General features: G+C 64.5%; 55 protein-coding genes and 1 pseudogene (2 of these 56 only partly in view). 15 read left to right on the top strand and 41 right to left on the bottom strand.

Going from position 1 to position 55,263, the window contains the following annotated elements; translation table 11 throughout:
* Window positions 1-905 carry the 3' portion of an IS481 family transposase gene (locus RP6297_RS14760; protein ID WP_009239574.1) on the top strand. It extends 241 nt beyond the left edge of the window, so 905 of the gene's 1,146 nt are visible here — the last part of the coding sequence; its start codon lies off the left edge, out of view; the stop codon is at window positions 903-905.
* A gap of 474 nt (window positions 906-1,379) precedes the next feature.
* On the opposite strand, the gene RP6297_RS14765 is transcribed toward RP6297_RS14760, so the two are convergent.
* The 4 genes from RP6297_RS14765 to RP6297_RS14780 all read right to left on the bottom strand — a co-directional run bounded on the left by RP6297_RS14765 (window position 1,380) and on the right by RP6297_RS14780 (window position 8,128).
* Complete coding sequence (locus RP6297_RS14765; RefSeq protein ID WP_009239573.1) at window positions 1,380-3,677, bottom strand: primosomal protein N'; 2,298 nt, start codon at window positions 3,675-3,677, stop codon at window positions 1,380-1,382.
* Between the two features lie 581 nt (window positions 3,678-4,258).
* The gene (hemE, locus tag RP6297_RS14770; protein ID WP_009239572.1) at window positions 4,259-5,362 is read right to left on the bottom strand and encodes a uroporphyrinogen decarboxylase; all 1,104 of its coding nucleotides are present in this window, start codon (window positions 5,360-5,362) and stop codon (window positions 4,259-4,261) included.
* 94 nt (window positions 5,363-5,456) lie between these two features.
* Window positions 5,457-5,942 (bottom strand): cupin domain-containing protein, encoded by a 486-nt coding sequence (locus RP6297_RS14775; protein WP_009239571.1) that lies wholly within the window; start codon window positions 5,940-5,942, stop codon window positions 5,457-5,459.
* Between the two features lie 383 nt (window positions 5,943-6,325).
* The gene (locus tag RP6297_RS14780) at window positions 6,326-8,128 is read right to left on the bottom strand and encodes a methyl-accepting chemotaxis protein (protein ID WP_037028119.1); all 1,803 of its coding nucleotides are present in this window, start codon (window positions 8,126-8,128) and stop codon (window positions 6,326-6,328) included.
* Between the two features lie 385 nt (window positions 8,129-8,513).
* On the opposite strand from RP6297_RS14780, the gene RP6297_RS14785 reads away from it, so the two are divergent.
* The gene (locus tag RP6297_RS14785; protein WP_009239569.1) at window positions 8,514-9,443 is read left to right on the top strand and encodes a sterol desaturase family protein; all 930 of its coding nucleotides are present in this window, start codon (window positions 8,514-8,516) and stop codon (window positions 9,441-9,443) included.
* Between the two features lies 1 nt (window position 9,444).
* Here RP6297_RS14785 and RP6297_RS14790 read toward each other — a convergent pair whose 3' ends face one another.
* The gene (locus tag RP6297_RS14790; RefSeq protein ID WP_009239568.1) at window positions 9,445-10,326 is read right to left on the bottom strand and encodes a LysR family transcriptional regulator; all 882 of its coding nucleotides are present in this window, start codon (window positions 10,324-10,326) and stop codon (window positions 9,445-9,447) included.
* Between the two features lie 99 nt (window positions 10,327-10,425).
* Between RP6297_RS14790 and gstA the strand changes: the two genes are divergently transcribed.
* From gstA to RP6297_RS14805, 3 genes are all read left to right on the top strand, one after another.
* Entirely contained in the window at window positions 10,426-11,064 is a 639-nt protein-coding gene (gene gstA, locus RP6297_RS14795) for a glutathione transferase GstA (RefSeq protein WP_009239567.1), read from the top strand.
* Window positions 11,065-11,260: 196 nt separating this feature from the next.
* A complete protein-coding gene (gene pstS / locus RP6297_RS14800; protein WP_009239566.1) occupies window positions 11,261-12,322 on the top strand; it encodes a phosphate ABC transporter substrate-binding protein PstS in 1,062 nt (353 codons plus the stop codon).
* A 172-nt stretch (window positions 12,323-12,494) separates the two neighbouring features.
* Entirely contained in the window at window positions 12,495-12,698 is a 204-nt protein-coding gene (locus RP6297_RS14805; RefSeq protein WP_009239565.1) for a DUF3562 domain-containing protein, read from the top strand.
* Window positions 12,699-12,712: 14 nt separating this feature from the next.
* Here RP6297_RS14805 and RP6297_RS14810 read toward each other — a convergent pair whose 3' ends face one another.
* The 3 genes from RP6297_RS14810 to RP6297_RS14820 form a co-directional block, all read right to left on the bottom strand.
* Window positions 12,713-13,660: an alpha/beta hydrolase gene (locus RP6297_RS14810; protein WP_009239564.1), complete on the bottom strand. Its 948-nt coding sequence runs from the start codon at window positions 13,658-13,660 to the stop codon at window positions 12,713-12,715.
* A 130-nt stretch (window positions 13,661-13,790) separates the two neighbouring features.
* The gene (locus RP6297_RS14815; protein WP_009239563.1) at window positions 13,791-14,252 is read right to left on the bottom strand and encodes a CoA-binding protein; all 462 of its coding nucleotides are present in this window, start codon (window positions 14,250-14,252) and stop codon (window positions 13,791-13,793) included.
* A 20-nt stretch (window positions 14,253-14,272) separates the two neighbouring features.
* Window positions 14,273-15,415 carry an RsiV family protein gene (locus RP6297_RS14820; protein ID WP_009239562.1) on the bottom strand — a complete coding sequence of 381 codons (1,143 nt, stop codon included), beginning with the start codon at window positions 15,413-15,415 and terminating at the stop codon, window positions 14,273-14,275.
* A 608-nt stretch (window positions 15,416-16,023) separates the two neighbouring features.
* On the opposite strand from RP6297_RS14820, the gene RP6297_RS14825 reads away from it, so the two are divergent.
* The gene (locus RP6297_RS14825) at window positions 16,024-18,417 is read left to right on the top strand and encodes a DUF6600 domain-containing protein (protein WP_009239560.1); all 2,394 of its coding nucleotides are present in this window, start codon (window positions 16,024-16,026) and stop codon (window positions 18,415-18,417) included.
* Between the two features lie 106 nt (window positions 18,418-18,523).
* Here the strand turns inward: RP6297_RS14825 and RP6297_RS14830 are convergent, their stop codons facing one another.
* From RP6297_RS14830 to RP6297_RS14900, 15 genes and pseudogenes are all read right to left on the bottom strand, one after another.
* Entirely contained in the window at window positions 18,524-18,940 is a 417-nt protein-coding gene (locus RP6297_RS14830; protein WP_009239559.1) for a F0F1 ATP synthase subunit epsilon, read from the bottom strand.
* A gap of 91 nt (window positions 18,941-19,031) precedes the next feature.
* Window positions 19,032-20,435 (bottom strand): F0F1 ATP synthase subunit beta, encoded by a 1,404-nt coding sequence (atpD, locus tag RP6297_RS14835; RefSeq protein ID WP_037028786.1) that lies wholly within the window; start codon window positions 20,433-20,435, stop codon window positions 19,032-19,034.
* Between the two features lie 42 nt (window positions 20,436-20,477).
* Window positions 20,478-21,353, bottom strand: coding sequence for a F0F1 ATP synthase subunit gamma (gene atpG, locus RP6297_RS14840; RefSeq protein ID WP_009239557.1), 876 nt, complete (start codon window positions 21,351-21,353; stop codon window positions 20,478-20,480).
* A gap of 76 nt (window positions 21,354-21,429) precedes the next feature.
* Window positions 21,430-22,971 (bottom strand): F0F1 ATP synthase subunit alpha, encoded by a 1,542-nt coding sequence (gene atpA / locus RP6297_RS14845; protein ID WP_009239556.1) that lies wholly within the window; start codon window positions 22,969-22,971, stop codon window positions 21,430-21,432.
* An 85-nt stretch (window positions 22,972-23,056) separates the two neighbouring features.
* Window positions 23,057-23,593, bottom strand: coding sequence for a F0F1 ATP synthase subunit delta (locus tag RP6297_RS14850; RefSeq protein WP_009239555.1), 537 nt, complete (start codon window positions 23,591-23,593; stop codon window positions 23,057-23,059).
* A gap of 2 nt (window positions 23,594-23,595) precedes the next feature.
* Window positions 23,596-24,066, bottom strand: a complete 471-nt coding sequence (locus tag RP6297_RS14855) for a F0F1 ATP synthase subunit B (RefSeq protein ID WP_009239554.1) — start codon at window positions 24,064-24,066, stop codon at window positions 23,596-23,598.
* 106 nt (window positions 24,067-24,172) lie between these two features.
* Window positions 24,173-24,439 carry a F0F1 ATP synthase subunit C gene (atpE, locus tag RP6297_RS14860; RefSeq protein ID WP_003262709.1) on the bottom strand — a complete coding sequence of 89 codons (267 nt, stop codon included), beginning with the start codon at window positions 24,437-24,439 and terminating at the stop codon, window positions 24,173-24,175.
* 83 nt (window positions 24,440-24,522) lie between these two features.
* Complete coding sequence (gene atpB / locus RP6297_RS14865) at window positions 24,523-25,404, bottom strand: F0F1 ATP synthase subunit A (protein ID WP_009239553.1); 882 nt, start codon at window positions 25,402-25,404, stop codon at window positions 24,523-24,525.
* Between the two features lie 230 nt (window positions 25,405-25,634).
* A complete protein-coding gene (locus tag RP6297_RS14870) occupies window positions 25,635-26,183 on the bottom strand; it encodes an ATP synthase subunit I (RefSeq protein ID WP_009277232.1) in 549 nt (182 codons plus the stop codon).
* Between the two features lie 349 nt (window positions 26,184-26,532).
* A complete protein-coding gene (locus RP6297_RS14875; protein ID WP_009239551.1) occupies window positions 26,533-27,444 on the bottom strand; it encodes a ParB/RepB/Spo0J family partition protein in 912 nt (303 codons plus the stop codon).
* A 17-nt stretch (window positions 27,445-27,461) separates the two neighbouring features.
* Entirely contained in the window at window positions 27,462-28,247 is a 786-nt protein-coding gene (locus RP6297_RS14880) for a ParA family protein (protein WP_009239550.1), read from the bottom strand.
* 37 nt (window positions 28,248-28,284) lie between these two features.
* Window positions 28,285-28,953, bottom strand: a complete 669-nt coding sequence (rsmG, locus tag RP6297_RS14885; protein WP_009239549.1) for a 16S rRNA (guanine(527)-N(7))-methyltransferase RsmG — start codon at window positions 28,951-28,953, stop codon at window positions 28,285-28,287.
* Window positions 28,953-30,902: a tRNA uridine-5-carboxymethylaminomethyl(34) synthesis enzyme MnmG gene (gene mnmG / locus RP6297_RS14890; protein ID WP_009239548.1), complete on the bottom strand. Its 1,950-nt coding sequence runs from the start codon at window positions 30,900-30,902 to the stop codon at window positions 28,953-28,955. Before mnmG ends, rsmG begins: the two co-directional genes overlap by 1 nt.
* Before the next feature lie 483 nt (window positions 30,903-31,385).
* A complete protein-coding gene (locus tag RP6297_RS14895) occupies window positions 31,386-32,534 on the bottom strand; it encodes an ABC transporter substrate-binding protein (protein WP_009239547.1) in 1,149 nt (382 codons plus the stop codon).
* A gap of 156 nt (window positions 32,535-32,690) precedes the next feature.
* Window positions 32,691-33,345 (bottom strand): annotated as a pseudogene (locus RP6297_RS14900) (short chain dehydrogenase).
* Window positions 33,346-33,396: 51 nt separating this feature from the next.
* Here RP6297_RS14900 and RP6297_RS14905 point away from each other — a divergent pair.
* Both RP6297_RS14905 and RP6297_RS14910 read left to right on the top strand, forming a co-directional pair.
* Entirely contained in the window at window positions 33,397-33,582 is a 186-nt protein-coding gene (locus RP6297_RS14905; protein WP_397467840.1) for a hypothetical protein, read from the top strand.
* A 5-nt stretch (window positions 33,583-33,587) separates the two neighbouring features.
* Window positions 33,588-33,803, top strand: a complete 216-nt coding sequence (locus tag RP6297_RS14910) for a DUF3820 family protein (protein ID WP_009239545.1) — start codon at window positions 33,588-33,590, stop codon at window positions 33,801-33,803.
* Between the two features lie 12 nt (window positions 33,804-33,815).
* On the opposite strand, the gene RP6297_RS14915 is transcribed toward RP6297_RS14910, so the two are convergent.
* A complete protein-coding gene (locus RP6297_RS14915; protein WP_009277230.1) occupies window positions 33,816-34,712 on the bottom strand; it encodes a LysR family transcriptional regulator in 897 nt (298 codons plus the stop codon).
* Window positions 34,713-34,816: 104 nt separating this feature from the next.
* Here RP6297_RS14915 and RP6297_RS14920 point away from each other — a divergent pair, with 104 nt between their 5' ends.
* Window positions 34,817-35,785, top strand: coding sequence for an SDR family oxidoreductase (locus RP6297_RS14920; RefSeq protein ID WP_009239543.1), 969 nt, complete (start codon window positions 34,817-34,819; stop codon window positions 35,783-35,785).
* Here RP6297_RS14920 and RP6297_RS14925 read toward each other — a convergent pair.
* The gene (locus RP6297_RS14925; protein WP_009239542.1) at window positions 35,771-36,322 is read right to left on the bottom strand and encodes a phosphonate degradation HD-domain oxygenase; all 552 of its coding nucleotides are present in this window, start codon (window positions 36,320-36,322) and stop codon (window positions 35,771-35,773) included. The two genes, RP6297_RS14920 and RP6297_RS14925, sit on opposite strands and share 15 nt — an antisense overlap.
* 169 nt (window positions 36,323-36,491) lie before the next feature.
* Here RP6297_RS14925 and RP6297_RS14930 point away from each other — a divergent pair, with 169 nt between their 5' ends.
* On the top strand, window positions 36,492-36,869 hold the full coding sequence (locus RP6297_RS14930) for a cupin domain-containing protein (protein WP_009239541.1): 378 nt from the start codon (window positions 36,492-36,494) through the stop codon (window positions 36,867-36,869).
* On the opposite strand, the gene RP6297_RS14935 is transcribed toward RP6297_RS14930, so the two are convergent.
* Window positions 36,859-37,617 (bottom strand): sulfite exporter TauE/SafE family protein, encoded by a 759-nt coding sequence (locus RP6297_RS14935; RefSeq protein WP_009239540.1) that lies wholly within the window; start codon window positions 37,615-37,617, stop codon window positions 36,859-36,861. The genes RP6297_RS14930 and RP6297_RS14935 overlap by 11 nt on opposite strands.
* Window positions 37,618-37,640: 23 nt before the next feature.
* Window positions 37,641-38,078, bottom strand: coding sequence for a hypothetical protein (locus RP6297_RS14940; RefSeq protein ID WP_037028785.1), 438 nt, complete (start codon window positions 38,076-38,078; stop codon window positions 37,641-37,643).
* Between the two features lie 118 nt (window positions 38,079-38,196).
* Between RP6297_RS14940 and RP6297_RS14945 the strand changes: the two genes are divergently transcribed.
* Window positions 38,197-38,421, top strand: a complete 225-nt coding sequence (locus RP6297_RS14945; RefSeq protein WP_009239538.1) for a hypothetical protein — start codon at window positions 38,197-38,199, stop codon at window positions 38,419-38,421.
* 246 nt (window positions 38,422-38,667) lie between these two features.
* On the opposite strand, the gene RP6297_RS14950 is transcribed toward RP6297_RS14945, so the two are convergent.
* The 9 genes from RP6297_RS14950 to RP6297_RS14990 form a co-directional block, all read right to left on the bottom strand.
* A complete protein-coding gene (locus RP6297_RS14950; RefSeq protein ID WP_037028784.1) occupies window positions 38,668-39,654 on the bottom strand; it encodes a branched-chain amino acid ABC transporter permease in 987 nt (328 codons plus the stop codon).
* Window positions 39,655-39,668: 14 nt separating this feature from the next.
* On the bottom strand, window positions 39,669-40,553 hold the full coding sequence (locus RP6297_RS14955; protein WP_009239536.1) for a branched-chain amino acid ABC transporter permease: 885 nt from the start codon (window positions 40,551-40,553) through the stop codon (window positions 39,669-39,671).
* An 81-nt stretch (window positions 40,554-40,634) separates the two neighbouring features.
* Window positions 40,635-41,843 carry an ABC transporter substrate-binding protein gene (locus tag RP6297_RS14960; protein ID WP_009239535.1) on the bottom strand — a complete coding sequence of 403 codons (1,209 nt, stop codon included), beginning with the start codon at window positions 41,841-41,843 and terminating at the stop codon, window positions 40,635-40,637.
* A gap of 75 nt (window positions 41,844-41,918) precedes the next feature.
* Window positions 41,919-42,659, bottom strand: coding sequence for an ABC transporter ATP-binding protein (locus RP6297_RS14965; RefSeq protein WP_004628584.1), 741 nt, complete (start codon window positions 42,657-42,659; stop codon window positions 41,919-41,921).
* A 94-nt stretch (window positions 42,660-42,753) separates the two neighbouring features.
* Entirely contained in the window at window positions 42,754-43,524 is a 771-nt protein-coding gene (locus RP6297_RS14970; RefSeq protein ID WP_009239534.1) for an ABC transporter ATP-binding protein, read from the bottom strand.
* Between the two features lie 245 nt (window positions 43,525-43,769).
* Window positions 43,770-45,404, bottom strand: a complete 1,635-nt coding sequence (locus RP6297_RS14975) for a GMC family oxidoreductase (protein ID WP_009239533.1) — start codon at window positions 45,402-45,404, stop codon at window positions 43,770-43,772.
* A 67-nt stretch (window positions 45,405-45,471) separates the two neighbouring features.
* Window positions 45,472-46,341 carry an alpha/beta hydrolase gene (locus RP6297_RS14980; RefSeq protein WP_009239532.1) on the bottom strand — a complete coding sequence of 290 codons (870 nt, stop codon included), beginning with the start codon at window positions 46,339-46,341 and terminating at the stop codon, window positions 45,472-45,474.
* Window positions 46,342-46,416: 75 nt separating this feature from the next.
* The gene (cueR, locus tag RP6297_RS14985; RefSeq protein ID WP_009239531.1) at window positions 46,417-46,884 is read right to left on the bottom strand and encodes a Cu(I)-responsive transcriptional regulator; all 468 of its coding nucleotides are present in this window, start codon (window positions 46,882-46,884) and stop codon (window positions 46,417-46,419) included.
* On the bottom strand, window positions 46,881-49,103 hold the full coding sequence (locus RP6297_RS14990) for a heavy metal translocating P-type ATPase (RefSeq protein WP_009239530.1): 2,223 nt from the start codon (window positions 49,101-49,103) through the stop codon (window positions 46,881-46,883). The genes cueR and RP6297_RS14990 overlap by 4 nt, the downstream gene beginning before the upstream one ends.
* A 144-nt stretch (window positions 49,104-49,247) precedes the next feature.
* Here RP6297_RS14990 and RP6297_RS14995 point away from each other — a divergent pair, with 144 nt between their 5' ends.
* Window positions 49,248-49,460 (top strand): heavy-metal-associated domain-containing protein, encoded by a 213-nt coding sequence (locus RP6297_RS14995; protein WP_009239529.1) that lies wholly within the window; start codon window positions 49,248-49,250, stop codon window positions 49,458-49,460.
* A gap of 65 nt (window positions 49,461-49,525) precedes the next feature.
* On the opposite strand, the gene RP6297_RS15000 is transcribed toward RP6297_RS14995, so the two are convergent.
* The 4 genes from RP6297_RS15000 to RP6297_RS15015 all read right to left on the bottom strand — a co-directional run bounded on the left by RP6297_RS15000 (window position 49,526) and on the right by RP6297_RS15015 (window position 52,819).
* Complete coding sequence (locus RP6297_RS15000; RefSeq protein ID WP_009239528.1) at window positions 49,526-50,245, bottom strand: OmpW/AlkL family protein; 720 nt, start codon at window positions 50,243-50,245, stop codon at window positions 49,526-49,528.
* Window positions 50,246-50,448: 203 nt separating this feature from the next.
* On the bottom strand, window positions 50,449-51,450 hold the full coding sequence (locus tag RP6297_RS15005; protein WP_009239527.1) for a delta(1)-pyrroline-2-carboxylate reductase family protein: 1,002 nt from the start codon (window positions 51,448-51,450) through the stop codon (window positions 50,449-50,451).
* 34 nt (window positions 51,451-51,484) lie between these two features.
* Window positions 51,485-52,249 (bottom strand): lysoplasmalogenase, encoded by a 765-nt coding sequence (locus tag RP6297_RS15010; protein ID WP_009239526.1) that lies wholly within the window; start codon window positions 52,247-52,249, stop codon window positions 51,485-51,487.
* 93 nt (window positions 52,250-52,342) lie between these two features.
* The gene (locus tag RP6297_RS15015; protein WP_009239525.1) at window positions 52,343-52,819 is read right to left on the bottom strand and encodes an Lrp/AsnC family transcriptional regulator; all 477 of its coding nucleotides are present in this window, start codon (window positions 52,817-52,819) and stop codon (window positions 52,343-52,345) included.
* 138 nt (window positions 52,820-52,957) lie between these two features.
* Here RP6297_RS15015 and phhA point away from each other — a divergent pair, with 138 nt between their 5' ends.
* Both phhA and RP6297_RS15025 read left to right on the top strand, forming a co-directional pair.
* Window positions 52,958-53,902 (top strand): phenylalanine 4-monooxygenase, encoded by a 945-nt coding sequence (gene phhA / locus RP6297_RS15020; protein ID WP_009239524.1) that lies wholly within the window; start codon window positions 52,958-52,960, stop codon window positions 53,900-53,902.
* A 60-nt stretch (window positions 53,903-53,962) separates the two neighbouring features.
* Window positions 53,963-54,277, top strand: a complete 315-nt coding sequence (locus RP6297_RS15025; protein WP_009239523.1) for a 4a-hydroxytetrahydrobiopterin dehydratase — start codon at window positions 53,963-53,965, stop codon at window positions 54,275-54,277.
* 18 nt (window positions 54,278-54,295) lie between these two features.
* Here the strand turns inward: RP6297_RS15025 and RP6297_RS15030 are convergent, their stop codons facing one another.
* Window positions 54,296-54,523, bottom strand: a complete 228-nt coding sequence (locus tag RP6297_RS15030) for a DUF3717 domain-containing protein (RefSeq protein WP_009239522.1) — start codon at window positions 54,521-54,523, stop codon at window positions 54,296-54,298.
* Between the two features lie 75 nt (window positions 54,524-54,598).
* Here RP6297_RS15030 and RP6297_RS15035 point away from each other — a divergent pair, with 75 nt between their 5' ends.
* A protein-coding gene (locus tag RP6297_RS15035; RefSeq protein ID WP_009239521.1) for a response regulator transcription factor crosses the window boundary here: on the top strand, window positions 54,599-55,263 show its 5' portion. Its footprint extends 46 nt past the window's final position; 665 of the gene's 711 nt are visible here — the first part of the coding sequence; the start codon lies at window positions 54,599-54,601; the stop codon falls past the right edge of the window.

A 55,263-nucleotide genomic window follows, 5' to 3' on the forward strand; every position in this document is an offset into this window, starting at 1 on the left:
GCCAGCAGCATCCTGCGTGGGGCGGGCGCAAGATCAGCCGCCGCTTGGCCGACTTGGGCTGGAGTGATGTACCGGCGCCCAGCACCGTGACCTCCATCCTGCATCGGTATGGGTTGATTGCACCCGAAGCCTCAGACGCCTCCACGCCCTGGCAGCGCTTTGAGCACGCTGAACCGAACCAACTCTGGCAGATGGATTTCAAGGGCGGGTTCGCGTTGGCCGACGGCCAGCGCTGCTCGCCGCTGACCGTGATCGACGATCACTCCCGCTTCAACCTGGTGCTGGCGGCCTGCACGCAGACGCAGAGCGCGGTCGTGCAGCGTCACTTGCGCCAGGCCTTCGAGCGCTATGGGCTGCCGCTGCGCATCAACGCCGATAACGGCGCACCTTGGGGCAGTCCCACCCGGCCGGGGCAACTCACGGGCCTGGGCGTCTGGCTCATCCGCCTCGGTGTGCGCCTGAGCTACAGCCGCCCCGCCCACCCGCAGACCAACGGCAAGGACGAGCGCTTCCACCGCACGCTCAAGGCCGAGGCCCTGGCCGGGCGCTACTTCGCCTCTTGCGACGCGGTCCAGCACGCGCTGGATGCTTGGCGCACCGTCTATAACTGCGAGCGCCCGCACCAGGCCATCGACCTGGCCACGCCCATCACACGCTACCGGCCCAGCCCGCGACCGTATCCGTCTACGTTGGCACCGATCGAGTACAGCCCGCAGGACATCGTCCTCAACGTCGGATGGAATGGGGAGCTACGCTTCAGGAGTTGGCGCTTCAAGCTCTCCAATGCCCTGCACGGCTTGCCGGTGGCATTGCGCCCCGACCCTAAACACAGGGATCAATTCGATCTGTACTTCGTTCACCAACACCTTGGCCGTATCGATCTGAACCTGCCCGATGACTGCTGACATGTGTCAACCATGTCCTCGCACACCTGTCACCTATGTCCCCGGTCCATACAGTCTTGCCCAAAGAAAGTAAGCAAAGAAGACAGGCCTCCTTCCTTTTTCCGCCCGCTCACAGAAATTCAAGGCGCCGCATAGGGCAGGGAAAGTCAAAGGACAACAGCCAAACCATCGCGACGCCGACCCAAACGACAAAGGCCAACCTCGCGATGGGTTGGCCTTTCTCTTTTGACGTTGAGCCCTTGATGGCGCCTTGAATTTTCGTAAGCGGGCGGAAAAAGGCGGGGAACTGTCTGAGCGCAGCGAGTTTTCCCCGCCTCCGCCCGGTTACGGAAATTCAAGGAGGCTTTCGCCATCTCGGGCGCGCCTTTCTTTTGCTTACTTTTCTTTGGCAAGACAAAGAAAAGTGAGTCGGTCCCGGCAGGGATCGAAAGGGAGGTGGACCCTCAGCCCTTAAATGCTCAGATCTTCAAAGGATCAAATCCTCAAAGGATCAATCTCCAACTGCCACCGCACCCCCTTCACGGTCTTGCCGATCCCCGCAAACCCCTCAGTCCAAGCCGTCAAAAGCTTCTGCAAAGCCGCGCGAGAACCCGATTCCACCAGCAACTGCGCCCGCTCGCGGTTGGCCAGCCGCACCATCGTCATCGGCACCGGGTCATGCAAGAACACTGGCGCACCCGATTCAGCAGCCAAGGCTTCACCTGCCGAGCGCGCAGCACTCAAGAATTCAAGCGCCCGCGCGACTTCCTTGTGCTCGGCGGTGAGCAGGGCTTGATAGGCAAACGGCGGCAGCCCGGCTTGCTTGCGTTCCCGCAGCAACTGGCGCGCGAAACCATCGTAGTCATGTCGAACCAGCGCCTGCAGCGCCGGGGCATCCGGATACCGCGTCTGAATCAGCACCTCGCCCGCCAGGCCCGCCCGGCCCGCGCGGCCGGCCACCTGCATCAGCGAGGCAAACAGATGCTCTCCGGCCCGGAAATCGTGCGAGAACAGCGAGGGGTCGGGGGCGACCACGCCGACCAGCGTCACGCGCTGGAAGTCGTGCCCCTTGGCGACCATCTGCGTGCCGATCAGGATGTCGACGCTGCCTTCGTGCACGGTGTCGAACAGCGCTTCGGCGCTGCCCTTGCGGCGCGTGGAATCGGCGTCGATGCGGGCGACGCGGGCCTGCGGAAACAGCTCGCCGAGCGTCTCTTCGATGCGCTGCGTGCCGCGCCCGAGCGGCGCGATGTCGACGTTGCCGCAGTCTGGGCAGTGATGCGGAATGCGCGATTCGTACCCGCAGTGGTGACAGCGCAGGCGCCGTTCGGGCTTGTGCAGCACCAGGTACGCCGAGCAGCGCGGACAGCCCGAGAGCCAGCCGCACGCGTCGCACGAGAGCACGGGCGCGTAGCCACGGCGGTTGAGGAACAGCAAGCTCTGTTCGCCGCGCGCCAGGCGATCGGCAATCGCATCGACAAGCGGCTTGGACAGCCCATCGCGAATCTGGCGCCCGGCGCGGCGCTCCAGATTCAGGTCGATGAGCGACACGCGGGGCAGCACCGCTTCGGCCTGCGCGCGCCGCGAGAGCGTCAGGCGCGTGGTGGGCGTCTGCTCCGCGCGCCACCAGGTCTCCAGCGACGGCGTGGCCGAGCCCAACACGACGGGGATGTTGCGCTGCTTGGCGCGCCATAGCGCCAGGTCGCGTGCGGAATAGCGCAGGCCCTCCTGCTGCTTGTACGACGTGTCGTGTTCCTCGTCGACGAGGATGAGCGCGAGCTTGGGCAGCGAGGCCAGCATCGCCAGCCGCGTGCCGAGCACGATGCGCGCCTCACCGCGATGGGCGGCCAGCCAGTTCAGCGCACGCGGCTGTTCGGCCAGACCACTGTGCAGCGCCGCCATGGGCACACCGGGAAAACGCGCCGCAATGCGCGCCTCCAGTTGTGGCGTCAGGTTGATCTCGGGCACCAGCATCAGGACCTGTGCGGCGGGCTCGCGCGCCAGGGCGTCGGCGATGGCGTGCAGGTAAACCTCGGTCTTGCCGCTGCCGGTGACGCCGTACAACAGGAACGGGCTGAAGTTGCCGGCCGCCCCCGCCTGGGCAATGGCTGCCACGGCGGCGGTCTGTTCCTCGTTCAGTGCGGGTGCGATGGAAGGCAGTGGCAGTTCGAGCGGTTGCGGCAACAGCGCCTTCGGCCGCAGTTCTGCGCGCAGCCAGCCGACGGACGTCCAATCCCGCAGCTTGGCGACGGCTTGCCCGTGCAGTTCAACAGCAGCGCTGGTGGACAGCTCGCCATCGCCGGTCAGCGCTTCGGCCAATCGCATGGCGCCGGACGCACGTTTCGGAATGCTGTCCAGCAACGCTGCCCGGGCCGGTTCAAACATCACGTAGACGGTTTCGGTGGCCTGCCGGGCGAGGCTGTCCCAACTGCCCGGGGTTCGCCACAGCGGCGGGAGCGCCGGTAACGTCACTTCGCCGAGCGCGCGGTGGTAGTAGCCGGCAGCAAATTCGGCTAGGGCCCGCCATTCGGCGTCGAGCGGCGGCACCCAGTCGAGCACCCGCTCGACATCGCGCAGCTTTTCTTGCGGCACATCGGTGGTCGCGGCGGTTTCGACGACTAACCCCGCCACACGCCGGTTGCCAAACGGCACCACAACCAATTGCCCCGGCAGCACGGGCTGCCCACACCGGTAATCGAACACCGCATCGAGCGGCGTATCAATCACCACGCGAGCAATGGGGGCCGACACCTTGGCATCAGAAAACGCGGCGTCGACTTGGGACGTGGTCATGCAAGGCGCAAACGGTTGAATTGCAAAGGGAATGTTGCGATGCAGCGGCGGATCCTGCACCTGGAAAATGCGTCTTGCCCATCTCACCTTGCCTTTACAGCCATTGCCGTGGCCGGTTCGATGTTCAAGTATTACTTGAGGTTTGTGGCTTGGCGCCATGATCGGCGACCGTTTTCCGGGCTATCCACATAGCCTGTGGATAACTTTGTTGAAAAGTCGCCTGCAGTCTCTGCGAAGGCCAATGGACTCACCGTTTTTCTAGCTTGCACGATTTACGCGCACACGCCTTTCTTTCAGAAAAATCAAACACTTATGCGTTGGGTGCACACAGCCTTCCCTGTTGCGCCGCGGAAAGAACCAGCCGCGACAGCTTTGTGCATAAGTCAAGTCTTGACAGCCGGGTTACGCACCAGAAAGCACGAAATAAATCGCTTGACACCCCTTTCGGGCCAGATGGGGCCACCGGCACGCAAGTAGTCACTCACCCCTAATGCACCAAAGCGGCGAAGATTCAACTCGTGCCCCTGGCTTCACGCACGGCTGCGGCACGATTCAAACGCTATCGCGCCGCAGCATTGATCTCAACCGTGTGACTTCGCTTTCGTGCGCAGCGCGCGGCTGAAGCTGTGCACCTCGTCCACCAGCACCGACACCGCTTCGGGCGGTGTGAACTGCGAGATGCCGTGGCCGAGGTTGAAGATGTGGCCGTCGCTGCCGCCGCGGGCTGCGTAGTCTTCCAGCACGCGACGCACTTGGGCACGAATCGCTTCGGGTTCAGCAAACAGCACCGTCGGGTCCAGGTTGCCCTGCAGGGCAACGCGCCCTGCCGTTCGCTGGCGCGCAAGCTGCAGGTTGACGGTCCAGTCCACACCCAGCGCGTCGGCACCGGTCTCGGCCATGGCTTCGAGCCACAGGCCACCGCCCTTAGTGAAGAGGATGACCGGCACGCGCTGGCCGTCTGCCCCGGCGCGAATACCATTCACCACGCGCGCCATGTAAGCCAGCGAGAACTGCTGATAGATGCCATCGGCCAAGGCACCGCCCCAGGTATCAAACACCTGCACAGCTTGGGCACCGGCATCGATCTGCGCGTTGAGATAGTCGATCACGGCTTGCGCGTTGATCTCCAGGATGCGGTGCATCAGGTCCGGGCGCGCATAGAGCATCGACTTGACGGTGCGGAAGTCGTCCGAGCCGCCGCCTTCGACCATGTAACAGGCGAGCGTCCACGGGCTGCCCGAGAAGCCGATGAGCGGCACACGCTGGCGGCCGTCCTGCACGAGCGCACGGCGGATTTCCGCCACGGCGTCGAACACGTATTGCAGAGACGACATGTCCGGCACCGACAGCGCCGCCACATCGGCTTCCGTGCGCACCGGCTTGGCAAAGCGCGGGCCCTCGCCCTGTGCAAACGACAGCCCCAGGCCCATGGCGTCGGGCACGGTCAGGATGTCGGAAAACAGGATTGCCGCGTCCAACGGGTAGCGATCCAGCGGCTGCAACGTCACCTCGGTCGCATACGCCGGCGACTTGGCCAGGCCGAGAAAGCTGCCGGCCCGCGCGCGCGTGGCGTTGTACTCGGGCAGATAGCGGCCCGCCTGGCGCATCAGCCACAGCGGCGTGTAGTCGGTGGGCTGGCGGCGCAGGGCGCGCAGGAAGGTGTCGTTGGCGAGCGGTGCGGACATGGCGATGGACTCTTTGGGAGGGCGCCATTGTAAGGGATGGTGTTTTTATCCCGACCTGACCCAGGCCAACATGCCGAAGATCAGGGCGCAGATATCACGGCACCTTGCGCGTATCGCCGGCGCGCTGCGGCGGCAGCTTGATCGCCATCGATTTGAAGTCCGTGCTGGTGGTCAGCGTTCCGTGCACCACGCCACGGGGGATCACGATCAGATCGCCCGCCCGGACCTCGCGCGGCGCGTTGTCGAGCCAGACGGTGGCCGTGCCCGACATCACATACTGGATCTCGTCGGAGTACGTGTGCGTGTGCTTGGCCACGGTGCCGACCTGGACGCCCACCGTGCCATTGGCCGCCGTCACCAGCGTCTTGGTGCGCAGCGTACCCATCTCGGCGATGACCGGGCCGATCTCGTCCGGGGCCATGCCGCCCATGTTGATGATCTGCGCCGAGAGCGGCGGTGCCGAGGGCGGTGCCGCTGCCGCAGCCGGTTGCGACGCTTGCGCAAACGCGCCGGCGCAGCCGGCAAAGATGGCGGCGGCAGAAACCGACCGGATCACGGTAACAGGACGATGGCGATGCATGATGGCTCCTCATGACGCGGTCGCCGCAAAGGCGCGGCGATCCGTGGCGCGTTGATTGGCTCATTCGTTTGGCGCGCTCGCGGCGATTGTCGCATCGGCACACAGAGCCATTGACCTAGGGCGATTCCCGAGAACGTGCCCCTCGTACGCAAACCGGCTCGCCCTTACGGACGACCCCACACCCACCGCAAACGCGCAGCGGCGGATAGGGTCGAGCGCCACCGACGCGCGGCCACTAAGAATCAGTACATTTGGCATGCAGGCGGAGCGTTGACGTCAGGCAACGTCCGCCACAGGTGAAAGGCGCGGGGAAGTTGCCGAGGCTCCATGCCAGGCAAGGGAGCACCCGGCCCGGGCGCATTGAAGAGGGGGGAGATGACGCGTCAGGCGCTGCGCAGTTTGAACAGCCCAACCGTGCGCGCCAGACCGTGCGCCTGTTCGTTGAGCATGGACGATGCAGCCGTCGACTGCTCCACCAGCGCGGCGTTCTGCTGCGTGGCCTGGTCCATCTCGGCGACGCTGCGATCGATCTGGCTGATACCGGTGCTTTGCTCATGCATCGCGCCGTCGATCTCGCCGATGATGCGCGCGACACGCTCGATGCCCTGCACGATTTCCTGCATCGTGGCGCCCGCAGCCTGCACGCGTTGCGCGCCGGTCTTCACGCTGGCCTCCGATGCCTGGATCAGGTCCTTGATTTCGCGGGCGGCCGTGGCGCTGCGTTGCGCCAGCGTGCGCACCTCGCCGGCCACCACGGCAAAGCCGCGGCCGTTCTCGCCGGCGCGGGCGGCTTCCACCGCGGCGTTCAGCGCGAGGATGTTGGTCTGGAACGCAATGCTGTCGATCACGCCAATGATTTCCGTAATGCGCGCCGAAGACTTGGCGATCTCGTCCATCGTGTTGACGGCGCTGGAGACGACTTCGCCGCCGCGCATGGCGGCCTCGCTTGCGTCGCTGGCCAGGCGCGTGGCCTGCACGGCCGCATCGGCGGAGTTCTTCACGCTGGTCGTCAGCTCCGTCAACGCGGCAGAGGTTTCCTGCAGGTTGCTGGCCGAAACCTCGGTGCGGTTGGACAGGTCACGGTTGCCCGCTTCGATCTCGCCCGTGGCGGACTTCATGCTGTCGACGCTGGCGCGCACTTCCAGCAGCACTTCGCCGATCTTGTCGATGAACGTGTTGAACGAGGCGCTGATCTGGGCGACTTCATCGTTGCCGACCACGGGCAGGCGGTGCGTCAGGTCGCCTCCGCCGGAGCCGATGGTGTCCATCGCATCGCGCACCTGCGACAGGCGGCGGAACGACTGCGACGTGAAGTACGCGGCGATGCCCACGGCGGCCAGCGTCAGCAGCACCATGGCCACGGCCAGCGCCTTGACGACGTTGCGCAAACCGGCGGTGGCTTCGGCCTTGTCCAACGCAATCACGAGATACCAGTCGGTGCCCTGCACAGCCTGCGCCTTGAGCAGCTTCGGCGCACCGGCCAGTTCAACCTCCAGCGGCGACGTCGCCTTGGCCAGGTTGGCGAGCGTCTCGGCGGTCAGCGATGCCGCCACGTCGGTGGCCGGCTTGAGCATCAGTTTTGCGTCGGGGTGGGCAATGACCTGACCGTCCTTGGCGACCACGAAGGCCAGGCTCGACGGTGTCGGGTGAACCGCTGCCACCACCTCGCGCACGCCGTCGAGCGGCACGGCACCGGAGAGCGCGCCGGTGGTTTCGCCGTTCTTGACGAGCGGCGCTGCAAACGAAACGTACGGCACGCCGGTCGACACGTCGCCGTAGGGCTTGGTGACGAGCAGTTGGCCTGCGGCAAGGGCCTGCTTATACCAGGGGCGGGCCGTCGGGTCGTAATCCTTCGGCGTGGTGGCGCTGGTGGAGATGAAGCTCTTGTCGGTCCAGCCGATCGTGATGATGGGGAAGCCGTTGGCGTCGCCCATGTGCTTGCCGAAGCCTTGCGGGTCACCATGCTCGATCACGCCCGCGGTGGCCTTGACGGCCTGCGCCTTCGCCGCGACCCATTTGTCGATGGCGAGCGTATTGCCGCTGGCGATGGCAGCCAGGTTCTGGTCGATCGATTCCATCGTGTTGGAGCGCACGATGGAATAGGTGGCAGCGCCGGACAGCGCGAGGGCGCCGACCACCGTAGCCGATGAGATGAGGAGAATTCGGGTGCGGAGAGAGGAGATCATGATTCTTCTAGGCCAAACCTTTTCCATGAATCTGACTGCGTACGGTATTTGCCGTAGCGCCCTCCAGAACCGACTGCTGGCTGTCGGGGGCCACTCAAGCTGCTACGGCACCGCACACGCGAACTTGAGGCGGCAAAACCCGTTTCCACGAAAGGATGGGGGTGAGAAAAGGCAAAGCCCCGCGTGATTGCCCAGGCAATCGATCGTGTTGAAACACGCGCTCATGCACGAGGCCCTTCAAATCGACCCCGCCTGCGGAAACCGCAACAACACTTGGGCGCGTTGAACACGTTGTAAGACACCCCGGCGTCAGCCCCGATTGCCGCCCCGGCACCGTTTGCAGTACCGACGCTGGCATTCCCTACGCAGCCGGGAGCCCAGCGCCATGGCCGTGCTGTTCACCATCCTGAAGATTGCCGTCGTGCTCGTGCTGGTGTCGTCACTGGCCGAGGCGATCGTGCTGTCATTGAGAAACGGCTTGGGTAGCTACGACTGGAAGGCTGCCGCCGTGTCGGTGGTTGATTTTCTGGTACGCGAGTACCCACTACGCTGGCTGCTGCCGCTGGCGTTCTGGACGCAAGGCCTGGAATGGGTCTACCAGCATCGTCTCTGGACGCTGCCGATGGACCACTGGACGGGCTGGGCCGCATGCTTTCTTGGCCAGGAGTTCTGCTACTACTGGTACCACCGCGCCGCGCACCGGGTGCGCTGGTTCTGGTGCACGCACGCCATCCACCATTCGCCGAATGACCTGAACCTGTCCGCCGCCTACCGCTTCGGCTGGACGGGCCGGTTGACCGGCACGCTCGCGTTCTTTGCGCTGGCGCCTCTGCTGGGCATGCCGCCGCGCATCGTGCTGATGCTGCTGTCGCTCAACCTGCTGTACCAGTTCTGGATTCACGCCACCTGGATCCCCCGCCTCGGGCCCCTGGAATGGGTGCTCAACACGCCGTCGGCCCACCGTGTGCATCACGCGTCCAACCTCGAATATCTGGATGGCAATTACGGCGGCGTGCTGATCGTGTTCGACCGGCTGTTCGGCACCTACATCCCCGAACGCAAAGACGTGCCGTGCCGCTACGGCCTCGTGCGCCCGATGCGAACGTACAACCTGCTGGTGATCGAATTCGCGCACTGGCGTGCGCTCTGGCACGACCTCAAGACGGCCCGATCGGCCAGCGAAGTACTGGGTTACCTGTTCCGCCCGCCGGGCTGGCGGCCCGACGGCCATGGCGAAACGACGGAGGATCTGCGTCGCCGCGCCGAGCTCATTCCTGACGAGCCCGCCGTCGCACCGGCCGTTGCTGCCAACTGACCTACGGCAACCGCAGCGTCTGCGCCAAGTGCCCGTACACCACGGCAATCCGCCGTAAGTGGCGCGATTCCGGATGGGTCAGCAGCCACAGTTCCGATTGATTGGCATCTTGCAGATCCCGCAGCGGCACCAGATCGCGGCGCTCCTGCGCCATCAGCAGGGGAAGGATCCCGACGCCCACCCCCATCCCCACCATCTCGGCCGCGATCAGCAGGCTGTTGACGAAGTACGTGGGCATGACCTTGGGGAAATGGCGTTTGCGCCAACCCACCGACGGGTGATCGGGAATCGCGTCGTCGACCGCCACCCACGGCGTGCGGCCCGCTTCGACATCGGCGTAGGTGATGCCGCTTGCGCGCCCGGCGTATAGCCCCACGCGAATCGAGCCGATGCGTTTGCCCACCAAATGCTGGGGCGGACGGTGCGTGGCCCGCACGGCAATGTCGGCATCGCGCCGGGTCAGGCTGGCCAACTCGTTGCTCACCCGGAGGTCGTAGCGCAGATGCGGATGCTGAGCCTGCAGCGCCTTCAACGCGGGCGCGACCAGGCCGACGAGGATGGTGTCCGTAGTGGTGATGCGTACCGTGCCCGACACCTGATCCGGAACCGCATGCACCGCCGATCGCGCGGCCTCGAGCGCCGATTCCACCTGCTCGGCCTGTTCCGCGAGCGCGTGCGCCAGGTCCCCCGCCAAGTAACCCGTGCGCGACCGCGCGAACAGCGTGGTGCCCAGCCCGCGCTCGATGCGCTGCAAGGACCGGAATACCGTGGAGGCATCCACGCCAAGCCGTTCGCCGGCCGCTGCCAGCGTGCCCGTACGCACCATCGCCAGCACGATCTCAAGGTCTGCCGCGCTCAATCGGTATTGCGTTTGTGCAAGCATGATTTGCTGCTCCGCCTATTTCAATGGCACTGGCGCAATCCTACAGTGTCGTCACCGCCGCCGTTGGCGGCTTCCCAACCTGTTCACGAGACGATGACCATGAAGCTCTATTACTCCGCTGGCGCCTGCTCGCTGGCCGTGCATATCGCCCTGCGCGAAGTGGGTGCGCAGTTTGACCTGACCGCCGTCGACCTGACCAAGCACCTCACTGCTGACGGCACGGATTTCTATACGATTTCGCCGCGCGGTTACGTGCCGCTGCTGGAACTGGCCGACGGCTCGCGCCACACCGAAGGCGCTGCGCTGCTGCAATATGTGGCCGACCTCGACCCGGCGCAGGCGTTGATCGGCAAGCCTGGGAGCGCGCACCGCCTGGCCGTGATCGAATGGCTCGCCTTTGTCAGCACCGAACTGCATAAAGGCTTCGGCCCGCTCTGGTACAAAGACACCCCCGAAGCCACGCGCCAAGGCGCTAAAGACAAGCTGGCCAAGCGCTTTGCCGAACTCGACGCGCGCCTTGCCAAACAGCCATACCTGGCCGACACCTACAGCGTGGCCGACGCCTACGCCTTTGCGGTGCTGAACTGGACGAACATCCTGGCGCTGCCGATGGGCGCCTATCCGAATGTGCAGGCGTATATGGCCCGGGTGGCTGCACGGCCGCACGTGGTTGAAGCGTTGACGGCGGAAGGCCTGATCAAGGCCAGCGAGGCCAACGAGGCCAGCGCCATCGCCTGATCCGGCGCCAGGGAGGGATCGGCGGGGCTTAAACAAAACCGCTGATCCCACCCCCTACTCCGCCTAACGTTTGCGGAACGTCTTACAACATATCCCCATGTTGTAGATAGGCTCTATCTGCGTGAGATGGCGCGTTGTCACACTTGCGTCGCTACAATCGCATGCTTTGCGTTTTCTGCAGTCCGCAGGTCTCCCCATGTTCAAGCACGTTGTTTTCGCCCTGGCCGTTGCGGTTGCGGGCTTGCCGGTCCTCGCGCGCGCGGAAGTGCGCGGCGCAGGTTCGACCGCCGCTGCGCCGGTCTATCGTGTCTGGTCGGCAGGGTATGCCGCATCGTCAGGCGTTACGCTCAGCTATGACGCGGTGGGCTCGGGGGAAGGCCTGAAGCGCATTCGCGCAGGCGCCGTGGATTTCGGTGCGTCCGACGTGCCACTCTCCAGCGCGGACGCCGCCAAGGCGGGCCTCGTCTGCGTGCCATCGGTGGTGACGGGTGCGGTGCCGTTCGTGAATCTGCCGGGCGTGCCGCGCGGTCAACTCAAATTGACGGGCGAACTGCTGGCGCAGATCTTCCTCGGCAAGGTCGAGAGCTGGGATGCGCCCGAGCTGCGCGCGCTGAACCCCGGTGTGACGCTGCCCAAGCTGAAGATCCATCCGGTCGTGCGCGCCGATGGCTCAGGCACGACGTACCACTTCACCGACTATCTGAGCGCAGTCAGCGCCGACTGGAAAAGCACGTACGGCACCAAGTCGACGATCAACTGGCCGGCAGGCTTCACCGCGGCAAAGGGCAGCGGCGATGTGGTCAAAGCGGTGCAGGCCACGCCCGGCGCCATCGGTTACGTCGACTACAACTACATCCTCGACAACGACCTGAGCGGCGTGCAACTGCGCAATGTGGCAGGCCGCTTCGTCAGCGCCCAGGTGAGCGGCTTCCGCGAGGCCGTGATGCAGAGCGCGTGGAACCGCAAGGGCGACTTTACCGCGCCCTTGGTGAACCTGCCGGGGGCGGAGACGTGGCCGATCACCATGGGCACCTTCATCGTCGTGCCGGCAGTCAGCGCGTCGGGCCCGCGCACGCTGGCCGCGCTGAAGTTTCTGACGTGGGGTTACTTCCACGGCGACGAGCTGGCCGCGCGTGCGAAGTTCGTGCCGTTGCCCGAGCGCGTGCAGGCGATTGCGTATCGTGAGCTGGCCCGCGTGACGGACGTATCGGGTGCTGCCATCGGCCTGCAGAGCATGCCCGCGAACTGGGGGAAATGATCCTCGCCGGTGCAGTGTCTGCAACAGCAACAGCACCGCTGTGATGCCGCACGGGCTGCCCGCTGAAAGCTTTGCAACAAGGCTGGATTGTTCCGGCGCGTTTCCTATAGTGATGACTCGCCGCGCACGACAGCCCCGCGCGTCACTGCCAAAGCAACGACGGGAGGGAATCATGGGCACCGCCATCGCAGACCAGGACGAGCAGATCCAGCAGATCGCACAGGACACCGGCGCACCGGCCGATCTCGTCCGCGAGCAGTACATGCAGACAATGCGCACATTGGCCGCCGATGCCAGCGTGCACGACTATCTCTCGCTGTTTGTCACACGCCGGGTGCTCGCTGCGTTCCGCCAGCGCCGCACGCCGACGCGCTAAGCCCTGTCCCTCGCTTACTCCCCGCTGATCATTCCCACGAATGCATGCGCCGCGCGGCGCATCCATTCGCGTGCGCGCTCTGCCTCGAACTGGATGCGCGCAAAGGCGTGCGTCATGCCCGAGGCTTCGATGGTGATGACCTGGGCGCCGTGCTGCACGAGGTAGTCGGCGTATTGCAGGCCGTCGTCGCGCAGCACATCGTGGGCGGCCACGATGACGACCGTATCAGGCGGCGTATAGGCTGGCGGGCGCGCCATCAGGAAGATGCGTGGGTCCTGCTCGGCGAGCGGTTTGGCGAGCGCTTCTGCGCCGATGTATTTCTCCCAGTACCAGCGCATTTCATCGCGTGTGAGGCCAGGGCCTTGTGCAAACGCGTTGTAGCTCTCGCTGCCGAAAGCCGGCGTGGTGACGGGGTACAGCAGGAACTGCGCGTTGACGAGACCAGGACGCATGCCCTGTGCAGCCTGCACCGCGAGATGGCCGCCCGCGCTGTCGCCGCCCACCGCGATGAAGTCCGGAGCGAAGCCGAGGTGCGCGCGCTGCTCCGCCAGATACACGAGCGCGTCGCGTGCATCGTCGGCCGGCGTGGGAAACGCGTGCTCGGGCGCAAGGCGGTAATCGACACTCACCACGACGCAACGTGTGTCCTGCGCCAGCAATGCAGCAAGCATGCGGTGCGTTGTGCGCGGTGCGCCGACCACCCATCCGCCGCCGTGAAACCACACCAGCAAACGCGGCGTTGCCACACCCTTCGGACGAAAGACGATGGCGTCGAGCGTGCGCCCGGCAAGCGGCAGGCTGAGATCGGAAACTTCAACGCCGTCGGGATCGGGACGATCGGACACAGCCGCAATCGCCTCGAATCGTGCGCGCTGTGCGGCGGCATCTTCAGGTGGCGGCAAGGCGCCGAACTGTTCGGCAAGACGTTGGTAGAACTGCAGGATGTGCGGATCGACGGCCATGATGTAAGCGGGATGCGATGACCGCCCAAGTGTAGCGCGCCGCGCTGGCTTCAATCGCCCGATAGGTCAGGAATCCGAACGGCAGGAGCGGCAGTGCCGCCGTGTCTCTCACGGGGCATCGGTACAGCATTCATTCTTGCTCGCCAATACCGAGTCGCCAGTGTTCGATCTTTGTGCAGCGGTCTTGCACTGCCGGAATGCCGGCGTTGCGCGCCACGGCCATCGCCTCGTCGTTCACGATGCCGAGCTGCACCCAGATGCCGCCCACGCCCAACGTCACGGCTTCCTGCACCACGGGCAGAACCTGTTCTGAGCGACGGAAGATATCGACCAGATCGATGCGCTGGCCCGCGGCGGCCAGGGTCGTCGCCGCTTCAGTGAGCGTGGCATAGCAGGGCTCGCCGAGCACGTCTTCGCCCGCGTGCAGCGGATTGACGGGCACGATGCGATAGCCGGCCTGCTGCAGATAGCGCGCCACGTCATAGCTGGGCCGCGTGGGGCGCGGCGACAGCCCGACCACGGCGATGGTCTTGCCTGACAGCAGCCCGCGCATGGTGGCTTGTTCGTCGACGTAGGAAGGATAGGCGGACATGGTTGGCGATGCAGAGGCAATCAGGTTATGGGCCGCTTGCAAGCGGTGCCCAGGTCGTCGAAGCGCACGGCGGCATGGAACGCGCCCGACGAATACGGCCCCACCTCATACGGCCCGTAGTGCACGACGATACGGTCACCTTGCAGCGTAAACGGAAACGCGGCGTTACGCAGGTCGCGCTCCTTCAGCGCGCCGCGTGGCGCATCAGGTGCGCCTTCGCGCTTGAGCGCATCGACAATCTGCGTATTGAAACTCTGCAGGCAGGCGGGCGTGGGTTTCAGCATTTCGGCCAGGGCGATGGGCTGAAACCCTTGGCCGGTGCGTCGCCAGTTGCCGGCCGTGAAGCTGTAGTTGCCATGCGCGCCGCCGCTGTACGCCCACACCATGCGCAACAGGCTCACGGTGTCGCCCAGGCCGACGGCGCTGATGCGGACGACGCATTCGGTGTCGTATTGGTCGCACTTGCGCACGCGCAGCGACTGGATCAGCGCGTCGACGGCGGCATCGCCCGTCACTGGATAGCGCTCGGTCAGCTTGGCCTGGCCGAAAGCGCCTGTGAACTCGTGATAGCGCGCCACGCGCTTGAGCGTGAAGGGTTGACTGCGGCCACCATCGCTCCAGGTGCCGGTGGCGGTGGAACCGTCGGCCGACAGCGCACCAGAGAGCGTGCCGCCCTCGCGCACGACGGGCTGACCAGCCGAATCGAGCGCTTCTGCGCGCTCACGCCACACGAAGCGGCGCTCGGGTACGTTGCGCCCTTCGATGGTCCAGAGGGTGCGGCCCTGAGGCCGGTCGTCGTAGGCTTCGCCAGTCAGCGTGTCGGCCACCGGGTCCTTGTCCGCGTCCTGCTCTCTGGGTGGTGGGTCGTACACGTTCAGCCAGACATTCCACCCTGGGCTGTCGGCGCCTTTTCCCACCGTGCCCTGCCAGAAACTACCCGCCAGACGCTCGTGCTGCTCTTTCGCTTTTGCAAGAGGGGCAGTTGGTGCAGAAGCAACAGGTGCGGAGGCTGCCGGCGCACTCGTCGAGCTGGCAGGCGCAGCGGCGGCCGCTTCTGTGCCGCCCTGTGCGGCCCCGACCCCGCCAAGTGCCCCGATCAAGGTAACAAAAACGCCGGCTCTCACCGGCTTCCGCAACACATGGTGCAGCGCATGCCTGTGCATGCCTCCCTCCTATCAAAGCGACACCCCAGACTAGGACACGCCCTGCTGGTTCGCCTTCTTCCAAGCCCCGTCTGCCTAAGCGGCAAAACGATGGGACTGTGCAGGTGCAGCAGGCGTTCCCCGGATATGCCAAAGAAGCGAATTGGGGCGCACACCAAGCGGCTTTTACCACGCTTGCATTCGATTGCAATCCGACACACTTTGTTACGCCTCGGCGCCCACCCCTCACCCACAATGCCTTCGCACCTCAGCGTTTGTGTCCAAATGTTGTGCGCCATATCGGGCGCCGGATGACCTATCCGCCTGGCACGCTCGTGACGACACAGTCGCCGGTGCAAAGTTACCCCTCCTTTCGAATTGACCCCTCGAAGGGATTTCCCGTCCGCGCGGTGCTCCCCGGCCCGCGCGTTTTTTTTGCGTGCGCAATTCGCGCGCCTGCCCGACAGCTTCCCGCCTCTCGCGAGCGCCCTGGATCCAGCCGATACATCTGTCGGTTGCCTGCTGCCGCGAAACACGCTCTTACAAAGGCAAGTCGACCCCTCGCCGCCTGCCGCGTTAAATGGAGACATCCACGCGGCACAGGCCGCCATAAAAACGAGGGCCTCATCATGTCTAAGGTTTCCCGTCGTTCCCCTCTCTCCTCCGGTGTACGGCTGCCGTATGTGTTGCGCGCGGTAGGTGTTGCCGCCGTGCTGCTGGTCTGCGGTGCGCAGGCCGCGATGGCAGCCGATCCGGCTTCACGGGTGGCGCGGCTGTCGGACTTTTCGGGCACGGTGAGCTTCGCGCCCGCGGGTTCCGACGACTGGGCGGGCGCCTCGCTCAACCGCCCGCTCACCACGGGAGACCGCCTGTGGTCCGACCAGGGTAGCCACAGTGAGCTCCACGTCGGCTCCACAGCGTTGCGCCTGGGCCAGAACACCGGCGCCACGCTCGTCGACCTGGACGACCGCAACACGCAGGTGAAGCTCACGCAAGGCGCGCTGTCGGTACGCGTGCGGTCGCTGCCGGCCGATCAGACCATCGAGATCGATACGCCCAACCTGGCGTTCACCCCGCAGGCACCGGGCGAATACCGTCTTGACGTCGCCCCCGATGGTTCCAGCACGACCGTCACCGTGTGGCACGGTCAGGGCACCGCCTACGGCGACGACCGCTCGACCCCGCTGGGTGCGGGTCAACAAATCCGCTTTGGCGGCACGGACCTCGCCGAGGCCGGTGGCACCGGCAATCCCAGTCGCGACGCCTTCGACCGCTGGGCCGAATCGCGCGACGCCCGCGAAGACGCTTCCGTGTCCGCCCGCTACGTCGGCCGCGAAATGACCGGCTACGAAGCCCTCGACGACAACGGCACATGGCGTGAAGAAGACGGCTACGGCGCCGTGTGGGTGCCGCGCGCCGTACCCGTCGGCTGGGCACCGTATCGCACAGGCCATTGGGCCTGGGTTGCGCCGTGGGGCTGGACGTGGGTGGACGACGCGCCGTGGGGCTTCGCCCCCTTCCACTACGGCCGCTGGGCGTACGTCGGCTCGACCTGGTGCTGGGTACCGGGGCCGGTCGTGCCCCGGCCCGTCTATGCGCCGGCGCTCGTCGGCTTCGTGGGCGGCGGAGGCGGCGGCGGCGTGAGCTGGGGGATCAACATCTCGATCGGCTCACCCGGGGTGGCATGGTTCCCCCTGGCGCCGGGCGAGGCGTATCGCCCGGTGTATGCGGCCAGCCCGACCTACGTAACGAACATCAACCGCACGGTGGTGGTGAACAACGTCACGATCAACAAGACCATCATCAACAACACCACCAACGTGACCAACGTTCGCAACGTGAACCAGGTCACCTATGTCAATGCCAACAACCCAGCCGCACTGACGGCGGTGCCAGCCAAGACTTTCGTCAACGGGCAGCCGGTCGGTCCTGCCATGACGCATCTGCGACCGGAACAATTGCGCGCGCAGATGGCGCGTGCACAGTTTGTGTCGACGCCGGCGCTGGCACCGGTGCGTGCCAGCCTTGTGGGCGCAGCAGCCAACGGCGGGCCGCATCAATTGCCGCCGCCGCAGGCATTTGCACGCCAGGCGATCGCGGTGCGCGCGCCTGCCGTGCCGGCAGGCGGGCACGATGCGTTGGCAGAGCGGTTCCGCTCACAGGGCGGTGCGCTGCCGGGCGCTGGCCCGGCCTGGACGGGCGGCAATGCGGGCACCCGCATCGCGCCCGTGCGAGATCAAGCCAGTGCCGGAATGCCGCCCGCTCCCATAGCTGCGCAGGCAGCGGGGCTCCGTTTGAGTCGCGCCGCGCAGAATGGGCAGAGTGCGCCTGCACGCGCCGGTGGCGAGCCTGGCCGACCGCCGGAGCAGCACGGTGCGAACGGGCCACAAGGTTTGATCGGCTCGCCGAACCCGCAAGGTGCGCAGCCCCAGCACGGCGGCCAGCCGGCGCCGGCTCCGCAGGCGCTGATGGCGCCGGGCTCGATCAATCGTCCGCGCCCGCAGCCGGGTGCCGCGGCACCGCAGGAGCGCCCTGCCCAACCGCAGACCGCGCAGGCACCGCAAGGGCCGGCCGGCATGACGACACGCCCACCGCAGCGCGAAGGCGCACCTGGTACGCCGCGTGACGAACGCCATGCCTTTGAGCCGCGCCCACAGCTGCCGCAAGCGCCGCAACCTCAGCCTCAATCGCAGCGCGGTGGCCAGGAGCCGAATCGCTTCAACGGCACCCCGGCACGGGCCACGCAAGAGCACCCGCACAACGAGCCGCCGCAGCCGCAGGTGCACGCCCGGCTGGAGCCGGAGCAGCGCCGGCCGGAACCGCACATGGAAGCCCCGCGTCCGGCACCGCAACCCCATGTTGAGATGCGCCCGCCGCAACCGCAGGCCCAGCCACGTCCATCAGAGGCCCGCCCGCCACAACCTCAACCGCAGGCCCAACCGCCTCGGCAGGAACACCATGATGCCCAACCGCATCCGCAAGGCAATCGCGGTGAGGAAAAGCACGAAGGTGAGCACCGCTGAATAGGGCGCCTTGCCCTTGATAGGCAAAAAAAAGCAGCCCTTCGGGGCTGCTTTTTTCGTCTGCGCTCGTGGCCGATGACACTGGCCAGCACACACTTGACTTGCCTTAGCGCTTGCGACGCAGGCGCGCGATCGCTGCAAGCTGCGCAGCTGCCACGGCCAGTTCACCTTGCGCACGGGCCAGATCCAGGTCGCTGCTTTGGTTTTGCAGCGCCTCTTCGGCTGCACGCTTGGCTTCGTTCGCCTTGGCTTCGTCCAGGTCGTGACCGCGGATTGCGGTATCGGCCAGCACGGTCACCTTCTTCGGCTGCACTTCGAGAATGCCACCGGCAACGAACACGAACTCTTCGCCGCCGTCTTCCTTCTCGATGCGCACGGCGCCCGGCTTGATGCGCGTGATCAGCGGCGTGTGGCCGGGCAGAATGCCCAGCTCGCCGGCTTCACCAGGCAGCGCCACGAACTTGGCATTGCCGGAGAAGATCTCGTGCTCAGCGCTGACGACGTCTACATGAATGGTTGCCATCTCGATTCCTTTGCTCAGAAAAGCGGCTTCCTGAAGGGGCTTCAGGAAGCCAGTACTGGCCCCGGCTCACGCACGGTGCCAGACGTTGCTCTTACTGGAGCTTCTTGGCCTTCTCGAAGGCTTCGTCGATCGAGCCGACCATGTAGAACGCCTGTTCCGGCAGGTGATCGCACTCGCCGTCCACCAGCATCTTGAAGCCGCGGATGGTTTCCTTCAGCGGCACGTACTTGCCCGGCGAACCCGTGAACACTTCTGCAACGTGGAACGGCTGCGACAGGAAACGCTGGATCTTACGAGCACGGCCCACAGCCAGCTTGTCTTCCGGCGACAGTTCGTCCATGCCCAGAATCGCGATGATGTCGCGCAGTTCCTTGTAGCGCTGCAGCGTCTTCTTCACGCGGTCGGCGACTTCGTAGTGCTCCTGGCCAACCACTTGCGGGTCGAGCTGGCGCGACGTCGAGTCGAGCGGATCCACTGCGGGGTAAATACCCAGTGCAGCGATGTCACGCGACAGCACAACGGTCGAGTCCAGGTGCAGGAAGGTCGTTGCCGGCGACGGGTCGGTCAAGTCATCGGCAGGCACGTACACGGCCTGGATCGACGTGATCGAGCCGGTCTTGGTCGACGTAATGCGTTCCTGCAGCTTGCCCATTTCTTCAGCCAGCGTCGGCTGATAGCCCACGGCGGAAGGCATACGGCCCAGCAGTGCCGACACTTCGGTACCGGCCAGCGTGTAGCGGTAGATGTTGTCGACGAAGAACAGGATGTCACGGCCTTCGTCGCGGAAGCGCTCGGCCATCGTCAGGCCGGTCAGCGCCACGCGCAGACGGTTGCCCGGCGGCTCGTTCATCTGGCCGAACACCATGGCCACCTTGTCGAGCACGTTGGAGTCCTTCATTTCGTGGTAGAAGTCGTTGCCCTCACGGGTACGCTCGCCCACGCCAGCAAACACCGACAAGCCCGAGTGCTGCTTGGCGATGTTGTTGATCAGCTCCATCATGTTCACGGTCTTGCCGACGCCGGCGCCACCGAACAGACCCACCTTACCGCCCTTGGCGAACGGGCAGACCAGGTCGATCACCTTGATGCCGGTTTCCAGCAGGTCCACCGACGGCGACAACTCGTCGAACTTCGGGGCCTTCTGGTGAATGGCGCGCTTCTCGTCGGACGCGATCGGACCAGCTTCGTCGATCGGGCGACCCAGCACGTCCATGATGCGGCCCAGCGTGCCGTGACCGACCGGCACCGAGATCGGCGCGCCGGTGGTCGCCACACGCATGCCGCGACGCAGACCGTCGGACGAACCCAGCGCAATGGTACGCACCACGCCGTCGCCCAGCTGTTGTTGCACTTCGAAGGTCAGGCCCTTCTCGGCGAACGAAGCGTCGTTGCTGTCGTCCAGCACCAGCGCGTCGTAAACCTTCGGCATCGCGTCGCGCGGGAACTGAATGTCCACCACGGCGCCGATGCACTGCACGATATTTCCGTTTGCGATACTCATTTGTATCTCCAATAACTTGATTCTTTGCCGTGGCTATCAGACTGCAGCTGCGCCGCTGACGATCTCGGACAGTTCCTTCGTGATCGCTGCCTGACGGGTCTTGTTGTAGACCAGTTGCAGTTCGCCGATCACGTTCTTTGCGTTGTCCGAAGCCGCCTTCATCGCCACCATCCGGGCCGATTGCTCGGAGGCCATGTTTTCGGCCACCGCCTGGTACACCAGGGCCTCGACGTAACGGGTCAGCAACTCGTCGACCACCGTTTGCGCGTCCGGCTCGTAGATGTAATCCCACGAGTAGGCCTGCTTCTCGGCGTCGCTCTGCGCGAGCTTGTCGGCGGTCAGCGGCAGCAGCTGCTCGACCACCGGCTCCTGCTTCATCGTGTTGATGAAGCGGGTGTACGCCAGGTACACGGCATCGATCTGACCTGCGTTGAACGCGTCCAGCTGCACCTTGATTGCACCGATCAGCTTTTCCAGATGCGGCGTGTCGCCCAGATGCACGACATTCGAGACGACCTTGGCACCGACGCGGCCAAGGAACTGCATACCCTTGGTACCGATGGCGGTGGTTTGCGTCTCAACGCCCTTGTTCTGCAGATCGCGCAGTTGGGTGGTGACGGCACGCAGCACGTTGGTGTTCAAGCCACCGCACAGGCCTTTGTCCGTCGTCACCACGATCAGGCCGGCACGCTTAATGTCGCGCGCCACCATGAACGGGTGCTTGTACTCCGGATTGGCCAGTGCCATGTGCGCGGCCACGTTGCGGATCTTCTCGGCGTACGGGCGAGCAGCACGCATCCGTTCCTGCGCCTTGCGCATCTTGGATGCGGCGACCATTTCCATCGCCTTGGTGATCTTGCGCGTGTTCTGCACGCTCTTGATCTTGGTGCGGATTTCTTTTGTTCCGGCCATTTCTTCCTCTCCGTTCAGTCCTGGTCACGCAGGCCGAATTTCTCAACCTCGGTGACCAGTTCCGGGAATGACGCGGTTAGAACGCGGCGGACTTCTTGAAATCCTCGATCGCGGCACGCAGGGCGGCCTCATCTTCCTTCGACAGATCCTTCGTATCTTCGATGCGGTTGATGAGATCGGCGTACTTCGTCTTCAGCGTGTCGTGCAGGCCCTTTTCGAAAGCCAGGATGTCCTTCACGTCCACGTTGTCGAGGAAGCCGTTGTTGGCTGCATACAGCGACGCGGCCAGCTGCCACACCTGCAGCGGCTGGTATTGCGGCTGCTTGAGCAGTTCGGTCACGCGGCGGCCGCGCTCGAGCTGCTTGCGGGTCGCTTCGTCCAGGTCGGAAGCAAACTGCGCGAACGCAGCCAGTTCACGATACTGAGCCAGGTCGGTACGGATACCGCCCGACAGCTTCTTGATGACCTTGGTCTGAGCAGCACCACCAACGCGCGACACCGAAATACCGGCGTTGATTGCGGGGCGCACACCGGCGTTGAACAGATCGGTTTCCAGGAAGATCTGACCGTCGGTAATCGAGATCACGTTGGTCGGAACGAACGCGGACACGTCGCCGGCCTGCGTTTCGATCACGGGCAGTGCGGTCAGCGAACCGGTCTTGCCCTTGACTTCACCGTTGGTGATCTTTTCGATGTGATCAGCGTTCACACGTGCAGCGCGCTCCAGCAGACGCGAGTGCAGATAGAACACGTCGCCCGGGTAGGCCTCACGGCCAGGCGGGCGGCGCAGCAGCAGCGAAACCTGACGGTACGCCCAAGCTTGCTTGGTCAGATCGTCATACACGATCAGGGCATCTTCGCCGCGGTCGCGGAAGTATTCGCCCATCGTGCATCCGGCGTAGGCCGACAGGTACTGCATGGCAGCCGAATCGGAAGCGGCGGCAGCCACCACGATCGTGTATTCCAGCGCGCCGTGCTCTTCGAGCTTGCGCACCACGTTGGCGATCGTCGAAGCCTTCTGGCCGATTGCCACGTACACGCAGAAGATACCCTTGCCCTTCTGGTTGATGATGGCGTCGACTGCAACAGCGGTCTTGCCGGTCTGGCGGTCGCCAATGATCAGCTCACGCTGGCCACGGCCGATCGGCACCATGGCATCGATCGACTTCAGGCCGGTCTGCACCGGCTGGCTCACCGATTGACGTGCGATCACGCCTGGAGCGACCTTTTCGATCACGTCCGTCTTCTTGGCGTTGATCGGGCCCTTGCCGTCGATCGGCTGGCCCAGTGCGTTCACCACGCGGCCCAGCAGTTCCGGGCCAACCGGCACTTCCAGAATGCGACCCGTGCACTTGACTTCGTCGCCTTCGGAAATGTGCTCGTACTCACCCAGCACCACAGCGCCGACGGAGTCGCGCTCGAGGTTCAGCGCGAGGCCGAACGTGTTGCCCGGGAATTCCAGCATTTCGCCTTGCATCACGCCCGACAGGCCATGAATGCGGCAGATACCGTCCGTCACGGAGATGACCGTGCCGGTGTTCTTTGCGTCAGCGCCAGCCTTCAAGCCCTCGATACGGGTCTTGATCAGGTCGCTGATCTCGGAGGGGTTCAGTTGCATCGAATGCTCCTAATTCTTCAATCTGTCTGCGGGCGCGCTACGTCGATGAAATCGCCTCGATTCATCGGCGCCTCGCGGAGCAGCATTACGCGGCGGTCAGCGCAGACTGCATCTGCGTCAGGCGCGCGCGCACCGAGGTGTCGAGCACTTCGTCGCCAATCTGCACACGCACGCCGCCGATCAACGAAGGATCGACGCTCACGTGAGCCTGCAGCTTCTTGCCGAACTTGCGTTCGAGCGTGGCGACCAGTTCGGTCAGGGGCGCGCCCTCAAGCGGGAACGCACTGGTGATCTCGACGTCGGCGGCGCCTTCACTGGCATTCCGCAGCACATGGAATTGCGCGGCAATTTCCGGCAGCAGCGACAGACGCTTGTTGGCCACCAGCAGGCCAACCAGTTCCTTCGCCTCATGCGAAACCGGAGATTTCAGCGCCGACAGGAAGATCCCCGCCACATCGGCTTTGGAGAGCTTCGGATCATCGGCGACTGCCTTCATGTCGGGCACGGCAGCAATTTGCCCCATTTCCGACACGAGCTCAGACCATGCACCCAGATTGCCGGCCTTCGCCACGCGGAACAGCGCCTCTGCGTACGGACGGGCAACGGTTGCGAGTTCTGCCATGATTACAGCTCAGCCTTGAGTTGATTGAGCAGATCGGCATGGACCTGCGCATTGACTTCACGCTTGAGGATCTGCTCGGCACCCTTGACGGCCAGCGTGGCAACCTGGTCGCGCAGCGATTCACGCGCGCGCACGGTTTGCTGCTCGGCTTCGGCCTTGGCTTGCGCGATGATGCGCGCGGCTTCGGCTTGGGCGTTTTGCTTGATCTCTTCAGCGCTCATCTGGGCACGCTTTTCAGCGTCCGCGATGCGTTGCGCGCCTTCATTGCGCGCTTCGGTCAGTGCCTGCTCGACCCGCTTGTTGGCCAGCTCCAGCTCAGCCTTGCCCTTATCGGCAGCGGCCAGGCCATCGGCAATTTTCTTCGCGCGTTCGTCGAGCGCCTTCACCAGGGGTGGCCAAATGAACTTGGCAACAACCCACCACAGGATGAAGAACACGACCATCTGCGCGACGAGTGTGGCGTTCAGGTTCATGGTGTGTTCCTTTCGGTATTGAGACTACGGATCAATGCACGAAGCGGCGAGGGTTACGCGGTGCGTTCACCCAGGCCGCCTCCGGCATCATGCAGACCGAAAAGAATTACTTGATGACCGACAGCAGCGGGTTGGCGAACGCGAACAGCATGGCCACACCAACACCGATCAGGAATGCCGCGTCGATCAGGCCAGCCAGCAGGAACATCTTCGTTTGCAGCGGGTTCATCAGTTCAGGCTGACGTGCGCACGCTTCGATGTACTTGCCGCCCATCAGTGCGATGCCGAGGCAGGCGCCGATAGCACCCAGGCCGATGATGATGCCGATACCGATGGCGGTCAGACCTTGGATGTTGGCGAGAAATGCTTGCATGATGACTCCCTTTTACGTGAAAGACTAAGAACTTGAGAACTTGGAAAAATCAAACGGAACCGGAGAACCTGAACCGCAACTACTTAGTGGTGTTCATGTGCCTGGCCGATGTACACCAGCGTCAGCATCATGAAGATGAAGGCTTGCAGCAGCACGATCAGGATGTGGAAGATCGCCCACACTGCGCCAGCCACCACGTGACCCACGAAACCCAGTGCCGACGTGTCAGCACCGAACGTCCAGACCGAGCCAAGCAGCGCGATCAGCAGGAACACCAGTTCGCCCGCGTACATGTTGCCGAACAACCGCATGCCCAGCGACACAGCCTTGGCGAGGAATTCAATGATGTTGAGGATCAGGTTGAATGGCGCGAGGTACCACTTTGCGCCGAACGGTGCCGACAGCAGCTCGTGTGCAAAGCCGCCGGCGCCCTTGATCTTGAAGCTGTAGTAGATCATCAGGATCAGCACAGCGAACGACATGCCGAACGTACCGTTCAGGTCAGCCGTGGCCACCGCGCGGTGGTGCGGGACGTGCACGCCGAAGGTACCGAGCAGGTGGTTGACGCCCGTGACCCAGTCCACCGGGACCAAGTCGACCGCGTTCATCAGCGTGACCCACACGAACACCATCAGCGCCAGCGGAGCAATCCAGGAACGATCGCCGTGGATGATGCCTTTGGCCTGGTCATCGACCATCTCGACGACGAGTTCAACGAAAGCCTGGAAGCGGCCCGGGACGCCGGCGGTGACGCGGCGTGCGGCAATGCCCAGGACGATGATGCCGATCAGGCCCATCAATACGGACCAGAACATCGTGTCCCAGTTGATGACGGAGAAGTCGACGACGGAGGCCTGCTTGCCACCGATGCTGTTGAAATTCTGCAAATGCTCCGCGATATACGCGGAAGGCGTGAGAGCGTGCTCGGCGGCGTGGCCGGCGGCTTCTGCGACTTCAGTTGCCATGATGATTCAGTCCAATATTGCGAAACATTCTTCGTGACCCGTTCCGACCCGCGCCCGATTCTGCCAGGTGTTTCCTGGAGATCGCGGACTGCACGCGGCTGAAACATGTCACCTTATTCTTGCAGAGTGTCAGCGCAATGAACCGGGCTTCTCCTGCCTCAGGTCCTTGCCGTGTGCCAACACGCCAGTGTGCCCGCCATGTCGTGGTGGGCTGGAGCCGATTCAACGCACTATCGCAGCGCGAGACCGACCCAATACATCTTGAGCGCCAGGATCAGGGTGATCAGCAAGGGCGGCCAATGCAGGCCCTTGAACACCACCACCACGATCACCAGCAGCGCGACCGTGCCAAGCACCTTGATCGCTTCGCCCACTACGAGGCGGGCGATGGATTCGAACCCCTTGGCCGTCGACAGCCGCATCGCGAACCATGCCGAAGGCACCACGCATACGCCACCGCCCAGCAGCGCCGACAATCCAGCCTCGGCGGCTGACGCAGCGCCCGCTCCCGCGAACCAACTGCCGACATACCAACCGAGCCCACACAACAGTGTGATGGCCACTTGGCCGAGCACGATGGAAAAGGGCGTGATACGCGAGGCCTGCACAGCCTGCTCGCCAAACAGGGCGACCGCTTCGTCATGCGATAGCACATGCACCGGCGGCTCCGCCTGCTGATCATCGTCCCAACTGTCGTGCTTCGGATCCTGCACCGGCTGGGGCCGGGCGGCTTTCAACGAAGCGTAAGAATCGGGCCGTTGCCGGTCGGTTGGCTGCATGGAAGAATGCGCTTTCATCATGCCGCACCGCTTTGGGTCAGGCGGATTTAAAACCGCACGATTTTACGGGACATGGCGTTCGCCAGTCAACGCACAAGCGAACCCTTGTGCGGGCGCCTTCGACAGCACTTCGCGCGGCTGCGTTCCATTCGAAGCGCGCAATACGGTGCTGCTGGCGGGGTAGCGAATCCGGCTGATGGACCGGCGCCCGGTTGATTCCATGATGGTGTTGGTAGCGTCGAGCGTCGATGACGTGCGAGGTAATCGCACCAATTCCGTGCGAGCGTGCGCCCGCAAATGGCGCAGAGGCGCGGATTCCCGCTCCTGCGTCAAACGGTCGCAGGTTCACTCAGGCAGCCTCTTCGCCGGCGTCGAGACGCAGGCGCGCCAGCAGCCCATCGAACTCGTCGAGACTGCTGAATTGCACGGTCAGCTGACCGCGCCCCTTGGCCGCCAGCTTGATCTGCACACCTAGGCCGAGCTGGTCGGCCAGCTCTTCTTCGAGGCGGGCCACGTCGCGGCCGCCTTGGTGCCCGCCCTTCTGCTTCAGCGATTTCAGCTCGAACGGCTTGAGTGTCGACGCCACCAGTTTTTCCGTCTCGCGCACCGACAGGCGCTTGTTGACGATCTGGTTGGCCAATGTGATCTGTGTGGCACCATCGACGGCGAGCAGCGCGCGGGCGTGGCCCATGTCGAGGTCGCCGGCCATCAGCATGGTCTGCACAGGCTGAGCGAGATTGAGCAGGCGCAGCAGGTTCGACACCGCGCTGCGCGAACGCCCGACCGATTCCGCCGCCTGCTCATGCGTGAACTGGAATTCACGCACCAGGCGCGCAATGCCCTGCGCTTCTTCCAACGGGTTGAGATCCTCGCGCTGGATGTTTTCGATCAGCGCCATGGCGGCGGCCGATTCATCCGGCACGTCTTTCACGAGGACGGGCACCTCGGTCAGGCCGGCGAGGCGTGAAGCGCGGAAGCGGCGTTCACCCGCGATGATTTCGTACTTGGGCTTGGCACCGTCGGACTCGACCTTGCGCACCAGAATCGGCTGCATCAGGCCCTGCGCCCGGATACTCGCGGCGAGCTCCTGCAGCGCGCCCTCGTCCATGCGCGTGCGCGGCTGATATTTGCCGGGCTGCATCTGCTCCAGCTTCAGCACCGTCGGCGCGCCCTCTTGCCTGGCGGCTTCGACAATCTCGGCGGGGCTGCCGAGCAGTGCTTCGAGGCCGCGGCCCAGTCCCTTTTTCTTCATCGTGCTCATGTTGTTCCTCTTGCTGCTCAGGCCGGCATATCGGCCATCTGGCGCACGCGCGCGATCATCTCGGCGCCGAAATCCAGATAGGCCTTCGCCCCCTTCGATGCCACGTCGAACGCCACGCCCGGCATGCCGTACGACGGCGCTTCGGCCAGGCGCACGTTGCGCGGGATCACCGTCTTGAACACCTTGTCGCCGAAGTGCGATTCGAGCTGCGCCGAGACCTGCTGCTGCAGCGTCACACGCGGATCGAACATCACGCGCAACAGACCGATCACCTTGAGGTCGCGGTTCAGGTTGGCGTGCACCTGCTTGATGGTGTTGACGAGATCCGACAGGCCTTCGAGCGCGAAGTACTCGCACTGCATCGGCACGACGACGCCGTGCGCGGCACACAGGCCATTGAGCGTGAGCAGCGAGAGCGAGGGCGGGCAGTCGATGAGGACGAAGTCGTAATCGGCTTCCACCTCGGCCAGCGCAAGCTTGAGGCGGTTTTCGCGATGCTCGAGATCGACCAGTTCGACTTCGGCGCCGGCCAGGTCGCGGTTGGCGGGCAGCACGTCATAGCGCCCGGCCTCCGAGTGCTGGCGTGCCTGTGGAATCGTCGCCAGCCCGACAAGGACCTGGTAGACGCTGAATTCGAGCGTGTGCTTATCGATGCCCGAGCCCATCGACGCATTGCCCTGGGGATCAAGGTCGACCAGCAGCACGCGCTGCCCTTGCGCGGCCAGCCCGGCCGCAAGGTTCACCGTGGTGGTGGTCTTGCCGACCCCGCCCTTCTGGTTGGCGATCACGAAAATATTCGACATGACTCCTCTGCGGTGAATGGCTCGCTACAACGTTCGCTCACGCCGACGGCGCGAGGATGACCAGGTGACGCTCAGCCGGCAGCCCCGGCACGGTCAGGCGCTCGATGGCTTCGACGGTCCAGCCGGCGGGCAGGCGTTCGATTTCGGCATCCGGGCGCACGCCCTTCATGGCGACCATGCGGCCGCCGGGCGCCAGCAGGTGCCCGGCCAGATTCACGAAATCGACCAACTCGGCAAACGCGCGTGACGTGATGACGCCGTAGCCGGTGGCATCGGCCAGTTTTTCTACATGGCCCCAATGCGATTGGGCATTGGCCAAGCCAAGCTCGGCGCGGCACTGCGTCAGGAAGGCGGTCTTCTTCTGCACGATGTCGACCATCGTGACGCTGACATCCGGGAAGGCGATGGCCAGCGGAATGCCCGGCAGGCCGCCGCCCGAACCAACGTCCAGCACGCGCGGTGCGTCGGGTTGAGCACGGCGGGCCAGCTCGGCGATGCGCGACACTGCCGACAGGGAATCCAGCAGGTGATGCGTCAGCATGTCGCCGGCATCACGAATGGCGGTCAGGTTATAGACACGGTTCCATTTGGCCAGCAGCCCTTGGTACGCCAGGAGGCGATCGACTTGCGCTTCGTCCAGGGACAAGCCAAGTGCACGGGCACCGGCTTCCAGCTCTGCCCGGGCGTCTGTCAGTGCATTCGCCATCAAGCGGCCTCGCCTTCTGAAGTCGCGCGGGGACCCACTTGGCCACGCAGCACGCCCTTCTTCAAGTGCACGAGCAGCAGTGACACGGCGGCCGGCGTGATGCCGGAGATACGCGAAGCCTGGCCGATGGTCTCGGGCTTGTGCTTCGCGAGCTTCTGCTGGACCTCGATCGACAGACCGCGTACTTGCGAATAATCGAAATCGGCCGGCAGACGGGTGTTTTCGTTCGCACCGAGGCGCTCCACTTCATCGGCTTGCCGGGCGATATAGCCGTGGTATTTGATGCCGATCTCGACCTGCTCGCGGATCTGCTCGGCCAGCAACGGGTCTTCAGCCAACGGCGATTCGAGCGCGTACTTGCCGCCCTGCATGCCCATAAGGGTTTCATACGTCACGTTAGGCCGGCGCAGCAAGTCGGCCAAGGCGTACTCGCGCTCAATGCCTTTGCCCAGGACCGGCTCAGCGTCTTCCAACGGAAGCGTGGCCGGATTCACCCAAGTCGACTTGAGGCGCTCTGTTTCACGTGAAACAGCGTCGCGCTTCCGGTTGAACGCGTCCCAGCGTGCATCGTCGACGACGCCAAGCGCGCGGCCGACCTCGGTCAGTCGCATGTCGGCGTTGTCTTCACGCAGGCTGAGGCGGAACTCCGCCCGGCTGGTGAACATGCGATACGGCTCGGTCACGCCTCGGGTGATGAGATCGTCGACGAGTACGCCCAGATAAGCCTGGTCGCGGCGCGGCGTCCAGGCGTCCTTGCCCTGTACTTGCAGGCCGGCGTTGATACCGGCCAGCAGGCCTTGCGCCGCAGCCTCTTCGTAGCCGGTCGTCCCGTTGATCTGCCCGGCGAAGAACAGACCGGAAATGGCCTTGGACTCCAGTGAAGCCTTCAGCGCGCGCGGATCGAAATAGTCGTATTCGATGGCGTATCCGGGCCGCAGAATGTGGGCGTTTTCCAGCCCGCGCATGGAGTGGATGAGGTCCAGCTGCACATCAAACGGCAGGCTGGTCGACACGCCGTTCGGGTAGAACTCGTTGGTCGTCAGGCCTTCCGGCTCCAGGAAAATCTGGTGGCTGTCCTTGCTGGCGAAGCGATGGATCTTGTCTTCGATGCTGGGGCAGTAGCGTGGCCCTACCCCTTCGATCACGCCCGTGTACATCGGGGAGCGATCCAACCCCGCGCGGATGATGTCGTGCGTGCGCTCGTTGGTGTGCGTTACCCAGCACGGCACTTGGCGCGGATGCATGTCCGCACGGCCCATGAACGAGAACACTGGAACCGGATCAAGGTCGCCCGGTTGCTCTTCCAGCACCGAAAAGTTAATGGAGCGACCGTCAATGCGCGGCGGCGTACCGGTCTTGAGCCGACCTTGCGGCAGCTTCAATTCCTTGAGTCGCGCCGACAGCGACACCGCCGCCGGATCGCCGGCACGGCCGCCGGTGTAGTTATTCAGCCCGACGTGGATCTTTCCATCGAGGAACGTTCCCGCCGTCAGTACCACCGCACGTGCACGGAACTGCACGCCGACCTGTGTCACTGCCCCGACCACGCGGTCACCTTCCACCAACAGATCTTCGACGGCCTGCTGGAAGAGCATCAGGTTCGGCTGGTTTTCGAGGCGATGGCGGATCGCCGCCTTGTACAGTACGCGGTCTGCCTGGGCGCGCGTCGCCCGCACGGCCGGGCCCTTGCTGGAATTGAGGATACGGAACTGGATACCGCCCTCGTCCGTTGCGATGGCCATGGCCCCGCCCAGCGCATCCACTTCCTTGACCAGATGGCCTTTGCCAATGCCCCCGATGGACGGATTGCAGCTCATCTGCCCCAAGGTCTCGATGTTGTGCGTCAGCAGCAGGGTCTGACAGCCCATGCGCGCCGCCGCCAGGGCGGCCTCGGTGCCAGCGTGTCCGCCGCCCACCACGATCACATCGAATTCAATTGGATACAGCATGGCTTCCTCCTCGCATGGAGGCATCGAAAATTTGGAGAAGCGGAATTATAAGTCGCGCAGCTACACCGCAGTTCGACGATGCGGCAATCGAGACGAAATTGACCTGCTTTTCGTGTTTCACGTGAAACATGCACCGCTTGTCGGCCGCGGTTGTGTTTCACGTGAAACACATCAGTGGGCGGGTGCCCGCCCCTCGCCTCCCTGATGCGCACGCAGAAAATCGATAAAGACCGCACCTTGCCGGGCATTTGCGGCATGCGAGGAACTGGAGATGAAAGCGTTACATCGGCGGTCATCAGGGCTCAAGCACCCGAACGAGGGACCGACCGCCATGTGGTGGGCAACGGTGTAACCCGGCATGTGCACCAAGCCAATGCCGGCTTCGCCGCTTCCGTCAGTGCTTGGGCTCCTTTCCTCTTGAAAGCAAAACGCACGGCGCGAACCGTGCGTTTTGTGTGGGCCGATGACGTTTGGGCTACGTCGTCAGTTCTGCAGCTTCCACTTGCCGTCCTTGATCTCGACCATGACGCGCGAGCGCTGATCCAAGCCAAGGTGATCCTTCGCATTCATGTTCATCACGCCGTGGGAGATCGCCAGATTGGTCGTTGTTTCCATCGCGTCGCGCAATCCCTTACGGAACGCCGGTGTGCCGGGTTGCCCCTTTTTCAGCGCTTCAGGCATCGCCTGCGCGAGCAGCAATCCGGCATCCCACATGTGTCCGCCGAATGTGGAGACTTGTCCGCCGTACGCCTTCTCATATGCCGTCTTGTACGCCAGCGCCGGTTTCTTCACCGGGTTGCTGTCCGGAAGTTGCTCAGCAACCAAGATCGGGCCCGCGGGCAGGTACGTGCCTTCGCAGTCCTTGCCACACACACGCAGGAAGTCGGCGTTCGCCACGCCGTGCGTCTGATACAGCTTGCCCTTGTAGCCGCGCTCCTTGAGCGCCCGTTCCGGCAACGCGGCCGGCGTACCCGAGCCTGCGATCAGCACCGCATCCGGATTGGCTGACATGATCTTCAGCACCTGCCCCGTCACCGACGTATCGGTCCGAGCAAAGCGCTCATTGGCGACGACCTTCAGCTTGCGCAATCCAGCCACCTTGTCGAACTCCTGCGCCCACGAATCGCCATAGGCATCGGCAAAACCGATCAGCGCGACCGTCTTCACGCCGTGGTTGGCCATGTGCTCGGCAATGGCGGTCGCCATGTGGGAATCGTTTTGCGGCGTCTTGAAGACCCACGCCCGCTTGGCGTCCATCGGCTCGATGATCCGCGCTGATGCGGCCAAGGTGATCATTGGCGTTTCGTTCTCGGCCACCACATCCACCATCGCCAGCGAGTTCGGCGTGACGGTCGAACCGATCACCAGGTCCACCTTGTCTTCGGTGATCAACTTGCGCGTGTTCTTGACGGCCGTGGTCGTGTCAGACGCATCGTCGAGCACGATGTACTCGATCTTCTTGCCGGCGATTTCCTTGGGGAGCAGCGCGACGGTGTTCTTTTCCGGAATGCCTAGCGAAGCGGCCGGCCCCGTGGCAGACACCGTGATGCCGACCTTCACCTGGGCGAACGCCGTACCTGCCAACAGCGCCGTCGCGGCGAGTGCAATGCGGGATGCGCGCGATACCTTCATGCCGTCTCCTGAGATAGGTCGGGCGGGTCTGCGCCCGCCCTGAATCTACGATTGACCGACCGAAGGGTCGGGGATGATCGAGTCTAGAAGGAGTCACGCCACGCGAGCAAGGGGGGACATACCCCGAAACTTAACGTGTTCACGATCCAGGCGCATTCATCCCACGCGATAGACCCGGCCGCCCTGCACGCCTTCCACACTGCCCCCGGTATGCGAGCGCCCCACGCGCTGCCGAGACCGGCTCGAAGCCTCGAAAGAATGGGCCATACGCTTCCATGGATTCAGTCAGCACCGCCGGGCTGACCGCATTGATGCGGATGCCGCGCGGCAGCTCGCATGCGGCCGCGCGCACAAAGCACTCCACGCCGGCGTTCACGGCCGTCGCGTGGGCGCCTTGTGCGATCGGCTCCTGCCCGACGATGCCGGTCGTGAGTGTGATCGAGCCGCCGTCGTTCAGATAATGCTGGCCGACGAGCGCCAGGCGCACCTGACCGAGCAGCTTGTCCTGCAGGCCAACGTTGAAATCCGCGGCCGTCATCTTTGTCAGCGGCCCGAAGAAGAGGTTGCCCGCAGTGGAGACGATCGCCTCGACGTGGCCGAGCCTGTCGAACGGCGCGGCCACGCTGTCGGCATTGGTGATGTCGAGCTGTTGCTTGCCCTGGGTGCGACCGACGCGGATGATTTCGTGCGCACCGCCCTGCCCCAGTTCCGCCACCACGGCGCGGCCCAGCGTGCCGCTGGCACCAATCACGACGATCTTCCTGTCTTGCTCCCTCGCAAATCCGGTTGGAATGGCGCCTACGACGGCCATGGCTTGCGCGCGGCAGCGGTGACCGGTGCGGGCCTGCTGCTGCAGCCCGAAGTGCTCGTCGCCGAAGACCTGGCAAGCGGCCGACTCGTACGCGTGCTGCAAACATATGCGCCCGAGCCGCGGCCGATTCATGTCGTGTATTGGCAGGATCGGCGGCCACTGCCGAAGCTTTCCGTTTTTGTGGGGCATTTGCTGGCGCAGGTGCCCACGTTCGTCCCCGCATCGGCGGCACAATAGCGCCCATGAACCCCGAAGACCTCCAACGCCTCGTCACCACGCAAATGCCCTTTGGCAAATACAAGGGCCGCCTGATTGCCGACCTGCCGGGCCATTACCTCAACTGGTTCGCGCGCGAGGGTTTTCCGCCGGGGCAGATCGGCCGATTGCTGGCGCTGATGCAGGAACTGGATCACAACGGCCTGAAGGGACTTCTCGACCCGCTGCGCCAGAATCGGTGACAACGCGATCGATCAGTCGCCGTTGATGTATCGCAGCAGCCCCGTCGCCAGCGCATCAAACACGACGCGGCAGCGCGGGCTGTCACGCAGGTCTTCGTGCATGGCGAGCCAGGTGTCGAGCGTGATGGCGATCTGCTCACTGAACAGCCGAACCAAATCCGCGTTGTGCCGCGCCAGGCCGACTTGGCAGAAGCCGATGCCAAAGCCCGCACGCAGCGCGGCAATCGCGGCCAGGTCACTGTCTGTGCGCAGCGCGAAGCGGTTGCGTTGGACCCACGGAAACTGCGCCCGCATGCTGCGCAAGAACGCGTTCTCTTTGTCGTAACCGATCAAGGTGTGGCCAGCCAGTTCTTCTATCGTGGTGGGCATGCCGCGCTGCGCCAGGTAGCGCTGATGCGCGAACAGCCCAAGCTCGATGCCGCCGAGATGCCGCGCGACAAGCACGCCCTGGCTCGGTGGGTGCATGCGCACGGCGATATCCGCTTCGCGGCGCAGCAGGTCTTCCATCCGGTTGGAGGGCACCAGTTCGAGCGTCAGCTCCGGATAGGCGGCGTGCAGGTCGGCGAGGATGGGTGGCAGCACTTCCACCGCCACCACCTCGCTGGCGGTGATGCGCACGGTGCCGCGCACGCCCTCGCCCTGGCTGGAGGCGGCGCGCAGCAAGGCGGCGCTCGTGGCCTCCAGCGATTCCGCAAACGGCCGCAGCGATAGCGCCGCTTCTGTGGGGCTCAGCCCCTGCTGCGTTCGGATGAAGAGCGACATGCCCAGCGCTCGTTCGAGCGCATCGACATGCCGCCCCACCGTCGGCTGCGTCAGCCCCAGCGCGCGGGCGGCGCCCGACAGCGATCCTTCTCGCACGACGGCAAGAAACGTCCGATACAACTCCCAGCCCGGTTCCGATCTGTCCATACAAATTTGTATAGCTGCACGCTTGATATCAACAATTCCATTGAAGCACAGACACGCCCAGAATGCCTCCATCGCAACGCTCTCTCTCACATCAGGAGCAGGTTATGGAACAGGCAAACCAACAGGCAAAACGCATCGCATTGGTGCTGGGCGCCACCGGCGGCATTGGCGGTGAAGTGGCACGCCGACTGGTGGCGCGCGGCTGGCATGTACGGGCGCTGCAGCGCAATCCGGATGCGCTGACGAACCGCAACGCCGCGTTCGAATGGATTCGCGGCGACGCGATGGTGCGCGAAGACGTGGTCGGCGCGGCGCAAGGCGCGGAGCTGATCATCCACGCCGTCAACCCGCCGGGCTACCAGAACTGGGCCGGCTTGGTGCTGCCGATGATCGACAACACCATCGCCGCCGCCCGTGCTTCAGGTGCGCGCATCGTGCTGCCGGGCACGGTGTACAACTTCGCGCCGGACACGTTTCCCGTGCTGCGCGAAACCACCGCCCAGGCACCGCTCACGCGCAAGGGCAAGATCCGCGCGGAGCTGGAGCGCCGCATGCAGGCCGCCAGCGCCGACGGTGTACGCAGCCTGATCGTGCGCGCGGGCGATTTCTTCGGGCCGCAAACCGGCAACACGTGGTTTGCCGGCGCGCTGGTCAAGCCGGGCAAGCCCGTCCGCACCGTCACGCAGCCGGGCGCTGCGGGCATCGGCCATCAATGGGCGTACCTGCCGGACGTGGCCGAAACGATGCTGCGTCTTGTCGAGCAAGGCGACCGCCTGCCGGACTTCGCCGTCTATCACATGCGCGGTCACTGGGACGCCGACGGCACGCAAATGGCCGCCGCCATTGGCCGCGCGGTGGGCCGCCCCGTCAAGACGCGCGCATTTCCGTGGTGGCTAATGCCCGCGCTGGCGCCGTTCTCGGAGATGCTGCGCGAAATGCGCGAGATGCGGTACCTGTGGCAGCACCCGGTGTGCATGGACAACGCCAAGCTCGTGCAGGCGCTCGGCGCCGAACCCCACACACCGTGGGACGAGGCCGTGGGCGCGACGCTGCGCAGCCTAGGCTGCCACTAAAACCCGCGCGGCCGTGGCAAGGAAGTGAGCAAGTTTAGGTGTGCGCTGCCCGGCCACCTTGGCGAGGTCATCCCACTGGCGCAATTGCAGCGCATCGGCAGCGTATGGACGCTGCATGAAGGCCTCGGCCTCGTGTGTCGAAAACACGCCGCCCTGCAACGCCAGGCTGCGTACCGAATCCGCTGATAGGCGTGCGTAGTAATGCGCGTCCATCGCGCACAGGCAGCGCTTGGCATCCACATGCAGGCGGATCGGCTCCAGCACGGCATCGGGAAACGTCGCACGCAGAAACGGCAGCGCAAAGTACTGGTGCTGATCGTCGATGCCGTGGGCGGTCGGCGTCTCGCCCTGCAGGTTCAGCAAATGACCGAGGTCGTGCAGCAGCGCCGCCGTGACCAGCACATCCGACGCGCCGGCCGCCTCCGCCAGCGTCGCCGTCTGCAAGGCATGTTCCAACTGAGTGACGGGCTCGCCGCTGTAGGCAATGTTGCCGTGGCGATCGAATAGCGTGCGGATGTCGTCGAGAGTCAGGGCCATGATGCTGCGCGGGCAAAAGCGGAACCATGCAGCCTAGCCCGCCCATGCGGCACCACCATGACAACGCGCCGCGCATTAGCCCGCGTGATCTGCCCGATTAGAAAGTTTGGTTGGGCATGCGCGGCACGTGGCCTTATCTTCGGTGCCTTCCCCCCCATCGGAGCGCATCATGCTCGCAGGACACGCTGTACAGGTCACCCAGGCGCTGGAACAGGTCACGGACTATTGGTCGCCGCGCGTCGTCGGCCAGGTCAACGACCAATACATCAAGGTCGCCAAGCTCAAGGGCGAATTCGTCTGGCATGACCACCCGAATGAAGACGAACTGTTCTTCGTGGTCTACGGCCACCTGAAAATCGCTTTCGAAGACCGCGCCGATGTGCACCTCGGCCCCGGCGAATTCTGCGTCGTGCCGCGCGGCGTGCGTCACTTTCCCGTTGCCGACGAGGAATGCGGAATCATGCTGATCGAAACCGTGACGACGCAGCACACGGGCGACGTCATTACCGAGCGCAGCGTGGCGCTCGAGAAGCAACTCAACGGATGAAGGCGTCGTAAGCCGTCTTCAAAATCAACGCCAGCACTACCACGATGAACACCTTGCGCACGAAGCGGCTGCCGTGCCGCAACGCGAGGTGGCTGCCGACCTGATTGCCGGCCACGTTGGCCACCGCCATCACCAGGCCGAGTTGCCACCAGACGTGCCCCTTGGCGGCCAGCAGCAACAGCGCAGCCACGTTGGTCGCCAGATTCACGATCTTGGTAGACGCCGACGCGTGCAGGAAGTCGTACCCGAACACGCGCACGAACACGATCATCAGAAAGCTGCCGGTGCCCGGGCCAAACACGCCGTCGTAGAAGCCGATGGCCGCGCCGGCCAGCAATGCCGCCGCGAGCTCGCGCCAGCCCTTGAGGCTCGGAGCATGGTCGGCGCCCAGGTTCTTCTTGGCCACCGTGTAGACGAGCAGCACCGCCAGCACGAACGGCAGCGCACGGCGCAGCGGCTCGGCCGGAATATGCGTGAGCGCCCACGCGCCGAGCAGCGAAAACACAAACGCCGTGACCACCGCCGGTGCCGTGGCGCCCCAATAAATACGCACCGTGCGGCCGTAGCGCACCGCCGCCGTCGCGGTGCCCGACATCGACGCGACCTTGTTTGTGCCGATCAGCGTGGCGGGGGCGATGTTGGGATACGCCGAGAAGAGCGCGGGAATCTGCACCAGGCCGCCGCCACCGGCCACAGCATCGATCAGGCCGGCCAGAAAACCGGCCACGGCGAGCAAAGCGAATTCCATCAGGAGAAACGAAACAGGAAGGATTAGCCCAGCGCCTTGGGCGACGGGCGCGCGCTACGCCGCCAGCAGCCCGATGCGTCGGGCGCAAAGCCGAGCGCTGCGGCGTCTTCAGCCGACAGCGCCGCGGGCGGCAACAGGACGTGGAGTATGCCATGTGCCCTGGCGTACTCATTGACGGCCGCCAGGGCCGCATCGCGCGTGGCCGGGTCACCGGAAAGCACCATCACGCCGACGGGCAACCACGCCACCAAACCGCCCAGGGCCAGATGCGGCACGAGCGTGATCGGTGCCACACCGGCCAACATCTCCCCTTTTTCCACGAGAAAGCACGGATGCACGCTCGGATGAGCGAGCAGCGTATCGACGGCATGCGCAAGCTGCAGCGGCGAGGCGGTCGACGCGACGGCGGCCAGCAGGCGCGGCCGGTCTTCAGGCGTGGCAAGGCGAGTGGAGAAGGTCATGGACAGTTCTGGCGAAGCGCCATTGTCATGCAGCACACGCATAGGCGTCGACAACGAATGCATTTCTCTTGTGAATCGGCGCGAACCAGAATGGATGCGGCACACCACGGAGCCCGCCATGACCGATCCGACGCGCGCCCTCACCCTGCAATTGCTGCAGTCGCTGGCCGAACGGCCCAGGCCTTATGCAGAAGTGCTGGAAACCTGGCGGACGTCATGCCCGCGGCTGTCGATCTGGGAAGATGCGTGCATTGATGGGCTGGTGGACTGCGCGCCCGGATCGCATCTGGTGACGGTCAGCGCCCGCGGCCGGGCGCTCTTGGCGGCGAGCGCCACTGGCTAAACGCGCAAACTAAAAGGCCCTGCCGGGGATCGCCTGGCAGGGCCTTTATCTATTTTGCATCTCCACCGTACATGCGGTGTGTGCTGTCGTCTCCTCGCTCCCGCCTCATTTATCTCGTGCGAAAACCGTAACGAGACTGTAAAAGATGCACCGCAATGCAGCAACTAGAGCAAACCCTTACGGTGCATGAGGCACCAAGTGCAGCCGTTCGGGTGAAATTTACCGGCATCTTCGCGCATTGTGGCGTCAACGTCGCAACCACGGTACGCGCGCCGCAATTTCGCCCATGATGCCGCGCCGGAACGTCAGTACACAGATTACGAAGATCGCGCCCGTGACCGTGGTGACCGATTCGCCAAGGATATTGAAGCCGTCGATGCCGGTGGCGCCAGCCAGGAAGCTGCCGATGTCGCCGAGCTTGTTTTCCAGCGCGATGACGAGCGCCGCACCCAGCAGCGGGCCCGACAGGATACCGAGGCCGCCCACCAGCGTCATCAGGATGACCGAGCCGGACATCGACCAGTGCACGTCGGTGAGCGTCTCGAAGCCGAGCACCAGCGTCTTGAGCGAACCGGCGAGGCCCGTGAGCGCCGCCGACAGCACAAAGGCCAGCAGCTTGAAACGATCGGTGTCGTAGCCGAGGGACGTGGCGCGCGGCTCGTTCTCCTTGATGGCCTTGAGGATCTGCCCGAACGGCGAGTGGATCGTGCGCACGATCAGCAGGAACGCCGCCACCACGATAACCAGCACCACGTAGTACAGCGTCAGGTCCGAAGAGAGGTCGATCACGCCGAACAGCTTGCCGCGCGGCACGCCTTGCAGGCCGTCTTCACCGCCCGTGAACGGCACTTGCAGGCAGAAGAAGTACAGCATCTGCGCCAGCGCCAGCGTGATCATCGCAAAGTAGATGCCCTGACGGCGGATGGCGAGCAAGCCCACGATCAAACCGATGAACGCGCCGGCTGCGGTGCCGGCCAGCAGGCCAAGCTCCGGCGTGACGTGCAGATCGCGCATCATGTAGCCGGCCACGTAGCCCGCGCCGCCAAAGAAGGCCGCATGCCCGAACGACAGCAGCCCCGTGTAGCCCAGCAGCAGGTTGAAGGCGGAGGCAAACAGCGCAAAGCACAGCAGCTTGGCGACGAACACCGGATACGCGCCCACCAGCGGCGCGGCAATCAGCGCCACCAGCAGCAGGCCGTACAGAACATATTTGAGGGAGGAAGAGTTGGTCATGTTGGCCGCGCCGCTCATTTCTCTTTACCGAACAGGCCCGCCGGACGCACCAGCAGCACCAGCACCATGATCACGAACACCACGGTGGCCGACGCCTGTGGATAAAACACCTTGGTCAGCCCCTCGATCACACCCAGGCCCAGGCCGGTGACGATCGAACCGAGAATCGACCCCATGCCGCCGATCACCACCACGGCAAACACGGTGATGATCATGCTCTGCCCCATCAGCGGCGAGATCTGGATGACCGGTGCCGCCAGCACGCCCGCAAACGCCGCCAGCGCCACGCCAAAACCGTAGGTGAGCGTGACCATCAGCGGCACGTTCACGCCAAAGGCTTCGACCAGCTTCGGGTTCTCGGTGCCGGCGCGCAGGTAGGCGCCCAGCTTCGTCTTCTCGATCATGAACCACGTGGCGAAGCACACCGCCAGCGACGCCACCACCACCCACGCGCGATAGTTGGGCAGCATCATGAAGCCGAGGTCGGTGGCACCCTGCAGCAGTTGGGGCGTGTCATATGGCAAGCCAGACACACCGTAGATGGCGCGGAACACGCCTTCGATGACGAGCGTCACGCCCAGCGTAAGCAGCAGGCCATAGAGGTGATCGAGCTTGTAGATGAACCGCAGCAGCGTGCGTTCGATCACCACGCCCAGCAGGCCGATCACCAGAGGCGAGAGCACCAGCATCGCCCAGTACGGCACGCCAAGGTACGAGAAGCCCATCCACGTGAGCACCGCGCCCAGCATGAACAGCGCGCCGTGCGCAAAATTGATGACGTTGAGCAGCCCGAAGATGACCGCAAGGCCCAGGCTCAACATCGCATAGAAGGAACCGTTGACCAGACCCAGCAGCAGCTGGCTGAGCATGGCCGGTAGCGGAACGCCGAAGATTTCCATCGCGGTCAGGGGAAGAACACCAACACAACGTTGATGGCGCCGCCCCCCCACACGGACGGCGGCGCCGGATTGCCTACGCTTTTACTTCTTCATCAGCGAGCACTTCGACTCGGCGGGCGTGGTGAAAGCCTGCTCGCCCGGGATCGTCGCGACAACCTTCAGGTAATCCCACGGCTTCTTCGATTCGGCCGGCGTCTTTACCTGCAGCAGGTACATGTCGTGGATGGCACGGCCGTCCTGGCGGATATAGCCCTTCGTGTAGAAGTCGTCGATCTTGGTCTTCTTGAGCTGGGCGATGACCTTGTCCGGATCATCCGTGCCAGCAGCGGCCACGGCCTTGATGTAGTTCGACACCGCCGAGTAATCCGCTGCCTGCAGGCTGCTCGGCATCTTCTTCATCTTCATGAAGTAGCGGTTGGCGAACTTGCGCGACGCGTCGTTCATGTCCCAGTACCAGCTGTCGGTCATCAGCAGGCCTTCGGCCGTCTGCAGACCCAGGCTGTGCACGTCGTTGATGAACATCAGCAGGCCTGCGATCTTCATCGTCTTGGTGATGCCGAATTCCTTGGCTGCCTTGATCGAGTTGATCGTGTCGCCGCCAGCGTTGGCCAGGCCCAGGATCTGTGCCTTGGACGACTGCGCCTGCAGCAGGTACGACGAGAAGTCCGATGCCGACAGCGGGTGCTTGACCGAACCGACCACCGTGCCGCCGTTGGCCTTCACCACAGCCGTGGTGTCGTTCTCCAGCGAGTGACCGAACGCGTAATCGGCGGTCAGGAAGAACCACGACTTGCCGCCCTGCTTGACCACCGCGCTGCCCGTGCCCTTGGCCAGTGCCACGGTGTCGTACGCATAGTGGATCGTGTACGGCGTGCACTCTTCGTTGGTCAGGCGCGCCGTGCCGGCACCGATGTCGATGAACACGCGCTTCTTCTCGGAAGCCACCTTGTTCATGGCCAGGCCCGTGGCAGAGTTCGTGCCGCCCAGCAGCATGTCCAGGCCTTGCTGGTCCATCCATTCACGCGCCTTCGATGCGGCAATGTCGGCCTTGTTCTGGTGGTCCGCCGTCACGAGTTCGATCGGCTTGCCGAGCACCTTGCCGCCCGCATCCTCGATCGCCATCTTCACCGCCTCGACACCGCCCTGCCCGTCGATGTCGGCATACAGCCCCGAAAGATCCGTGATGTAGCCGATCTTCACCTTGTCGCCGCTCACCTGCGCATGCGCGCCGAATGCGGCCGCCCCCAGCCCTACCGCAATCAATGCACCAGCCAGCTTCTTGAGTGTCATGGTCTTGTCTCCTGTGTCGTGCGCGCCGCGGATCACGCTGGCGCATGGGTCTTGCAAGTCGATCGGAAAAACCTCTTAAACGCCGAGCAGCTCGTGCAGCACCGGCATCTTGTCCTGCAACTGCGCCGCCTCGAAACGCTCGACGATACGGCCGTGTTCCATCACATAAAACCGGTCTGCCAGCGGCGCGGCAAAGCGGAAGTTCTGCTCCACCATCACCACCGTGTAGCCGCGCTTCTTGAGCATCAGGATCATGCGGGCCAGCGCCTGCACGATCACCGGCGCCAATCCTTCGGAAATCTCGTCGAGCAACAACAGGTTCGCGCCGGTGCGCAGGATGCGCCCGACCGCCAGCATCTGCTGCTCGCCGCCCGACAGGCGCGTGCCCTGGCTTTGGCGGCGCTCGGCCAGGTTGGGGAACATCTCGTAGATCTCGTCGATGCTCATACCGGCATTGCCGGTCTTGGCCACCTGGCCCTTCAGCACCGGCGGCAGCATCAGGTTCTCTTCGCACGACAGGCTCGAGAAAATGCCGCGCTCCTCGGGGCAGTACCCGATGCCGCAGTGGGCAATCTTGTGCGTGGGCAGGTCGATCGTTTCCACACCCTGGCCGCCAGCGTCATGCACGACGATGGAGCCTTTGCGCGTGCCCACCAGGCCCATGATGGCGCGCAGCGTGGTGGTACGGCCCGCACCGTTGCGGCCGAGCAGCGTGACCACCTCGCCGCGGTTCACGGTCAGGTCGACACCATGCAGGATGTGCGATTCGCCGTACCAGGCGTGCAGGTCCTTGATCTGGAGCGCGGGCGTGCTCATGCAGTGTTCTCGTGTGTTCGGGTCTAGCGTTCGCTTACGTTTGATGCGCGGCGTGTGGCCGCGTCGCGTGATCGACCAGCGTCGATCAGTGGCCTCAATGGCCTTCCAGCGCCGCATCGGCGGTGCCCATATAGGCCTCCATCACCTGCGGGTTCTTCGAGACGTCTTCGTACGGGCCTTCGGCCAGGATCTGGCCGCGCTGCAGCACCGTGATCTTGTCGGCGATGGACGAGACCACATTCATGTTGTGTTCGACCATCAGGATCGTGCGGCCCTGTGCGACGCGCTTGATCAGCTCCGTCACGCGGTCCACGTCTTCGTGGCCCATGCCCTGCGTGGGCTCGTCGAGCAGCATCAGCTCGGGCTCCATCGCCAGCGTGGTCGCAATCTCCAGCGCGCGCTTGCGGCCGTAGGGCAGCTCCACCGTCACGGTGTGCGCAAACTCCGTCAGCCCCACCTGTTCGAGCAGCTCCATCGCGCGCGCATTCAGCGTGTTGAGCGACTGCTCGCTGCGCCAGAACGCGTACGCCGTGCCGAGCTGCCGCTGCAGTCCAACGCGAACGTTTTCCATCACCGTCAGATGCGGAAACACGGCGGAGATCTGGAACGAGCGGATGACGCCGCGGCGCGCGATCTGTGCCGGCTTCTCCGACGTGATATCGACGCCGTTGAACAGGATCGTGCCGCGCGTGGGCACCAGGAATTTGGTTAGCAGGTTGAAACAGGTCGTCTTGCCGGCACCGTTCGGGCCGATGAGCGCATGGATGGACCCACGCTGCACGCGCAGGTTGACGTCGGACACGGCGGTAAAGCCCTTGAAGCCCTTGGTCAGTCCGCGCGTTTCGAGAATGATGTCCTGCGCCATGATTCCCTCTGGTCTCCCGCCCTTTTTATGGTGCGGATGATTGTCAACGGCTGTTGCGTTGCAAAACATCGGGGTTTTTACCGAGACGATTACACCCTGCTTACCCCCCGGAAACCCGCACCGGTATTGGATTTCCGACTCACGCCCCGGGGTTACGTAGAGTTACCTATCGGGGCAATGCGGATTGCGCATCCAGTGGACACGGGCGGTGTGTCATGCCCGTGTCATCGGCACGCGAGCTGGTGTCAGGCCGGGACGGCCTCACCGCGGGCTCGGGCCTTGCGCGCGGCACGGATCATCTCGCTCGCCTTCTCCGCAATCATGATCGTCGGCGAGTTGGTATTGCCCGACGTAATCGTCGGCATGACGGACGCGTCGACCACCCGCAGGCCCTCGATCCCGCGCACGCGCAGCTGCGCGTCGACCACCGCGTTTGCATCATCGGCGCGCCCCATGCGGCACGTGCCGACCGGGTGGAAGATGGTCGTGCCGATCTCGCCGGCGGCGCGGGCAAGTTCTTCGTCGGTTTGAAACGCCGCGCCGGGCAGGTACTCCTCCGGCTTGTACTGCGCCAGGGCCGGCTGCGCGACGATGCGGCGTGTGAGGCGCAGCGAATCGGCCGCCACCTTGCGGTCTTCCTCGGTCGACAAGTAGTTCGGCGCGATGGTCGGCGCAGCAAACGGGTCGGCGGACGTGACATGCACCGTGCCGCGCGAGGTCGGCCGCAGGTTGCACACACTCGCGGTAAACGCATTGAACGCGTGCAGCGGATCGCCGAACTTGTCGAGCGACAGCGGCTGCACGTGGTATTCCACATCGGGGCGCGACACGTGCGGGTTCGAGCGCGCGAACACGCCCAGCTGCGACGGCGCCATGCTCATCGGCCCGCTTTGGTTGAACGCGTATTGCATGCCGATGAGGGCCTTGCCCCACCAGTTGGAGGCGCGCGTGTTGAGCGTGGGCACACCGTTCACCTTGACCACGCTGCGCAGCTGCAGGTGGTCCTGCAGGTTTTCTCCGACGCCCGGCAACGCCTGGCGCACCGGAATGCCGAGCGCTTGCAGGCGTTCCGGCTGGCCGATGCCGGCCAGCTCCAGCAATTGCGGCGAGTTGATCGCGCCGGCCGACAGGATCACCTCTTCGCGCGCGGCCACGGTGTAGTCCTGCCCTGCTCCGCGATACGTCACGCCAGTGCAGCGCTTGCCGTCAAACGTCAGCGCCCGGACTTGCGCACCCGTCACGATGGTCAGGTTCGGCCGCTGCGATGCCGGGCGCAGAAAGCCCTTGGCCGTGTTCCAGCGGATGCCGCGTTTCTGGTTGACCTCGAAGTAGCCGACGCCAAAGTTGTCGCCGCGGTTGAAGTCGCTCGTGCGCGGGATGCCCGCCTGCACGGCCGCCTCGATGAAGGTCTCGAGCACCTGCCAGTGCAGGCGTTGCGGCTCGACGCGCCATTCGCCGTTGGCGCCGTGCCATTCGTTGGCACCGCCGTGGTGGTTTTCGCTGGCCTTGAAGAGCGGCAGTACCGCATCCCATTTCCATGAATCGTCCCCGGTGATGGCGGCCCAGCCGTCGTAGTCTTCGCGTTGACCCCGCATGTAGATCATCCCGTTGATCGACGAGCACCCACCCAGCACGCGGCCGCGCGGATACCCCAGCGAGCGACCGTTCAGCCCGGGTTCTTCGCGCGTGCGATACAGCCAGTCGGTGCGCGGGTTGCCGATGCAATACAGATAGCCGACGGGGATGTGGATCCAGTGGTAATCGTCCTTCCCGCCCGCTTCGAGCAGCAGGACGGAAACGTCGGGGTCGCGGGTCAGCCGGTTGGCGAGGACGCAGCCTGCGGAGCCTGCGCCGATGATGATGTAGTCGTAGGTGTCCATGTCTCCGTGCTTCTTTTCCTTGGTGTTATTGGTTTTTATTGTTGTGGTGCAACCAATTCACTTCAAATCAAATCCGCGAAGCCAACCACTCCGTCATCTTTCCAAACACCTCGCTACGCAACGGTTCGGCTTCGTTGAAGATCTCGTGATACCCGTTGTCGAACCACGCCAAGGTCCGCAAATCTTCCGGCGCATTCGCATAGAAATCCCGGCTGCCTGACGGATCGACAATCGAATCCGCGCCACCGGCCATCAGCAGCATCGGCGCTTCGAGGCGAGGCGCATCCTGCTGCGCCTGCGTGATCGCATTGAGCATGAATTCGAGCAGCGACGCACTGATCGTGCCCTGCACCAGCGGGTCTGCTCGATAGGCGGCGGCGATGCTCGGGTCATGCGAGAGCTTGGCCGGGTCCACCGGATTGGGCACCGCCAGCTTGGGCGCCAGCGCAGACAGGAGGCCACGCACGATCCCCGCCCCGGGCGGCAATTTCACTCGCAGCGCAGGCGACGACAGCAGCACGCCACGCACGGGGCGGATACGCGCGGTGGTGAAGCGCGCGACGATCAACCCGCCCATGCTGTGGCCGAGCACGAACGGCATCTCGTGCCATTCGGCGACGGCGGCATCGACGATTTCGGCGAGATCGGTGAGGTAGTTGTCTTGCGCGTCGAGCGCCATGCGCGGGCCGCCGCTCTTGCCGTGGCCCCGCAGGTCGAAGGCCCTTACGCGCAGGCCAAGATCGGTGAGCACCTTGGCCACATGCGGATAGCGGCCGCTGTGTTCGGCCATGCCATGGACGAGGATGACGGTGCCGCGCGGCTCGCCGGTGTCGGGCGCGGGCAACCAGGTGCGGACCAGCAGTTCAGTGCCGTCCTTCATGCGCTGGCGGGTTTCCAGTGCTTGATGGGCAGTGACCTGAGCGGGGGCTTGCGTCATCGGCGTCTCCTCCTTGGGTTGCCAGATTGTGGCATAGACGCCGCCTGTCGCAATCTGCGCCAATAGAGCGGCCCGTCAGTGGCAGCAGGCGTCGAGGTCGGACTCGGGGCCGCCTTCACCGCCCTCGCCGGCCACGCTCTGGAGGATCGGGCAATCGGGGCGATCATCGCCGTGGCACGCATTGGCGAGCGTCATGAGCGTGTCGCGCATGGTCTGCAGCTCGCTGATGCGCGCGTCGAGATCCGCCACGTGGCGCAGGGTGACGGCCTTCACATCGGCGCTGGCCCGTTCGCGGTCGTTCCATAGCGAAAGCAGCGTGCGGATTTCTTCCAGCGCGAAACCCAGCGAGCGCGACCTGTGGATAAAGCGCAGCACATGCAACGCCCGCGCGTCGTACATGCGGTAGTTGCCTTCGGTGCGCGGACTCGGCGGCAGCAGGCCGATGCTTTCGTAGTACCGGATCATCTTGGCCGACACGCCACTGGCCTTTGCGGCCTCGCCAATGTTGACGGGGCCTTTGTCGATCAGATCGGTGCGCGTCATGCGTTGTCTCCGGTGGCGCGCCAGCGGCGCAGCATCAGCGCATTGGTGACCACGCTCACGCTGGAGAACGCCATGGCCGCGCCTGCAAATGTCGGGTTCAGCAAGCCGAATGCCGCCAGCGGAATGCCCACCACGTTATAGATGAAGGCCCAGAACAGGTTCTGGCGGATCTTGGCCACGGTGCGGCGCGAGAGGTCCAGCGCGTCGCTCACCAGACGCGGCTCGCCGCGCATGAGCGTGATGCCGGCAGCCTGCATCGCCACATCGGTGCCTGTGGCCATGGCAATGCCGACATCGGCCGCCGCCAACGCCGGCGCGTCGTTGATGCCATCGCCGACCATCGCCACCACATGGCCGCCCTGCTGCCATGCCGTCACACGCGCGGCCTTGTCCTGCGGCAGCACTTGCGCGGCCACTTCATCGATGCCGAGTGCCTGCGCCACGCTGCGCGCTGCCCCAGCGTTGTCGCCGGTCACGAGCGCGGTGCGCACGCCGCGCGCCTGCAGCGCGGACACGGCCTCTTTCGCGCCGGGCTTGAGCGCATCGCCAAAGGCAATCAGCCCGCGCAACTGCACGCCGCTTTCGCCACGCTGCGCAAGCCACGAGACGGTGTTGCCTTGCGCCTCCAGCGCATCGGCGCGCGCTTGCAATGCGCTGCGATCAAGCCCCAGTTCATCCATCCACCGGGCATTGCCGAGTTGCAGCGATGCGCCATTCACGATGCCCCGCGTGCCGCGTCCGGCCAGCACTTCCGGCGATTGCGCGGGCGTGATAGCGCGACCCCGCTCCTTGGCATAGTCGCGCGTGGCCTGTGCCAGCGGATGCGTGTTCTCGGCCTGCAGCGCGGCAAGCTGATCGAGCAGCATGTCGGCGTCGATGCCGGATGCCGGTTCCACCGACGTCACACGCGGCCGGCCGACGGTGAGCGTGCCCGTCTTGTCGAAGACGACGAAATCCACTTGTTGCGCGCGTTCCAGCGCCTGCGCGTCCGCAATCAGGATGCCGCGCCGCGCGCCCGCACCCGTGCCGGCCATGATGGCGGACGGCGTCGCAAGACCCAGCGCACATGGGCAGGCAATTACCAGCACGGCAACAGCGTTGACGATGGCCGTCTCCCACCCCGCACCAGCGATGAACCAACCGGCCAGCGTGAGCAGGGCCGCCACCAGCACCGCCGGCACAAAGATGGCGCTCACGCGGTCGACCAGTTGCTGGATCGGCGGCTTGGCGGCCTGCGCGTCTTCCACAAGGCGGATGATGCGCGAGAGCATAGTGTCTGCGCCGATCGCCGTGGTGCGCACGAGCAGCACGCCGTCGGTGGCGATGGCGCCGGCGGTCACGCGGTCGCCATCGCGCTTGGGCACGGGCAGGCTTTCGCCGGTCAGCATGGATTCATCGACGTGGCTTGCGCCTTCCAGCACCACCGCATCCACGGGGATGCGTTCACCGGCGCGCACGGACACCACGTCGCCGACGCGCACCTGGGCGACAGGGGTATCGCGCAGCGTGCCGTCGGCACCGCGCACGCGAGCGGTGTCGGGACGCAGCGCCTGCAACGCACGGATGGCCTGGGCGGTCTGGCGCTTGGCACGCACTTCCAGCCACTTGCCAAGCCGCACCAGCGTGATGACCACGGCGGCGCTTTCGAAGTACAGGTGCGGCGCATGATGCATCCCGTCCGCCCCGGCGCGCCACCAGAGCCACAGCGACAGCCCGTACGCCGCCGACGTGCCGAGCGCGACCAGCAGATCCATATTGCCGGCACCCGCACGGAGCGCCTTCCAGCCGGCCTTGTAGAAGCGTGCGCCAATCACGAACTGCACAGGCGTTGCCAGCAGCCATTGCACCCAGGGCGGCAACATCCAGTCGGCACCGAACCACCCGGCAATCATGGGCAATACAAGCGGCACAGACAGTGCAGCGGCAATGCACACAGGGCCGGCGCCTTCCCAGAAGTCGGGTTCGGCAGCAGCGGGCGCAGCGGTTTCATCAGTAGCGACGCGGGCCTGATAGCCGGCCGCGGTAACAGCGGCGATCAGCGCATCGCTTGCCGCGCCGCCTTGCACGCGGGCCCGCTCGGTCGCGAGATTCACGCTCGCTTCGGTCACGCCGGGCACGGCACGCAAGGCACGTTCGACACGGCCCGCACAGGCAGCGCACGTCATCCCACCGATATCGAGATCGGTCGAAAGCACGTCGGGAAGGCTGGCTGCAGTCATGAAAGCGTCCGTTCTGAAGAGATGGCATCAGCCTAGACCTTCCCATCTTGGTAAGGTCAAGCGTCATTTTACGCTTGCGCTTCCCACGATGGGAAGGTTCATACTGCAGCCGTGATTCACCCTTCCCTCTTTCAGGAGCCAACCATGACGACGTCTTCCACGACCTTTTCCGTGAGTGGCATGAGCTGCGCCCATTGCGTCTCGGCCGTCACCCGTGCGGTGCAGCAGGTCGATGCCGGCGCCAATGTGCAGGTTGATCTGGACAAGCAAACCGTGGCCGTCACCAGCGGTGCCAGCACCGATGCCGTCAAGGCCGCCATCGAGCAAGCCGGCTACCCGGTCAAATCTTCCGGCTGAACCGGACGTTGGCAACAAAAAAGGCGTGCCGCTGTGGCACGCCTTTTTGTTGACGCGGAAACCGCTTAGAAGCGGTAGCCGACGTTCAGGAAGGTCACGACCGGGTTGATCTTGATCTTCGCTTCGCTCACGACGTGGACGCCGGTCGCCGTCGTGCTGTCGATCGTTGCCGTGGTCTTGAGCGGCAGGTACGACACCGACAGGCCAACGAACCAGTCCTTGGTGATGGCGTACGTGGCACCCACATTCAGCACCGGGTTCAACGAACCATCGGTCGACACGTTGCTCTTGCTGCCTGGGCCAGCCAGCTTCGTCTGGAAGGCGCTGTTCGTGATCTTCTCGTCGGAGAACCACGTGTAGTTCAGGCCCAGACCCACGTACGGACGGAACTTGGTGTCGGCGTTGAAGAAGTACCACTTCGCCAGCACGGCCGGGCTCCATTGCTTGGCCGACCCGATTTCGCCGTAACCGGACAGTGAGCCCGTCCCTTCGATCTTGTGGCGCGGCGGAATGCCACCGACCAGCTCAACGGCAATGTTGTCGGTAAAGAAGTGCGTGAAGGCGAGACCGACGGTATCGGCTTCCTGGATCTTGGCGCCCGTGCCGGATTGCGACTGGTTCACCGGCATGCCGCCGATGCTCTTGACCAACAGCGGATCGCTCGAGCTGTTCGGCATCACGCGGAACCAGCCGAGGCTGACGATATTGCTGCCGGCAGCCTGTGCGTGCGCGGCGGTGGCGAGGATCATCCCGGCGGCGGCCGCCAGTGCTTTTTTATAGGCCATCTCTGTATGTGCTCCTGTGTCAGACGCATCCGCGACAAATGTGTTGATTCGTTTGCGGTGCGTTCTACGTCTCCTCCCAGGCGGAAGGGATGGCCATTATCCCGTGTGATTGCCTAGACTAGAACCCTTTTTCTAGAGGTTTCCTGTTACAACATGTGCGCGCGATCGGCCTGCGGCGCGCTTCTGCAGCACATGCCCAATTTTTAAACAGCCGTGGACTTGGTCAGCGCAAGCACGCAAGCAGCTAGATCCCACAGGGCACTGCCGACGCTTTTGAACACCACCGGGGACACCGGCGCGGGCTGCGTGAGCGTGTCGGGCGGCGTATCGATGCACTGTTGTAAGGGCCGCACACGGGACCATGGCACGCCAGCCTGCAGCAGGTCACCGGCTTCGGCTTCCAGGTCGACGAGCGTATCGGCGTACAGCCGATCGACCGCTGCGGCATGCACGCACAGGCGTGGCGGCAGCTCCGCCATGTCGGGCCGGAATGCGCCAACAGCCGCGATGAAGTGATGCGCTCCCCACGCGTAGCCCGCAGGTTGGCTTGGATCCCCCAGATCCGGGAGCACCGGTTGCGATGACGGTGTCGCGGTGATCACCAGAGAAGCCTGCGGCAATGCAGCGCGGGCCGCATCCGCCACGCCTGCCGCATCGCCGCCCGCGAGCGCGGTGGCGTTCATGCCGAGCGCGCGTGCGTAGTCCGCCAGCCCATCGGCGCTTGCAGCCGTGCGCGCAATGATGGTGACGCGACGCGTGCCCAGTCCGAAGCGGAAGGCCTCCAGATGTGCGCGGGCCTGGGCACCGGCGCCGATCAACAGGAGATCTCCCGCCGGCTCAGGTGCCAGCAAGCGCGCCGCCAGCAACGACACAGCGGCGGTACGGTGCGCGGTAACGGTCGGGCCATCCAGCATCAGCCGGCGCACACCCGTGCGGGCATCCATCACCACCACCTCACCGTGGATCGCCGGCAAGCCCTGCCCAGGGTTGTGCGGATGCACGGTGATCATCTTGGTGATGGCGATGTCGGCGTTGGACGCGGGCATCAGCAACAGACTGCCCCCGCCCGCCACGGGCATCACAAGGCGGGCCGGCGCCAGGGCACGGCCTGCGCGCGCGTCGCGCAACACCTGGGCGATGGCATCGGCCAAGGCGGCATACGGCAAGCGGGCTGCCGTGGTGGCAGCGTCGAGGGTCTCCAGCATCGGGCTCCCGCAGCGGAAGAAACGTCGGACGGACTTATGCAGCAGCGCGGCGCGGCGGCGGTGTGCGGCGCGTGAGCAATCCCGCGCTGATGAGCAGCTGCGCAGCGGCGTAACTCCACCAGATCGCCAGCTCGTGGTCGGTGAACGGAAAGACGAACACGCTGATGCCGATCATCGCGTCGGAAGCTGCAAACGCGAGTGCGCCCCACGCCGTCAGCGGCCCCGGCAGGCGCGCCAGCAATGCCGCGCACACCATCGCCGAGAGGACGACCATGTAGGCAATGACGGGCCCCTTGAGCTCGCCGAGCCCTGGCCAGTACCACAGCAGCATGCCGATGGCCACGCCGATCATCACGCCGACACCGATCATGCGGATGGCCGACGACACGCCACGCAGCCCCACCAGCACCCGCAGATAGCACAGATGCGCCAGCAGGAAGCAGCCCAGCCCGGCCATGAACGAGAACGCGAGCCCCGGCAGAACGAGCCACAGATCCCCGAGTGCGGAAAACATCATGGCGCCGATCAGCCAGCGCCGCTCGCGCGGAATCTCGTGCAGCGATGCGGCCCGCGCCAGCAGCAGCGCCATCAGCATTTTCCACAGCGGCTGCGCGACGATGCGACCGACCAGCGGGGTGCCGGGCGGTACATCTACGGCCACCATGGTCAGCATGCCGCCGTAGGTCACGCCTGCCACGGCAGCAGCCACCCACCACGCGCGAACCCGTGCCGGCATGCCGTAGCCGCCTGACAGATGCGCCGGCGCGTGCGCCGGATGCGTGGTGTGCCCTTCAACCATCGTGGTCTCCCGCCCAAGACAGGCGTTTCATATCAGCAAAGTCATGTCGGCTTGCAGCGTGACACGCCGAGCACCCTGGCGCAAGGCGCGAATTTACCCACCAAGGTGGGATAGCGGCAACGCGCCATCCCTCTTCAGGGCTGTCAGTACGATATTGGAACGCACGTTATCCACACCCGGCACGCGCATCAGCTTGCGCATGACGAATTCCGACAACGCCGGCAGGTCGGGCACCACCACGCGCAGCATGTAATCGGCGTCGCCCGCCACGGAATAGCATTCCTGCACCGCATCGAGCAGGCTGATCTCTTCATGAAAGCGTTCGACGATGGCGTCGCCGTGGTGCGCCAGCTTGACGCTCGCGAACACCGTCACGCCCAGCCCCAGCCCGGTCGGCGAGAGCACCACCCGGTAGCCCTCGATCACGCCTTCCGATTCAAGCCGCGCCAGGCGCCGCCCGACTTGGCTGGCCGACAGGTGGACTTGCTCCGAGAGCTGCTGATGCGTCGCACGCCCATCGCGCTGAAGCGCCGCTAACAGGGCCAGATCGAAGGCATCAAGCGAAATCATGCACACCTCCTGCGTTGACAGGCTGCATTCTGCATGATTTCCGCAAACAACGTGCAATGTGTGGCGGTTTTGCGGCCAACCCGCGTCGACGCGCCCCTACACTGGCCGGACTCTGATTGCACAAGATCGACATTACAAATGGCCATCGCAACCAACGCCCCCGATGCAGCGCAAAACGCCGCCCCGGCCGGCTTCAACGGCACCCTGACCGATAAGCTGCGTGAACAATTTGCCGAAGGCCTGGACGGCCAGACGCTGCGCGCTGATTTCACCATGCAGCAGCCGGTGCACCGCTACACCGCCGCCGACCATGCAACGTGGCGCACGCTGTACGACCGCCAGGAAGCGCTGTTGCCGGGCCGTGTCTGTGATGAATTCCTGCAAGGCCTGTCGACACTGGGCATGAGCCGCGATGCTGTGCCGTCATTTGACCAGCTCAACGAAACGCTGATGCGCGCCACCGGCTGGCAGATCGTCGCGGTGCCAGGCCTGGTGCCTGACGAAGTGTTCTTCGATCACCTCGCCAACCGCCGCTTCCCCGCAAGCTGGTGGATGCGCCGCCCCGATCAGCTCGATTACCTGCAAGAGCCGGATTGCTTCCACGACATCTTCGGCCACGTGCCGCTGCTGATTAACCCGATCTTTGCCGACTACATGGAAGCCTACGGCAAGGGTGGCCTGAAGGCCGCGCGCCTGGGCCAGCTCGACATGCTGGCGCGCCTGTACTGGTACACGGTGGAATTCGGCCTGATCCGCACGCCGGCCGGCCTGCGCATCTACGGGGCGGGCATCGTGTCGAGCAAGAGTGAATCGGTATATGCGCTGGATTCGGCCAGCCCGAACCGCATCGGCTTTGACGTGCGCCGCATCATGCGCACGCGCTATCGCATCGACACGTTCCAGAAGACCTACTTCACCATCGACAGCTTCGAGCAACTGTTCGATGCCACGCGCCCGGACTTCACGCCGCTGTATGAAGAACTCGCCGCGCTACCGACTATCGGTGCGGGGGATGTGATGGATGGCGATGTGGTGCTGAACGTCGGAAACCGCGAAGGTTGGGCAGACACGGCGGACATCTGAGCGCAGATCGTGGCGCGCTGACTATACTGCGCGCATTCAAGACAGAACTTCGCCCCCATCATGATGCCGACCCTGAACGACGACCAACGCAAGGCCCTCTTTGCCGAAGTGCCCGGCTGGACGCTGCAGAGCGACCGCGACGCCATCCAGAAAACTTTCACCTTTACCGACTTCAACGCCGCGTTCGGCTTCATGACGCGCGTGGCGATCAAAGCCGAGCAGATGAATCACCACCCCGAGTGGTTCAACGTGTGGAATCGCGTGGACATCACGTTGTCCACGCATGATGCGAACGGGCTCACGCACCGTGACGCCGATCTCGCGCGCTTTATCGAGCAGGCCGCGAAAGGCGCAGGCGCCACCGGCGCGAAGTAATCACCGCAATGCTGGCGCTCAGCCCTGTGTGGCTGCGCGCCACGCCTCGTACGCCGCCCGCGCCCTGTCGCCCAATTGCTCAGGGGCGATGCGGGTGGCGCCTTGTACAATCATCAGCGCATACGGCTTGGCCAGCGCCGACGCCTCGGCACACAGCCGCAGTTCCTCGCCTTCGGCGGGCGAACGGGCACGCCAGAAATTGATGGCGGCCTCCAGATCGGTGATGGTGAGCAGGGCATCGGTCATCCGCGCATTGTAGCGCTGCCCAATCTCGCCGATTGTCCCTTTTTGCCCTTTCCGCCCGCACTCTGGATCGAGTCAATGCGCATCCTGCTGATTGAAGACGACCGTGCCATCGCCAGCGGCATCCATGCCGGGCTCACGCAAGCCGGGCACCGCGTGCATGTCGTTCATGACGGTGTCTTCGCCACTGAACAACTCACCCGGCAGACCCACGATCTGGTGATCCTCGATCTCGGGCTGCCCGGCATCGACGGCATGACGCTGCTCTCGCAATTTCGGGCGCGCGATCGCGTGACACCCGTGCTGATCCTGACCGCCCGCGACGGCCTGCTCGACAAGGTGAACGGCCTGAACGCGGGCGCGGATGATTACCTGCTCAAGCCGTTCGAGATGCTCGAACTCGTGGCCCGCGTGGGCGCATTGCTCCGCCGTCGCGGGGATCCGACCGAACCCGCCGCGCGCCCTGACATCCTGGTCGGACGGCTGCGCATGAGCGGCGTGGAGCGGCGCATCTTTGTCGACGCCGCTCCGCTGGAACTGTCGCCGCGCGAATTTGCCGTGCTGGAGTTGCTGATGCTCCGCCAAGGCCGGGTGGTCAGCAAGGTTCAGTTGCAGGACCACCTTGCCAGCTTCGGGCATGCCATCGGTGAAGCCAGCCACGACGTGGTGGGCGATACGGCCATCGAAGTCTATGTGCACCGCGTGCGCCGCAAGATCGAACATTCCGAGGCAGAGATCGTCAC

It is taken from the genome of Ralstonia pickettii (assembly GCF_016466415.2).
In the GTDB taxonomy this organism is placed as follows: Bacteria; Pseudomonadota; Gammaproteobacteria; order Burkholderiales; family Burkholderiaceae; genus Ralstonia; species Ralstonia pickettii.

Bases quoted from the DNA above. Each gene is read 5' to 3' on its own strand.
- RP6297_RS14780 (WP_037028119.1), bottom strand. From the start codon at position 8,128: ATGATCTCCTCTCTCCGCACCCGAATTCTCCTCATCTCATCGGCTACG.
- RP6297_RS14815 (WP_009239563.1), bottom strand. From the start codon at position 14,252: ATGTCCGCCTATCCTTCCTACGTCGACGAACAAGCCACCATGCGCGGG.
- RP6297_RS15015 (WP_009239525.1), bottom strand. From the start codon at position 52,819: ATGATTTCGCTTGATGCCTTCGATCTGGCCCTGTTAGCGGCGCTTCAG.
- phhA (WP_009239524.1), top strand. From the start codon at position 52,958: ATGGCCATCGCAACCAACGCCCCCGATGCAGCGCAAAACGCCGCCCCG.
- RP6297_RS14850 (WP_009239555.1), bottom strand. From the start codon at position 23,593: ATGGCAGAACTCGCAACCGTTGCCCGTCCGTACGCAGAGGCGCTGTTC.
- RP6297_RS14935 (WP_009239540.1), bottom strand. From the start codon at position 37,617: ATGGAATTCGCTTTGCTCGCCGTGGCCGGTTTTCTGGCCGGCCTGATC.
- RP6297_RS14925 (WP_009239542.1), bottom strand. From the start codon at position 36,322: ATGGCCCTGACTCTCGACGACATCCGCACGCTATTCGATCGCCACGGC.
- RP6297_RS14875 (WP_009239551.1), bottom strand. From the start codon at position 27,444: ATGAGCACGATGAAGAAAAAGGGACTGGGCCGCGGCCTCGAAGCACTG.
- RP6297_RS14990 (WP_009239530.1), bottom strand. From the start codon at position 49,103: ATGACTGCAGCCAGCCTTCCCGACGTGCTTTCGACCGATCTCGATATC.
- RP6297_RS14810 (WP_009239564.1), bottom strand. From the start codon at position 13,660: ATGGCCGTCGATCCGCACATCCTGCAGTTCTACCAACGTCTTGCCGAA.
- RP6297_RS14930 (WP_009239541.1), top strand. From the start codon at position 36,492: ATGCTCGCAGGACACGCTGTACAGGTCACCCAGGCGCTGGAACAGGTC.
- RP6297_RS14895 (WP_009239547.1), bottom strand. From the start codon at position 32,534: ATGAAGGTATCGCGCGCATCCCGCATTGCACTCGCCGCGACGGCGCTG.
- pstS (WP_009239566.1), top strand. From the start codon at position 11,261: ATGTTCAAGCACGTTGTTTTCGCCCTGGCCGTTGCGGTTGCGGGCTTG.
- RP6297_RS14855 (WP_009239554.1), bottom strand. From the start codon at position 24,066: ATGAACCTGAACGCCACACTCGTCGCGCAGATGGTCGTGTTCTTCATC.
- RP6297_RS15000 (WP_009239528.1), bottom strand. From the start codon at position 50,245: ATGGCCTATAAAAAAGCACTGGCGGCCGCCGCCGGGATGATCCTCGCC.
- RP6297_RS15010 (WP_009239526.1), bottom strand. From the start codon at position 52,249: ATGGTTGAAGGGCACACCACGCATCCGGCGCACGCGCCGGCGCATCTG.
- rsmG (WP_009239549.1), bottom strand. From the start codon at position 28,953: ATGGCGAATGCACTGACAGACGCCCGGGCAGAGCTGGAAGCCGGTGCC.
- RP6297_RS14805 (WP_009239565.1), top strand. From the start codon at position 12,495: ATGGGCACCGCCATCGCAGACCAGGACGAGCAGATCCAGCAGATCGCA.
- RP6297_RS14945 (WP_009239538.1), top strand. From the start codon at position 38,197: ATGACCGATCCGACGCGCGCCCTCACCCTGCAATTGCTGCAGTCGCTG.
- mnmG (WP_009239548.1), bottom strand. From the start codon at position 30,902: ATGCTGTATCCAATTGAATTCGATGTGATCGTGGTGGGCGGCGGACAC.
- RP6297_RS14825 (WP_009239560.1), top strand. From the start codon at position 16,024: ATGTCTAAGGTTTCCCGTCGTTCCCCTCTCTCCTCCGGTGTACGGCTG.
- RP6297_RS14955 (WP_009239536.1), bottom strand. From the start codon at position 40,553: ATGGAAATCTTCGGCGTTCCGCTACCGGCCATGCTCAGCCAGCTGCTG.
- RP6297_RS14995 (WP_009239529.1), top strand. From the start codon at position 49,248: ATGACGACGTCTTCCACGACCTTTTCCGTGAGTGGCATGAGCTGCGCC.
- RP6297_RS14880 (WP_009239550.1), bottom strand. From the start codon at position 28,247: ATGTCGAATATTTTCGTGATCGCCAACCAGAAGGGCGGGGTCGGCAAG.
- atpG (WP_009239557.1), bottom strand. From the start codon at position 21,353: ATGGCCGGAACAAAAGAAATCCGCACCAAGATCAAGAGCGTGCAGAAC.
- atpE (WP_003262709.1), bottom strand. From the start codon at position 24,439: ATGCAAGCATTTCTCGCCAACATCCAAGGTCTGACCGCCATCGGTATC.
- RP6297_RS14790 (WP_009239568.1), bottom strand. From the start codon at position 10,326: ATGCTTGCACAAACGCAATACCGATTGAGCGCGGCAGACCTTGAGATC.
- RP6297_RS15030 (WP_009239522.1), bottom strand. From the start codon at position 54,523: ATGACCGATGCCCTGCTCACCATCACCGATCTGGAGGCCGCCATCAAT.
- RP6297_RS14975 (WP_009239533.1), bottom strand. From the start codon at position 45,404: ATGGACACCTACGACTACATCATCATCGGCGCAGGCTCCGCAGGCTGC.
- RP6297_RS14775 (WP_009239571.1), bottom strand. From the start codon at position 5,942: ATGCATCGCCATCGTCCTGTTACCGTGATCCGGTCGGTTTCTGCCGCC.
- RP6297_RS14980 (WP_009239532.1), bottom strand. From the start codon at position 46,341: ATGACGCAAGCCCCCGCTCAGGTCACTGCCCATCAAGCACTGGAAACC.
- RP6297_RS15005 (WP_009239527.1), bottom strand. From the start codon at position 51,450: ATGCTGGAGACCCTCGACGCTGCCACCACGGCAGCCCGCTTGCCGTAT.
- RP6297_RS14870 (WP_009277232.1), bottom strand. From the start codon at position 26,183: ATGCAGCCAACCGACCGGCAACGGCCCGATTCTTACGCTTCGTTGAAA.
- RP6297_RS14915 (WP_009277230.1), bottom strand. From the start codon at position 34,712: ATGGACAGATCGGAACCGGGCTGGGAGTTGTATCGGACGTTTCTTGCC.
- RP6297_RS14965 (WP_004628584.1), bottom strand. From the start codon at position 42,659: ATGAGCACGCCCGCGCTCCAGATCAAGGACCTGCACGCCTGGTACGGC.
- cueR (WP_009239531.1), bottom strand. From the start codon at position 46,884: ATGACGCGCACCGATCTGATCGACAAAGGCCCCGTCAACATTGGCGAG.
- atpB (WP_009239553.1), bottom strand. From the start codon at position 25,404: ATGGCAACTGAAGTCGCAGAAGCCGCCGGCCACGCCGCCGAGCACGCT.
- RP6297_RS14785 (WP_009239569.1), top strand. From the start codon at position 8,514: ATGGCCGTGCTGTTCACCATCCTGAAGATTGCCGTCGTGCTCGTGCTG.
- atpA (WP_009239556.1), bottom strand. From the start codon at position 22,971: ATGCAACTGAACCCCTCCGAGATCAGCGACCTGATCAAGACCCGTATC.
- RP6297_RS14910 (WP_009239545.1), top strand. From the start codon at position 33,588: ATGAACCCCGAAGACCTCCAACGCCTCGTCACCACGCAAATGCCCTTT.
- RP6297_RS14940 (WP_037028785.1), bottom strand. From the start codon at position 38,078: ATGACCTTCTCCACTCGCCTTGCCACGCCTGAAGACCGGCCGCGCCTG.
- gstA (WP_009239567.1), top strand. From the start codon at position 10,426: ATGAAGCTCTATTACTCCGCTGGCGCCTGCTCGCTGGCCGTGCATATC.
- RP6297_RS14820 (WP_009239562.1), bottom strand. From the start codon at position 15,415: ATGCACAGGCATGCGCTGCACCATGTGTTGCGGAAGCCGGTGAGAGCC.
- RP6297_RS14960 (WP_009239535.1), bottom strand. From the start codon at position 41,843: ATGACACTCAAGAAGCTGGCTGGTGCATTGATTGCGGTAGGGCTGGGG.
- RP6297_RS15025 (WP_009239523.1), top strand. From the start codon at position 53,963: ATGATGCCGACCCTGAACGACGACCAACGCAAGGCCCTCTTTGCCGAA.
- RP6297_RS14920 (WP_009239543.1), top strand. From the start codon at position 34,817: ATGGAACAGGCAAACCAACAGGCAAAACGCATCGCATTGGTGCTGGGC.
- hemE (WP_009239572.1), bottom strand. From the start codon at position 5,362: ATGTCCGCACCGCTCGCCAACGACACCTTCCTGCGCGCCCTGCGCCGC.
- RP6297_RS14970 (WP_009239534.1), bottom strand. From the start codon at position 43,524: ATGGCGCAGGACATCATTCTCGAAACGCGCGGACTGACCAAGGGCTTC.
- RP6297_RS14950 (WP_037028784.1), bottom strand. From the start codon at position 39,654: ATGACCAACTCTTCCTCCCTCAAATATGTTCTGTACGGCCTGCTGCTG.
- RP6297_RS14830 (WP_009239559.1), bottom strand. From the start codon at position 18,940: ATGGCAACCATTCATGTAGACGTCGTCAGCGCTGAGCACGAGATCTTC.
- RP6297_RS14765 (WP_009239573.1), bottom strand. From the start codon at position 3,677: ATGACCACGTCCCAAGTCGACGCCGCGTTTTCTGATGCCAAGGTGTCG.